Origin of the sequence: Paenibacillus camerounensis (genome assembly GCF_000723885.1) — a bacterium.
In the GTDB taxonomy this organism is placed as follows: domain Bacteria; phylum Bacillota; class Bacilli; order Paenibacillales; family Paenibacillaceae; genus Paenibacillus_AQ; species Paenibacillus_AQ camerounensis.
In genome coordinates this window covers 1-56886 of sequence record NZ_CCDG010000040.1, presented here as the reverse complement: position 1 = coordinate 56886, position 56886 = coordinate 1, and the positions used below count along the sequence as shown (strand labels likewise).

Annotated in this window: 56 protein-coding genes and 1 pseudogene (1 of these 57 only partly in view); 38 read left to right on the top strand and 19 right to left on the bottom strand. The window is 50.9% G+C overall.

Annotated features, from left to right (window positions below; translation table 11 throughout):
• The 6 genes from cysI to BN3772_RS15485 all read left to right on the top strand — a co-directional run.
• Window positions 1-239: the 3' end of an assimilatory sulfite reductase (NADPH) hemoprotein subunit gene (gene cysI / locus BN3772_RS15510; RefSeq protein ID WP_042200549.1), read on the top strand. 1486 nt of this gene lie to the left of the window's left edge; only the last 239 of its 1725 coding nucleotides appear in the window; its start codon lies beyond the left edge, outside the window; it ends in the stop codon at window positions 237-239.
• Window positions 240-415: 176 nt separating this feature from the next.
• Window positions 416-1162 (top strand): type I methionyl aminopeptidase, encoded by a 747-nt coding sequence (gene map / locus BN3772_RS15505; protein WP_042200548.1) that lies wholly within the window; start codon window positions 416-418, stop codon window positions 1160-1162.
• Between the two features lie 170 nt (window positions 1163-1332).
• On the top strand, window positions 1333-2763 hold the full coding sequence (locus tag BN3772_RS15500; protein ID WP_052380529.1) for a SpoIIE family protein phosphatase: 1431 nt from the start codon (window positions 1333-1335) through the stop codon (window positions 2761-2763).
• Window positions 2764-2779: 16 nt separating this feature from the next.
• Window positions 2780-3172 (top strand): ATP-binding protein, encoded by a 393-nt coding sequence (locus BN3772_RS15495; RefSeq protein WP_042200547.1) that lies wholly within the window; start codon window positions 2780-2782, stop codon window positions 3170-3172.
• A gap of 48 nt (window positions 3173-3220) precedes the next feature.
• Window positions 3221-5230 carry a methyl-accepting chemotaxis protein gene (locus BN3772_RS15490; protein WP_042200546.1) on the top strand — a complete coding sequence of 670 codons (2010 nt, stop codon included), beginning with the start codon at window positions 3221-3223 and terminating at the stop codon, window positions 5228-5230.
• 1 nt (window position 5231) lies between these two features.
• Window positions 5232-5510: an STAS domain-containing protein gene (locus BN3772_RS15485; protein ID WP_209443658.1), complete on the top strand. Its 279-nt coding sequence runs from the start codon at window positions 5232-5234 to the stop codon at window positions 5508-5510.
• Window positions 5511-5598: 88 nt separating this feature from the next.
• On the opposite strand, the gene BN3772_RS15480 is transcribed toward BN3772_RS15485, so the two are convergent.
• A complete protein-coding gene (locus tag BN3772_RS15480; RefSeq protein WP_042200545.1) occupies window positions 5599-6003 on the bottom strand; it encodes a CBS domain-containing protein in 405 nt (134 codons plus the stop codon).
• A 186-nt stretch (window positions 6004-6189) separates the two neighbouring features.
• Window positions 6190-6621: a VOC family protein gene (locus tag BN3772_RS15475; protein WP_042200543.1), complete on the bottom strand. Its 432-nt coding sequence runs from the start codon at window positions 6619-6621 to the stop codon at window positions 6190-6192.
• A gap of 111 nt (window positions 6622-6732) precedes the next feature.
• On the opposite strand from BN3772_RS15475, the gene BN3772_RS15470 reads away from it, so the two are divergent.
• The gene (locus tag BN3772_RS15470; protein ID WP_244444755.1) at window positions 6733-7764 is read left to right on the top strand and encodes a phosphotransferase enzyme family protein; all 1032 of its coding nucleotides are present in this window, start codon (window positions 6733-6735) and stop codon (window positions 7762-7764) included.
• Window positions 7765-7768: 4 nt separating this feature from the next.
• The gene (locus tag BN3772_RS15465) at window positions 7769-8578 is read left to right on the top strand and encodes a hypothetical protein (protein ID WP_042200541.1); all 810 of its coding nucleotides are present in this window, start codon (window positions 7769-7771) and stop codon (window positions 8576-8578) included.
• 11 nt (window positions 8579-8589) lie between these two features.
• On the opposite strand, the gene BN3772_RS15460 is transcribed toward BN3772_RS15465, so the two are convergent.
• Window positions 8590-9486, bottom strand: coding sequence for a hypothetical protein (locus BN3772_RS15460; RefSeq protein WP_042200540.1), 897 nt, complete (start codon window positions 9484-9486; stop codon window positions 8590-8592).
• Between the two features lie 191 nt (window positions 9487-9677).
• Here BN3772_RS15460 and BN3772_RS15455 point away from each other — a divergent pair, with 191 nt between their 5' ends.
• The 3 genes from BN3772_RS15455 to BN3772_RS15445 all read left to right on the top strand — a co-directional run bounded on the left by BN3772_RS15455 (window position 9678) and on the right by BN3772_RS15445 (window position 16757).
• Window positions 9678-10070, top strand: coding sequence for a GNAT family N-acetyltransferase (locus tag BN3772_RS15455; RefSeq protein WP_042200538.1), 393 nt, complete (start codon window positions 9678-9680; stop codon window positions 10068-10070).
• A gap of 83 nt (window positions 10071-10153) precedes the next feature.
• Window positions 10154-11320 (top strand): hypothetical protein, encoded by a 1167-nt coding sequence (locus tag BN3772_RS15450; RefSeq protein WP_052380528.1) that lies wholly within the window; start codon window positions 10154-10156, stop codon window positions 11318-11320.
• A gap of 13 nt (window positions 11321-11333) precedes the next feature.
• Window positions 11334-16757 (top strand): diguanylate cyclase, encoded by a 5424-nt coding sequence (locus BN3772_RS15445; protein ID WP_042200537.1) that lies wholly within the window; start codon window positions 11334-11336, stop codon window positions 16755-16757.
• A gap of 481 nt (window positions 16758-17238) precedes the next feature.
• Here BN3772_RS15445 and BN3772_RS15440 read toward each other — a convergent pair whose 3' ends face one another.
• Window positions 17239-18276, bottom strand: coding sequence for an asparaginase (locus BN3772_RS15440; protein WP_042200536.1), 1038 nt, complete (start codon window positions 18274-18276; stop codon window positions 17239-17241).
• Window positions 18277-18430: 154 nt separating this feature from the next.
• Between BN3772_RS15440 and BN3772_RS15435 the strand changes: the two genes are divergently transcribed.
• The 9 genes from BN3772_RS15435 (at window position 18431) to BN3772_RS15390 (ending at window position 26652) form a co-directional block, all read left to right on the top strand.
• Entirely contained in the window at window positions 18431-19378 is a 948-nt protein-coding gene (locus BN3772_RS15435) for an MBL fold metallo-hydrolase (protein WP_042200534.1), read from the top strand.
• Window positions 19375-20223, top strand: coding sequence for a GNAT family N-acetyltransferase (locus BN3772_RS15430; protein WP_042200533.1), 849 nt, complete (start codon window positions 19375-19377; stop codon window positions 20221-20223). The genes BN3772_RS15435 and BN3772_RS15430 overlap by 4 nt, the downstream gene beginning before the upstream one ends.
• A 44-nt stretch (window positions 20224-20267) precedes the next feature.
• On the top strand, window positions 20268-20813 hold the full coding sequence (locus tag BN3772_RS15425) for a hypothetical protein (protein ID WP_042200531.1): 546 nt from the start codon (window positions 20268-20270) through the stop codon (window positions 20811-20813).
• 130 nt (window positions 20814-20943) lie between these two features.
• Window positions 20944-22149: a helix-turn-helix domain-containing protein gene (locus tag BN3772_RS15420; protein WP_042200530.1), complete on the top strand. Its 1206-nt coding sequence runs from the start codon at window positions 20944-20946 to the stop codon at window positions 22147-22149.
• Between the two features lie 42 nt (window positions 22150-22191).
• Window positions 22192-23238 carry an ABC transporter substrate-binding protein gene (locus tag BN3772_RS15415; protein WP_244444754.1) on the top strand — a complete coding sequence of 349 codons (1047 nt, stop codon included), beginning with the start codon at window positions 22192-22194 and terminating at the stop codon, window positions 23236-23238.
• On the top strand, window positions 23235-24047 hold the full coding sequence (locus BN3772_RS15410) for an alpha/beta hydrolase (RefSeq protein WP_042200528.1): 813 nt from the start codon (window positions 23235-23237) through the stop codon (window positions 24045-24047). The genes BN3772_RS15415 and BN3772_RS15410 overlap by 4 nt, the downstream gene beginning before the upstream one ends.
• Before the next feature lie 433 nt (window positions 24048-24480).
• Window positions 24481-25440 carry an ATP-binding protein gene (locus tag BN3772_RS15400; protein WP_042200527.1) on the top strand — a complete coding sequence of 320 codons (960 nt, stop codon included), beginning with the start codon at window positions 24481-24483 and terminating at the stop codon, window positions 25438-25440.
• Window positions 25441-25466: 26 nt separating this feature from the next.
• On the top strand, window positions 25467-26339 hold the full coding sequence (locus tag BN3772_RS15395; protein WP_042200526.1) for a tetratricopeptide repeat protein: 873 nt from the start codon (window positions 25467-25469) through the stop codon (window positions 26337-26339).
• A gap of 118 nt (window positions 26340-26457) precedes the next feature.
• Window positions 26458-26652, top strand: a complete 195-nt coding sequence (locus BN3772_RS15390; protein WP_042177910.1) for a hypothetical protein — start codon at window positions 26458-26460, stop codon at window positions 26650-26652.
• An 81-nt stretch (window positions 26653-26733) separates the two neighbouring features.
• On the opposite strand, the gene BN3772_RS15385 is transcribed toward BN3772_RS15390, so the two are convergent.
• Window positions 26734-27102 (bottom strand): hypothetical protein, encoded by a 369-nt coding sequence (locus BN3772_RS15385; protein ID WP_052380527.1) that lies wholly within the window; start codon window positions 27100-27102, stop codon window positions 26734-26736.
• 230 nt (window positions 27103-27332) lie between these two features.
• Here BN3772_RS15385 and BN3772_RS15380 point away from each other — a divergent pair, with 230 nt between their 5' ends.
• The 3 genes from BN3772_RS15380 to BN3772_RS15370 all read left to right on the top strand — a co-directional run bounded on the left by BN3772_RS15380 (window position 27333) and on the right by BN3772_RS15370 (window position 29937).
• Window positions 27333-28466 carry a copper amine oxidase N-terminal domain-containing protein gene (locus tag BN3772_RS15380; protein ID WP_052380526.1) on the top strand — a complete coding sequence of 378 codons (1134 nt, stop codon included), beginning with the start codon at window positions 27333-27335 and terminating at the stop codon, window positions 28464-28466.
• A 38-nt stretch (window positions 28467-28504) separates the two neighbouring features.
• Window positions 28505-29053: a hypothetical protein gene (locus BN3772_RS15375; protein WP_042200525.1), complete on the top strand. Its 549-nt coding sequence runs from the start codon at window positions 28505-28507 to the stop codon at window positions 29051-29053.
• Between the two features lie 110 nt (window positions 29054-29163).
• On the top strand, window positions 29164-29937 hold the full coding sequence (locus tag BN3772_RS15370; protein WP_042200524.1) for a CPBP family intramembrane glutamic endopeptidase: 774 nt from the start codon (window positions 29164-29166) through the stop codon (window positions 29935-29937).
• A gap of 126 nt (window positions 29938-30063) precedes the next feature.
• Here BN3772_RS15370 and BN3772_RS31725 read toward each other — a convergent pair.
• Both BN3772_RS31725 and BN3772_RS15360 read right to left on the bottom strand, forming a co-directional pair.
• Window positions 30064-30369 (bottom strand): annotated as a pseudogene (locus tag BN3772_RS31725) (transposase); the annotation flags it as partial.
• A gap of 906 nt (window positions 30370-31275) precedes the next feature.
• Window positions 31276-32226 (bottom strand): serine hydrolase domain-containing protein, encoded by a 951-nt coding sequence (locus tag BN3772_RS15360; protein ID WP_042200523.1) that lies wholly within the window; start codon window positions 32224-32226, stop codon window positions 31276-31278.
• 242 nt (window positions 32227-32468) lie between these two features.
• Between BN3772_RS15360 and BN3772_RS15355 the strand changes: the two genes are divergently transcribed.
• A complete protein-coding gene (locus BN3772_RS15355; RefSeq protein ID WP_042177902.1) occupies window positions 32469-33020 on the top strand; it encodes a polymer-forming cytoskeletal protein in 552 nt (183 codons plus the stop codon).
• Window positions 33021-33163: 143 nt separating this feature from the next.
• Entirely contained in the window at window positions 33164-33586 is a 423-nt protein-coding gene (locus BN3772_RS15350; protein ID WP_042200522.1) for a YhfM domain-containing protein, read from the top strand.
• Here BN3772_RS15350 and BN3772_RS15345 read toward each other — a convergent pair.
• The 3 genes from BN3772_RS15345 to BN3772_RS15335 are packed head-to-tail and all read right to left on the bottom strand — an operon-like array spanning window position 33574 to window position 38323.
• The gene (locus tag BN3772_RS15345) at window positions 33574-35361 is read right to left on the bottom strand and encodes an ABC transporter ATP-binding protein (RefSeq protein WP_042200521.1); all 1788 of its coding nucleotides are present in this window, start codon (window positions 35359-35361) and stop codon (window positions 33574-33576) included. The genes BN3772_RS15350 and BN3772_RS15345 overlap by 13 nt on opposite strands.
• Window positions 35358-37154 carry an ABC transporter ATP-binding protein gene (locus BN3772_RS15340; RefSeq protein ID WP_042200520.1) on the bottom strand — a complete coding sequence of 599 codons (1797 nt, stop codon included), beginning with the start codon at window positions 37152-37154 and terminating at the stop codon, window positions 35358-35360. The genes BN3772_RS15345 and BN3772_RS15340 overlap by 4 nt, the downstream gene beginning before the upstream one ends.
• 59 nt (window positions 37155-37213) lie before the next feature.
• Window positions 37214-38323: an ArsR/SmtB family transcription factor gene (locus BN3772_RS15335; RefSeq protein WP_042200519.1), complete on the bottom strand. Its 1110-nt coding sequence runs from the start codon at window positions 38321-38323 to the stop codon at window positions 37214-37216.
• A gap of 320 nt (window positions 38324-38643) precedes the next feature.
• Here BN3772_RS15335 and BN3772_RS15330 point away from each other — a divergent pair, with 320 nt between their 5' ends.
• The 3 genes from BN3772_RS15330 to BN3772_RS15320 are packed head-to-tail and all read left to right on the top strand — an operon-like array spanning window position 38644 to window position 40832.
• Window positions 38644-39093 (top strand): hypothetical protein, encoded by a 450-nt coding sequence (locus tag BN3772_RS15330; protein ID WP_042200518.1) that lies wholly within the window; start codon window positions 38644-38646, stop codon window positions 39091-39093.
• Window positions 39094-39138: 45 nt separating this feature from the next.
• Entirely contained in the window at window positions 39139-39828 is a 690-nt protein-coding gene (locus BN3772_RS15325; RefSeq protein ID WP_042200516.1) for a response regulator transcription factor, read from the top strand.
• Window positions 39825-40832: a sensor histidine kinase gene (locus BN3772_RS15320; RefSeq protein ID WP_042200514.1), complete on the top strand. Its 1008-nt coding sequence runs from the start codon at window positions 39825-39827 to the stop codon at window positions 40830-40832. The genes BN3772_RS15325 and BN3772_RS15320 overlap by 4 nt, the downstream gene beginning before the upstream one ends.
• Here the strand turns inward: BN3772_RS15320 and BN3772_RS15315 are convergent.
• The gene (locus tag BN3772_RS15315; RefSeq protein ID WP_042200513.1) at window positions 40824-41762 is read right to left on the bottom strand and encodes an amidohydrolase family protein; all 939 of its coding nucleotides are present in this window, start codon (window positions 41760-41762) and stop codon (window positions 40824-40826) included. The genes BN3772_RS15320 and BN3772_RS15315 overlap by 9 nt on opposite strands.
• Window positions 41763-41955: 193 nt before the next feature.
• Between BN3772_RS15315 and BN3772_RS15310 the strand changes: the two genes are divergently transcribed.
• The 3 genes from BN3772_RS15310 (at window position 41956) to BN3772_RS15300 (ending at window position 45725) form a co-directional block, all read left to right on the top strand.
• A complete protein-coding gene (locus tag BN3772_RS15310) occupies window positions 41956-42717 on the top strand; it encodes an ABC transporter ATP-binding protein (RefSeq protein ID WP_042200511.1) in 762 nt (253 codons plus the stop codon).
• Window positions 42708-44648: an FtsX-like permease family protein gene (locus BN3772_RS15305; RefSeq protein ID WP_042200510.1), complete on the top strand. Its 1941-nt coding sequence runs from the start codon at window positions 42708-42710 to the stop codon at window positions 44646-44648. Before BN3772_RS15310 ends, BN3772_RS15305 begins: the two co-directional genes overlap by 10 nt.
• 186 nt (window positions 44649-44834) lie before the next feature.
• Complete coding sequence (locus tag BN3772_RS15300; protein ID WP_052380525.1) at window positions 44835-45725, top strand: alpha/beta fold hydrolase; 891 nt, start codon at window positions 44835-44837, stop codon at window positions 45723-45725.
• On the opposite strand, the gene BN3772_RS15295 is transcribed toward BN3772_RS15300, so the two are convergent.
• Entirely contained in the window at window positions 45717-46532 is an 816-nt protein-coding gene (locus BN3772_RS15295) for an alpha/beta fold hydrolase (RefSeq protein WP_425280442.1), read from the bottom strand. The genes BN3772_RS15300 and BN3772_RS15295 overlap by 9 nt on opposite strands.
• Before the next feature lie 254 nt (window positions 46533-46786).
• Here BN3772_RS15295 and BN3772_RS15290 point away from each other — a divergent pair, with 254 nt between their 5' ends.
• On the top strand, window positions 46787-47563 hold the full coding sequence (locus BN3772_RS15290) for an SDR family NAD(P)-dependent oxidoreductase (protein ID WP_042200506.1): 777 nt from the start codon (window positions 46787-46789) through the stop codon (window positions 47561-47563).
• An 86-nt stretch (window positions 47564-47649) separates the two neighbouring features.
• Here BN3772_RS15290 and BN3772_RS15285 read toward each other — a convergent pair whose 3' ends face one another.
• Window positions 47650-47934 carry a DUF2087 domain-containing protein gene (locus tag BN3772_RS15285; RefSeq protein WP_042200504.1) on the bottom strand — a complete coding sequence of 95 codons (285 nt, stop codon included), beginning with the start codon at window positions 47932-47934 and terminating at the stop codon, window positions 47650-47652.
• A 199-nt stretch (window positions 47935-48133) separates the two neighbouring features.
• Between BN3772_RS15285 and BN3772_RS15280 the strand changes: the two genes are divergently transcribed.
• Complete coding sequence (locus BN3772_RS15280) at window positions 48134-48691, top strand: hypothetical protein (protein ID WP_042200502.1); 558 nt, start codon at window positions 48134-48136, stop codon at window positions 48689-48691.
• Between the two features lie 119 nt (window positions 48692-48810).
• Here BN3772_RS15280 and BN3772_RS15275 read toward each other — a convergent pair whose 3' ends face one another.
• The 3 genes from BN3772_RS15275 to BN3772_RS15265 all read right to left on the bottom strand — a co-directional run bounded on the left by BN3772_RS15275 (window position 48811) and on the right by BN3772_RS15265 (window position 50856).
• Entirely contained in the window at window positions 48811-49593 is a 783-nt protein-coding gene (locus BN3772_RS15275) for a helix-turn-helix transcriptional regulator (RefSeq protein WP_042200501.1), read from the bottom strand.
• An 18-nt stretch (window positions 49594-49611) separates the two neighbouring features.
• Complete coding sequence (locus tag BN3772_RS15270; RefSeq protein ID WP_042200499.1) at window positions 49612-50193, bottom strand: LysE family translocator; 582 nt, start codon at window positions 50191-50193, stop codon at window positions 49612-49614.
• Window positions 50194-50283: 90 nt separating this feature from the next.
• Window positions 50284-50856 (bottom strand): TetR/AcrR family transcriptional regulator, encoded by a 573-nt coding sequence (locus tag BN3772_RS15265; protein ID WP_042200497.1) that lies wholly within the window; start codon window positions 50854-50856, stop codon window positions 50284-50286.
• Window positions 50857-51026: 170 nt separating this feature from the next.
• On the opposite strand from BN3772_RS15265, the gene BN3772_RS15260 reads away from it, so the two are divergent.
• Together BN3772_RS15260 and BN3772_RS15255 are read left to right on the top strand one after the other, a co-directional pair.
• Complete coding sequence (locus BN3772_RS15260) at window positions 51027-51947, top strand: ketopantoate reductase family protein (RefSeq protein WP_042200496.1); 921 nt, start codon at window positions 51027-51029, stop codon at window positions 51945-51947.
• A gap of 94 nt (window positions 51948-52041) precedes the next feature.
• A complete protein-coding gene (locus BN3772_RS15255) occupies window positions 52042-52608 on the top strand; it encodes a GNAT family N-acetyltransferase (RefSeq protein WP_042200495.1) in 567 nt (188 codons plus the stop codon).
• Here the strand turns inward: BN3772_RS15255 and BN3772_RS15250 are convergent.
• Both BN3772_RS15250 and BN3772_RS15245 read right to left on the bottom strand, forming a co-directional pair.
• The gene (locus tag BN3772_RS15250) at window positions 52605-52931 is read right to left on the bottom strand and encodes a DUF6544 family protein (protein ID WP_157643600.1); all 327 of its coding nucleotides are present in this window, start codon (window positions 52929-52931) and stop codon (window positions 52605-52607) included. The two genes, BN3772_RS15255 and BN3772_RS15250, sit on opposite strands and share 4 nt — an antisense overlap.
• Before the next feature lie 93 nt (window positions 52932-53024).
• On the bottom strand, window positions 53025-53396 hold the full coding sequence (locus tag BN3772_RS15245; RefSeq protein WP_052380523.1) for a helix-turn-helix domain-containing protein: 372 nt from the start codon (window positions 53394-53396) through the stop codon (window positions 53025-53027).
• A 209-nt stretch (window positions 53397-53605) separates the two neighbouring features.
• Here BN3772_RS15245 and BN3772_RS15240 point away from each other — a divergent pair, with 209 nt between their 5' ends.
• The 3 genes from BN3772_RS15240 (at window position 53606) to BN3772_RS15230 (ending at window position 56495) form a co-directional block, all read left to right on the top strand.
• Window positions 53606-54643 carry a daunorubicin resistance protein DrrA family ABC transporter ATP-binding protein gene (locus BN3772_RS15240; RefSeq protein ID WP_042200492.1) on the top strand — a complete coding sequence of 346 codons (1038 nt, stop codon included), beginning with the start codon at window positions 53606-53608 and terminating at the stop codon, window positions 54641-54643.
• A complete protein-coding gene (locus BN3772_RS15235; protein ID WP_042200491.1) occupies window positions 54627-55439 on the top strand; it encodes an ABC transporter permease in 813 nt (270 codons plus the stop codon). Before BN3772_RS15240 ends, BN3772_RS15235 begins: the two co-directional genes overlap by 17 nt.
• Window positions 55440-55580: 141 nt before the next feature.
• Window positions 55581-56495 (top strand): haloalkane dehalogenase, encoded by a 915-nt coding sequence (locus BN3772_RS15230; RefSeq protein ID WP_042200489.1) that lies wholly within the window; start codon window positions 55581-55583, stop codon window positions 56493-56495.
• On the opposite strand, the gene BN3772_RS15225 is transcribed toward BN3772_RS15230, so the two are convergent.
• Window positions 56481-56886 (bottom strand): hypothetical protein (locus BN3772_RS15225; RefSeq protein WP_042200488.1); only part of this gene is annotated, 406 nt, incomplete at its 5' end. The genes BN3772_RS15230 and BN3772_RS15225 overlap by 15 nt on opposite strands.

Here is a 56886-nt window from a genome sequence, read left to right as displayed (position 1 = left end):
TTTCCTTTATCGGTAAATCTCCGGGTAAATATAACATGTATCTGGGAGCAGGCTTCAGCGGTGACCGGCTGAATAAGCTGTACAAGGAAAATATCGGCGAGCAAGAAATTGTTGAGACATTGGAGCCGATGATTGTCCGCTATGCCAGCGAACGGGTCAGCGGCGAGCATTTCGGAGATTTTGTCATCCGCAGCGGCTATGTCTCTGCCGTAACCTCAGGCCTTAACTTCCATAGCTAAACGTTAGTCAGGTGAGCAGACCTGTTCTCCCAAGCGGAGAACGGGTTTGTTTTTTTGCTAAGCCAGATTAAATTTGGTTTTTCGGCGGTTTTCTTACATAATATATAGAAGCAACAAAAATATTTATAAGAGCCATTATAGTGAGTAATGTGTTCTGTACAGAAGAGGCGAATCAGATGATTATAATGAAAACGATGGAAGAAATCGAAAAAATGAGGGCAGCCGGCAAAATACTGGCTGAGTGTCACCGGCAGATTGCCGGCATTATACAGCCGGGTATCACAACCTGGGAGATTGACGAATTTGCCGAAAAGTTTATCCTGTCCCAGGGCGCCACTCCTGAGCAAAAAGGCTACCACGGATATCCATATGCAACCTGCGCTTCGGTAAATGATGTCATCTGCCATGGCTTTCCCAAGAAGGAGCCGCTTAAGGACGGGGATATTGTAACGGTTGATATGGTGGTTAACCTGAATGGCTGGCTGGCTGACTCCGCCTGGTCCTACGGTGTAGGGAATATCAGCGAGCAGGCGCAGAAGCTGCTCGATGTAACCAAAGATTCCCTGTTCAAAGGGATCGAGCAGGCGGTTGCCGGTAACCGCATCGGCGATGTTGCCCATGCAATCCAGTCCTACGCCGAATCCAACGGGTTCTCGGTGGTACGCGATTTTATCGGTCATGGTATCGGCTCGGAGATGCATGAGAAGCCGGATGTTCCTTCCTACGGTCCTGCCGGAAAGGGTCCCCGGCTGAAGGAAGGTATGGTGTTCACGATCGAGCCGATGCTGAATACCGGAAGCTACCGGACTAAGGTCGACGCGGACGGGTGGACAGCGCGGACCATTGACGGCGGGCTGTCTGCTCAATATGAGCACACGCTGGCAATTACGCCGGAAGGAACAGTTATTCTAACCCAGCTGTAAAATGAATTTAAATAAACCTGGCCGGTACCATGCTTGCATGATACCGGCCAGGTTTATTTTTTCGGGAATTTCTCCTTATTTGGCTAAATGTGTCGAAATTCACGGTAACCTGACGCGGGAATTTATATAATGATATGAATTTAATTCCGAATGGAATAGAGGATCACTTCATGGCAACAGACAAGAATTGCAAGAATCAGCTGGCAGCGCCCAGTGCAGAACAGTGTATGGATCATTACGGCTGTATTTATGAGAACAACCATCTGATTACCCTGATGATTGACCCGGCGGACGGCAGTATTGTGGATGCGAACCGGGCGGCCTGCCAGTTTTACGGTTACCGGCTGGGTGATTTCCGTAAGCTGCAGATTTCAGATCTGAGTGCAGAGCCGGAGGCCGGAGCCGGAACCTTTTTAAGCAGTGCTCTGCCTGGAGGGAGATACAGGGGAAATCAGGTATTCCTTGCCAGGCACAGGCTGGCCTCAGGAAGACTGACCGATGTGGAGATTCATACCGGGACCATGAATATTCTTGGCCGCAACTGTGTGTATACAGTCATCCATGATATCAGTGAAAGGATGATTTCGGAGAAGCGGCTGCGGGAGAGCGAGGAGAGGTACAGGGACCTGGTTGAGCTGTGCCCCGAGGTGATACTGGTATACAGCGGAGGGACGATTCTGTTCGCCAACCAGCGGACAGAGAAGCTGTTCGGCACACCGAAGGCGGAGCTGCTCGGCAAAAGTATTGATGATTTCTTCATTGAGGAGCCGCTCAGCGGCTCAGAATACAACAAGCTTAAGGCAATGACAGGCATAAAGGACAGCTTCCGGATTGAACAGCGTTATATCCGGCGCAGCGACCGGCGGATCTATGATCTGGAAATTTCCGGCGTGCCGATCAGCTACAATGACACCTCTGCGCTGCAACTGGTGTGCCGTGATATTACACAGAAGAAAAAGGAGCTTGACCGTGCGATCCGGCTTCAGGAGCAGCGGCACGCTGTCAGTTTTCCGCTGGAAGGCAGAGCGGTTCTTGACAAGCTCTATATACCGGCGAATACGCTTAGCGGGGACTTTTTTATTTTTCACCGGATCAATGAATCAGAAGTACTTGGTATCATCGGCGATGTAGCGGGTAAAGGAATTTCCGCGGCGCTCAGTATTTCGGCCCTGCGTGTTATGTTTATGGACAGTCTGCAGAGCGGTCAGGACCCGGCCCGTATACTGCAGGATTTAAACCGTAAAGCAATAGAGCACATGGGTGAGGATTATATTGCCGGCTGCTGCTTTCAGCTTGATTTTGGCAATGGCGTGCTCAAGGCGGCTGGTGCCGGGATCAACGAATTTATGTATGTGCCGTCCGGGGGGGACGGGAGGAAGATCATTGTAAAGGGCACTCCGCTGGGAATGTTCGACTGCAGTGAATTTGAGCAGCAAACAGTGTGTTTTCAGACAGGCGACCGTTTCTGTTTCTACAGTGACGGCATGGAACTGCTGTTTGATGCAGATGAGCTTTGCCGGGACCAGGGATATCTTCAAAGCAAGATTACAGGTTCAGTACTGCAGGATGACTGTACCTGGCTGAGCCTGCATATTACTTGAGCCAAGGAAGTGAACTATGGAAATCTTACACAAAGAAGTGATGTTCTGTGGTCTGGGAAACCACCAGAGTATTATCGAAGGCATTATTCAGGAGCTCGATCTGGAGCAATATGCGTTTGATATCCGCCTGATTCTGATGGAGGCTGTAACTAACGCTTACTATCACGGGAATCTCAGCGATTGTACCAAGCCGATCACCATCCGTTATCTGCTGAACGGAGAATTGCTCAATCTGCAGGTGCAGGATTCCGGCGCCGGAGCGTGTGGACTGGTCATACCGGATCAGATCGGGGATGAGGAACTGCTGGAGGATGGCGGAAGGGGTCTATACCTGATCCGCTGCTTCTCGGACAGTGCAGAGATGATCCATAATACGATATTTATTAACAAGTCCGTATGCACTCACTGAGCAGCCGCTGTGTATAAGGTCTGCTGAGATTAAAAAGGGGAGAATGTAGTGAAGTTAAGTATCAAGGTAAAAATGAGTATCCTATTGTTCCTGATCATCAGCATCCCGCTGACGATCTCCGGCGTAGTCTCCTACAATCTGGCCTCAACAGCCCTGCAGACAACGATTGAAGAGGAGCTGAAAGGAACAACAAGCTCAGCCGCCAAGGCAGTCGGGAACGAGCTTACAGCTGCAGGCAACTTCCTGGATGTTGCCAGCCGCAATGATTCGCTGGCTGCCTTTGCCGGTAATCCGTCAGTACAGAATGCGAAAGAGTCAGCCTTCTCCTATATATCAGGCATTCAGCAGGATAATGTGCTGCTGATGGAGTCGCTGATCATTGCCGATGTGAACGGCAAGGTTCTGATAACCAGCAGTTCAATGGCACCTGAGCTGAATGTACAGGACCGTGAATATTTCCGCCAGGCACTGGCAGGCGAAAAGGCAGTCAGTGAAGTCCTTATATCCAAGGACAGCAATCAGAATATCGTGGCTGTGGCCAGGCCGCTGCGCCAGAACGGCAGCATTACCGGTGTTCTAATCGGAACAGTGCTGTTCAATACGATTACCGCTCCGGTTGCTGAGACGCATACCGGAGAGAGCGGTTACAGCTATATGATTGACCGGACCGGGCTCATAATCTATCATCCCGATGCTGATAAGGTGCTTAAGGAAAATCTCGACGGTAACAGCAATAAGGAGCTGAACACGCTTGTTCAGCAGATGAAGAACGGGGAGACCTCGCACGGTTTCTATACATATGAAGGCGTCTATAAATTTGTATCATTCGAGCCGGCGGGGAACTGGGTTGTGGCTACAACTGCCAATTACAGCGAGTACATGAAGCCGGCAGCCGAGATCCGCACCACAACGCTCCTGGTTGTTGTTTCGTTCATCGTAATTGCCTTGCTTCTGGGGTACTCCTTCACAACCCGCTACATCATTAACCCGGTCAAGAAGCTGCAGGCAGCAATGTCGCGGGCAGGGAACGGCGATCTAACGGTACATACCGCTATACATACAAGGGACGAGCTGCAGGCGCTCAGTGAATCCTTTAATGCCATGATCGACAAACAGGAAGCCATTATTAAGAAGGTAAGGCACGGCTCAGAGGCACTGACCTCAATGTCTGAAGAAATGGCAGCCTCCTCTGAGGAGATTAGTGCTTCAATTGAAGAGATCAGTTCCAGTACCCAGGAGATTGCTGCGGGTGCTGAGAACAATAACCATTCCGTTGTTAATGCCTCACAGGTGCTGGTACAGCTCTCCAGTCTGGTGCAGCTTGCCCAGAGCAAGGCTTCAGCAACATCAAAGAATGCCAGTGATACGAATGATGCCGCACAGGCTGGCAGAACGCGTGTCAATAATACGGTTGAGGCTATGGATACGATCAGCAGCAGTACCAGGGACACGGGTGAACAGCTGCTTGCCGTCAGCGAGCTCTCGGATAAGGTATCGACAATTATAGGTACCATTAATGCCATTGCCGGACAGACGAACCTGCTTGCGCTGAACGCGGCGATTGAGGCTGCACGGGCGGGAGAGCACGGGCGCGGCTTCAATGTGGTGGCAGGTGAGGTCAGGAAGCTGTCAGATGAAACCCATCGTCAGGCGGAAGAGATCAGCGGGCTGGTCTCCGATATGCTAGGCAGAATCAGCCAGGCTGTTGAAGCGATGAGCGGGGCTTCCGAAGCAGTGGACAGCGGTGTGCAGATCGTCAAGGAGACAGACGAAGCTTTTATTCATATCATTGAATCGGTTGAGCAGATAACGGGAAGTGTGCAGGAAATTCTTGAGATTACAAGAGATGAGGTAGCCACCTCTGACCAGATCATCAGGCTGATTGATTCCATGGGGACGATTTCCGAAATGTCGGTCCAAAACACAGAGAGCGTATCCAGTGCAACAGAGGAACAGGCAGCTACAGTCAATAATTTCGTATCCACAGCCGAGGAGATCAGTGCTATGGCTAATGAGCTGGAATTCCTGGTAGAAAAATTCATTATAAGGGGTGAGTAGCTTGAAGGAGATTACGATTGATATGCCGGCAGTATTCTCTGTGGATGAAGCGGGCGCTTTCCGTGAAACACTCAGGGATTACATTAACAGCGGGGAGAACCGCTTTCTGCTGGACTTCCAGAAATGCACCTTTATTGACAGTACCGGTCTTGGCGTAATTGTCAGCTTGTACAAAAAATGCGTTGAGAACGGCGGTACGATCCGCTTACGTTCCCTGCACCCGAATGTGCTGAAGATCTTTGAACTGACCCGGCTGACAAATGTGTTCGAGATAGTATAGCAAGCAAATGAATTTGTATAAAAAAAGAGGGGCAGCCCTGCAGACCGCCGTTAAGCCGGTCTGCAGGGCTGCCTTGTTCCATTGCAGATTAGTCTGTTATATTCCGGGTGTAATATTCAATAATATCCTTGCGGCGGATAATACCGAGAAAAACGCCGGTGCCGTCAACAACCGGAACGAAGTTCTGGTCTGCAGCAAGCGTCAGCATATCCTCCATCTGAGCCTTAATGTAGACACTCTCATTATGCACATGCAGCTGAATCTCGCTAACCTTAACCTCATGCATGTTAGCGAAGCTGAGCCCTGCTGTATTCTTGAGCTTCCATAGCAGATCTCCTTCAGCCAGCGTTCCAGCGTACTTTCCTTCATGGTCAATAATCGGAATGGCTGAATAATAATGCTGCTCCAGCTGTTCGATAGCTTCGAGCATTGACATGGAGGAGGTGATAAAAGCGACCTGATCCTTGGGCAGCAGAAATGCTGAGATTTCCATGGCGAATCTCCTTTACAGTGGAATGAGTGCAGAGTTGTATGTTTATTAAACCACAGATTCTATTGAAAGCGCATTAATAAATATACAGCAATCCAGGGTAATAAAAAAAGATATGCCACTCCGGACAGTGTGCCCACCCCTGCCAGACCTGACATATCCTTTGATTTTGGGTTGAATCAGGCAGGCTTATTTGCCTGCGGTTTCATTGCTTTCAAGGCTGACCTGCCATTCAATGCCGAATTTATCCTTCAGGCTCCCGTAGCATTTAGACCAGAAGGTCTCCTGCAGCTCCATAGTCACGCTTCCGCCTTCCTTCAGCTGATGGAACCAGGATTTCACATCCTCCTCATTGCGTGTCACCAGCGCCAGACTGATATTATTGCCTGCAGTAAAGGGCATGCCGGGAAAGACATCGGAGAACATCACATGGCTGCCGTCAACATCCAGGCGGGCATGCATAACCAGAGCCTTGGCTGCTTCTGGGAGCGGGTAGTCCGGATTCGGCGGGGCTTCGCCAAAGGTCATAATCTGCGGGTCGCTGATACCGAATACCTTGGCATAAAATTCTACAGCTTCACGGCAGTTTCCATTGAAATTTAAATACACATCAACTGACACAAGCTTCACTCCTCGTAAGTTCATAAGGCAGGAACTTTTTTTTCCACATTGTAGCATGGCCTTGTCCAAAGACAAATATACTTTTGCAGCTAATATGATGAGAGGTGTAACATGAATATGAAGGGGGAGCTGCCAGTGAATGAAAAGGAGCAATCCGTACTTAAGACACTTAATGTAATATATCCGTTAGTGTTGCAATCTGCCGAGGCTGTTACCAGTGAAATGTACCGTTGCCAGTCGGATGACGGGGTTTATTTTGCAAGAGTCAGTCATTATATGCCATATGAAGTGCAAGAAGAGGAAGTGAAGCTGCTCTTATATCTGCGGAATGCAGGGGCCTTTGTTGCACCGGTAATTCCTTCTCTAGACGGAAAGCTGGTAGAAAGCTGGGATTCGGCCGCTGACGTCCATATTGTTGTGTTCGCTGCTGCACTGGGAGGCCATCTGCTCCTTAAGGAATGGGACGGAGAAGTGTTCAAGCGGCTTGGAGGCGTAATTGGCAGGCTGCATAGGGAGGGAGCGCGATATGAACAGGAGCAAGGCCGTGCAGAGCAGATTAAGGATTGGATAGAAAATAAGGAGTATCAGTTCCTGCAGTCCATCCCGCTTGAGGAAACTGTAATCCGGGCAGCAGCACAGCAGGTACTGCAAGAAGTCCGTTCCATTCCCCGGAATAGAGAGCACTACGGTATAATACACGGAGATATTTGGCTAGAAAATGTGCTGGTTGAGGGGGATTCGCTGACGATCATAGATTTTCAGGATTGCGAGCGCCATTATTACTTGTATGACCTGGTGGTTCCGCTATACTCTGCACTGGAATACTCATTTGCCGGGCAAGGGAATATCAGGGATTACGGCCAGAGACTCGCAGAGAATCTGCTTGCCGGATATCTGGAAGAGCATACACTGTCATCAGAGATGCTAAGCTATTGGCCGTTACTCTTCCGGCTGAAGGAGCTGTTCGAGTATAACCTGATGCATCTTTATCTTAATAAGGACGAGCTTAACGAGGATCAGATCCGGATTTTTAATCTGTACCGCATGCGGATAGAGCATAACATTCCTGCTGTACAGCTGGATTATGACCGGTTACAACGATTACTTAATGAGCATGTCCCGGCCGGCAAAAGAGGAGAGTGAGAGCATGAACATCTACGGCTGCGATTTCAGCGGCGCCAAAAGCCCCGAAGGCAAGATCTTCATTGCCTCCGGCTGCCTGACCGGTAACCATTTTACGGTGGAACAGGTTTTTAGCTGTGAGGACAGATTGGATCTGTATTATTATATCAGGACAAGCGTAGCGCCCTGGGGGATGGATTTTCCTTTTTCGATACCTGAATATTACCTGGAGCAGCAGTATGCCTCATCCTGGGACAGGTTCATAGGAGGGGCTTACAGCGACACCAGGGACCAGTTCAAGCAGCGGTTCGGCCAGATTCACAGCGGTAAAAGCAGCCGGGATCTCCGAGTGACAGACATTGCCGTGGACGGAAAAAGTCCGGTATCCTCTACACCGATTGCTATGCACGCCATGGTGTACGGGGCGCGCCGGCTGCTGCATAATCTGCAAGGGGATGCGGCGGTTTATCCGTTTCAGCCTTACCGGAAAGACGTATCCCGGTTATATGAAATCTATCCCGGACACGGCTGGAGAGCATTGAAGCTCAAAAGCAGCGCCCCGGATGCTCTCCAGGGCATCCCGTTCAGCTTCAGAACGCAGGTGGACAGCGGGTTTGAAATCAGCATCAGTCCAGAAGCGGAGGCAGCAGCAGTGGATGCCCGCGGTCAAGCGAGTCTTCATGCCAGAGACGCCGTGATGGCCTGTATCCAGATGGCGTACTGCCTCCGTAGGTATGGGCTGGAGAGCAGTGAACAGCATAAGCCTGAGTTCGCCTCCGAAGAAGAATGGAAGCTGCGCATGCTTGAAGGTCTGGTTGTGCGCATGCTTCCGTAACAGGCACCGGATTAAGCACCATTAATTATTGCATCCACCCAGGCATAACAGCGCTCCAGCTGTTCCCCTGTAATGAGGTCGGAGCGGTGCTCGAACATAATTTTGACCTGAGGATTCTCTTTCCGGATAATCTGCAGATAAGCTTCAATCGGTGCCCAGCCCCCGGCCTCATGTAGCTCGGGGAGCACAGGGTAGTGGCTGTTCTGTACACTATCCAGTATCTGTACATTTGACAGGTGAATAAGATAGGCATACTTTGTATAGGTCTGAAGGACATTGCGGGCGTCAAAGCGGCGGTCCAACTTGTCCTGCAGAAACAGCCTCGCCGTGTCCAGGCATAGCCTGATGCTTGGATATTTGAGCAATAGCTGCTCAAGGAAATCATGCTCATAAATAAGCCGGCTGATGGCATCGAACTCCAGCACCGGTATGAACTGATATTTACGTCCCTGTACATCTAGCCATTGAAACAGCTGCTCAGTGCGGGTAATCAATTCACCGGATGAAGTGTCTTGCTCATGGATGTATTCCCGGCGGTCCCCGAACCTCCAGCTGCTCCAGTCGACCCGTTCATCGAGAATAACAGGCTTGGGGTAATGGAACAGTACATATTCAGGCTTGATTGAAGAAAGATAGTCCAGTTCCCCGGCGATATGCCCGAAAGCGTCAGCACGCACCTCATCGTCAGCGGAAAGGACAAGAGGGTCCCTCAGCTTCGTGCTGTCTTTCCGAAAGGGAAAATGCACACCAATCGCAAAGCCTCTGCTTTTGGCCGCGTCTACAAGCAGGGACGTATCTTCTTCGGAGGTAAACATACAAGCTTCAATGCCATAGAACCCGCTGCGGAAATCCTTCCGGTATTTCTCTTTATCGAATCCGCCATATTGTCCGATCATGAATTGTTTCAAGAAAAAGCCTCCCGATAAAGAAATATTATGGAAGGAATTCGGCAAAACCGCCCCGTGTTCCTGCCCTGAAAAGACACTAGAAATAACTAGTGTCTTTTCGGTTTGTATTGGGTAAAATTAACTCTTGGAATCATACCTAGTATAAGGAAGAGCTCTTCTCAGCCTGTATTAATCAAAAAGGAGTTGCATGGATGCCGGATATTGCTCAGCTTGCTTACGGTGAAGAGAACGGAATTCATAGTCTGATCCGGGAGTCTTTCGATACCTATATTTCACAATACTATTCGTCAGAGGGCATTAATGAGTTTTATAGAATTACGACACCTGAGGCAATCCGGGAACGCTTGAACAGCGGTCATATTATTTATTATTCCAGCACCGGCGGTAAGCCCGCAGGGATAATAGAAGTCAGGAATAACAACCATATTGTCCTGCTGTTCGTAAGTAATGAAGCGAAAGGCACGGGAGTCGGTAAAAGCCTGCTGAATTATGTTACAGATAAGCTAGCAAAAGAAGGAGTACAGCAGCTTACCGTGAATTCATCACCAAACTCTGTCGGCTTCTGTAAGTCCCGGGGGAAATAAGAAGGAATAATCTGGGGGGGCAGCGAATAGATAGCAATCAACAAAATTCGACTTTTAGACTACATAATCAGAGGGGTATTGTCGTGAAAAAAGGCCAAAAGACGATTTTTTTAATTGTTACATTTATTTTGATTTTTTTACTGCCGTTGCTCGGCAGTCTGGCTAAGTGGAAGGGCCTTCCACCCGGGTATGGAGATTTTCCTGCGCAGAAAGTTGAAGCAGATCCCGGATTCAGCCTGCTGTATTTTTCGCTTGCCTGCATCGTTGCACTGCTGATTACACTGGTGCTTGCATTTCCCCGTTTGTTCGGATTCAAGGTCTCTCCGCAGATCTCCCGGCCCCAGGCAGGTAAGACTGCTTTTCCTGTGTGGTTCTGGTGGAGTCTCCCAGTGCTTGGGGTCAGCTGGTTTCTGATGTGGGCCCGGCTGGATCTGTTTGAGCCGGCAGAGAATTATACCTTTGTCCCGCTCTGGTGGTCCTTCATCCTGATTTTGGACGGGATAGTCTATAAACGGACGGGCGGCAATTCAATCATCTCACGCAAGCCCCACCTAATGCAGCTGTTGGCGGTTGTATCCTGCTTCAGCTGGTTCGCTTTTGAATACCTGAATTTTTTTGTAATAGAGAACTGGTATTACCCGAATGAGGATATTTTCTCTAACTTCGGTAACGTCTTCTGGTTTTCGCTGTCCTATACAACTGTGCTTCCGGCAATCGTTGAATGGTATCTGCTGCTGGGAACCTTTAAAGGACTCAAGGAGCGTTACAGCAACGGGCCGAAACTTAACGTATCTAAAGCACTGTTAATCATTTATTTTGTAATCGGGTTATTTTTGGCCTTCGGTATGGGTTATTATCCTTATCTTCTGTTCTGGGTGCTGTGGGTCGCTCTTGTGCCCATGCTTTCAGCTGCCATGGCTCTCTGCGGCTACTGGACTCCGTTCACCCCGGTCAAGAACGGTGACTGGTCACGGATTATTCTGATTGCGCTGGCTACCTTATGCAACGGGTTCTTCTGGGAGTTCTGGAACTTCGGCAGTGAATGGTTCCACGATTCCATCCCTACTAATCCGAATTACTGGAAGTATTCGGTCCCGTATCTGGATAAGATTCATATTTTCTCCGAGATGCCGATTCTGGGTTATTACGGGTATCTTTTCTTTGGCGTGAATTGCTGGATTGTGTGGCTTATCGCAGCCTATGTATTTAAATTTGATGCCGATTTTGAGTTGAACGGGAAGAATCGCTAAAGGTGGAGTGGGCATGATTGCGTTGGATAACTATCAGATTCTGGAGACCATTTCAGATCAGTATGCGAAATCGGTTTACAGATGCAGAGATCCTTTATCCGGTGATACGGTTATTTTAAAAGTACTGAAGGCTGAATTTACCAACCCGGAAGCAGTAATGCGGTTCAAGCAGGAGTACAGGCTGCTGAAGGAGCTCAGCGCACAGCTCTATGGTGTAATCAAACCCCTTAAGCTTGAGGAAACAAACGGCTTTTACGTTATGGTGCTGGAGGATATCCATGGACGTTCTCTCAAAGAAATTATGGAAACGGATGTTCCGGATACGGCAACGCTGCTCAGGCTGGCGATTAGAATCGTAGATATTCTCGGTGCGGTACATGAGCATAACGTCATTCATAAGGACATTAAGCCCTCCAATATTATCTGGAACAGGGAGCGGGATGTGGTGCAGCTGATCGATTTCGATCTGGCTGTGAAGCTGCCGAAGGAAAAACGGGAATTCCAGAACAGCGGCGTGCTGGAGGGCAGCATCCAGTATATTTCTCCTGAACAGACCGGACGGATGAACCGCAATATAGATTACCGTAGTGATTACTACTCCCTGGGTGTGGTGCTCTATGAGCTTATGACCGGAAGCAGGCCTTTTATCACACAGGAGATGCTGGAACAGATCTATTCCATTATCGCCAAGGAAGCCGTTCCTCCGTATCAGCTGACCGGCGGCAGAGTGTCCCGTGAGCTTTCCGATATCATAATGAAGCTGATGGAGAAATCTTCGGAGGAGAGATACCGCAGCGCTTACGGAATTAAGGCGGACCTGAAAAAAGTGCTGGCCGGAGAATCAGGCTTTGTAATCGGAGAGGACGACCGGCATAATGTGTTCCGCATTCCCGAGAAAATATATGGCCGTGAAGCAGAGCTTGCCAGGCTCATAGAGGCCTTCCGGCAAAGTGTCAGCGGCCAGCCGCAGCTGATGCTGGTTACCGGTGAGGCTGGCGTCGGTAAAACAGCGCTGGTCCATGAGCTGCATAAGTCAATCAGTGAGGAAAAGGGCTGGTTCGCCGAAGGAAAGTTTGACCAGTACAACCGCAACATTCCTTTCAGCGCTATTATCCAGGCCTTCCGCCGGCTGGTCAGCCAGCTGCTGGATAACCCTGATGCCGGCTATAAGCAGATGATAGCACAGGCCCTGGTCTCTGGGCTGGACGGGAACGGCAGCCTGATCGCTGGCCTGATACCGGAGCTTGCTGACTGGATAGGTGTACAGCCTGAGATAGAGCCGCTTAATCCTGCTGAGGAGACGAACCGTTTCTTCCTTACCTTTGCCAAATTCATTGAAGGCATCACTCTGAATGAACGCCCGCTGGTGCTGTTCCTGGACGATCTGCAGTGGGCTGATTACTCCAGCCTGCAGCTTGTCGAACGGCTGCTTCTGGATCATCAGCTGCGCAGGCTGTTCATAGTCTGCTCATACAGAGGAAATGAAGTCCATGAAAGCCAGCTTCTGTTTACTACTGTTGCCAAGGTAGAAAAGAGCCGTCAGGTAGGCGTGATCAGACTGGAGCCTCTGACTGTGCTAGATGTAAATATGCTGATTTCGGATACGCTTTACAGCCCGCGTGAGCGGGTGGACATGCTGGCGGAAGTAATCTACAAGCGGACGAAGGGAAATTCCTTTTTTGTCAGCGAATTGCTGAAGGAATTATACCGCAGCGGATATTTAACCTTCGATGAGCTGCAGGGCAACTGGAGCTGGCAGCTGGAACAGATATTAAGTTTGCCTGTAAATGAGAACATTGTTGAGTTTCTGATGATGAAGCTGATTAATCTGCCGCAGGAAGCCCGCAGTATGCTGATGTTATGCGCGGCAACAGGCAGCAGGTTCGACTTCAGTCTGCTGAAGCTGATCAGCGGAGAGCCGCGGAGCCGTATAGCCCGGGCTATTGCAACTGCGGTTGATGAGGAGCTAATTATCCCTTCAGATGCCAGCTATACGATATTTTCCGGTTATTTGGACGAGACGGATGCTGGACCTGAGCAGGAACTGGGCATTTCATTCCGTTTTGCCCACGACCGTATACAGCAGGCTTTCTATCAGATGTTAGATGAAAAGGACAGCAGGCAGCTTCATCTTAGAATTGGTAAAGTACTGCTGGATAATCTCTCTGCTGAGGAAGTGGAAGAACGGGTTGTCGATATTGCCGCCCACATGAACAAAGGTCTGGAGTTCATCGACGGCCGGGCGGAAATCAATGAGGTAATCCGGCTTAACCTGCGGGCAGCCCGCAAAGCAAAAGCAGCCTTCGGTTACGATTCGGCCTATGCGCTGCTGGAAGCGGTGCTCCCGCAGCTGCCGGATAATGCCTGGGAGGATGCAGAGCTTCCGGCTGCGGAAATATACCGGCTACTGGCCCAGTGCGGTTATCTTACCCATCATATTGAAGAAGCCGATGCTGCATGCGCTGCTCTGCTGGAGCATACAGGCGGAAGAATGGACCGTGCGGGGATTTATGAGCTGCAGGCAGACCATTATATGTATCTCGGGATGATGAAGGAGGCGATTGCTGCCGGAAGACAGGGGTTGCAGGAGATGGGTATCCAGATTCCGCAGCGCGTGGGAATGGCTTCTGTGCTGAAGGAGCTGGTCAAGATCAAGGCTGCGCTCCGGGGCCGGACAGCCGATGATATCTTTGCCTCCGAAGAGATGAAGGACCCGGAAATGCTGCTGATTATGAGGCTGCTGATTAATTTTATTCCGCCGGCTTTCATCTCAGGAGAGACCTCACTGTTTGGCCTGGCAGTCCTTAAGAAGGTCGGCCTGACGCTGAAATACGGCAATTCGCCTGAATCAGCACTGGCCTTTATCGGTTATTCTATGCTGCTGTCCGGGTTCGGCGATGTGAAGGGTGCATTTGAGTTCGGCCGGCTGGGTATCAGAATCAATGATAAATTCAATGATCTGCAGTGGCGGGGGGCTGCACATGTCCTGTACACACTTTTCAGCCACACCTGGACGGAGCCTTGGGATACATTGCAGGATTGGTTCACAACCTCAATCGAAGCCAGCTTGCGTACTGGAGACCTGCTATATCTGGCCCATTCCTGCTTCTATGTCAACCTATGGAATCCGGAGATGGATCTGGCTACCAATCTGCAGGAAAGCAACCGGATGATCGCTATGATTGAGAGCACCAAATACAAGGAATCACTGGCAACCGCACAGCTGGTCCGGCAGTATTACCGCAATCTGCTGGGGGAGATGGGGGATAACCGCTCGTTCAGCGACGATTCATTTGACGAAGTAAGCATGCTGCGGGATTTGGAGCTGGCCAAATACAATTCGGGCATTGCGATTTATTATATCTACAAAATGAAGCTCTTGTTCACCTATGAAAGCTACGAAGAAGCACTAGTGTATATCGACAAGGCTTATCCTATTATCGGGGCGCTTGCCGGTTCGGCTTTTATGGAGGAGTTCTCACTGTACACCTTCTTGAATCTGGCTTACAGCTATCCCGGCCTGCGCGGATTAGCACGGAGCAAGGCCAGAAGAAGGATGAAAAAAGAGCTTGACAGGGTCCGCAAATGGGCAAAGCATGCCCCCGGCACCTTCAGGCAGCATGAAATGCTGATGAAGGCGGAGTGGGCCCGGATATCAGGACGAGATGATGAAGCAGGGCGGTACTACGATCTGGCGATAGAGGCCAGTGAACAAGGTACGTTTGTCCGGTATAAGGCGCTTTCGAACGAGCTCGCAGCTAAATTTTATTACACTAAGCAGTTTAACGAGTTTGCCGCTTATCTGCTTAGACAATCCGTATATTATTATTCCATATGGGGCGCCAAAGCCAAAATCCAGCTCCTCAAAAGCAAGTATCCGGATATCATCCGCAAAATCAATACCAAGGAATTTCTGCATGGGCGGACTGTATCGGATTATACCGAAAGCATTGACCTTGATTCTATGATTATGGCCTCCCAGGCCATATCTAAAGAAATTGAGCTGGACAACCTGCTGGAGGCGCTGATGCAGATCGTCATCAAAAATGCCGGGGCGCAACGAGGCTGCATCCGGATGACCGGCGGCTCAGGACTGCTGGTGGAGGGGGAGTATCTGGCGGAAGAGGATAGAATCTCCGTCAGAGTCCAGAGCCGCAGCACCTTCGATAATCTGCCCGACTCCATCCTGCGGCAGGTTGAGGAGAGCGGCGAGACGCTGATCTATAATGATGCTTTTTCGGAGACACAGTTCGTTAATGATCCATATATCGTGGGGCACCGGCCCAAATCGATGGTCTGTATGCCGCTGATTAACCAGAACAAGACTGTTGCCGTCATCTATCTGGAGAATAATCTTGTAACCGGTGTGTTCACCAAGGAACGGATGAAGATCATTAATCTGCTGTCGCGGGAAATGGTGTTCTCCCTGGAGAATGCCAGCTTGTACTCAGAGCTGGAGCGTTCAGAGGAGAAATACCGTGAGCTGGTAAACAACATGCAGGACGGCATTTTTATTACGCAGAACTTCATATGCAAATATGCCAATGAAGCATTGGCCGGAATGCTTGGTTATGAGGTAGAGGAAATGCTGGAGCAGCCGTTTGACAGCTTCCTCATTCCGGAGGAGCGGGAGAAGGTCATGCATTATTACAGCCGGAGGGTGGAAGGCAAGCCGGTTCCCTTTGAGTATGAGACCCGGCTCCTGCATAAGGACCAGATCCATGAGGTTATTGTTATACACAAGGTTACGCTTATCAATTATATGGACAATTTGGCTATCCAGGGGACGGTAAAAGATATTACCCAGCGTAAGCAGGCGGAGGAAGAGCTGCTGCGGCATAAGGAGCATCTGGAGGAGCTGGTTGCTGAGCGGACCAAAGAGCTTGAGCTGAACAACGAGGAGCTCAACCGGTATATCGGGATGATTGAGCAGATTTCGAATACGGACGAGCTGACCGGCCTGTATAACCGCAGATATTTCAACAAAGTCTTTAGGGAGGAAGTTGAAGGTACTGCAGCCGCGCAAAAATATCTCAGCTATCTGATGCTGGACATTGACTATTTTAAAAAATACAACGATACTTACGGACATTATGAAGGTGATAATGTGCTGCGCAAAGTAGGCAACATGCTTCACGAGCTGGCGGAGCGGGCCGACGGCTTCGCCATCCGGCTTGGCGGAGAAGAGTTCGGTATTGTCGTTACAGGCTTCACACCTGCGCAGTCCCGGGAATATGCCGAGACTATCCGCCGGGGCATTGCAGACCTGCGGATACCGCATACAATGAGCCCGCAGTTCGGCATTGTTACCGTATCAATCGGCGTTGCGTGTGTCCTGGGAGGCAATGCCGGGGAAGAGGATATTTACAAGCTTGGCGATGATGCGCTGTATCAATCCAAGGCTGAGGGCAGAAACCGTGTAACCCTGTTCCAGTAAAGGATTCAAGCCCTCCGGTGCTTTTGTGCCGGTGGGCTTGCTGTGCTGCCGGCTCAAACAGCCAATTGGGCGAAAGGAAGGGCACAAATGCCCTTGATTCCGGCCCAAACGGCCGATGGGCGAAATGAAAGGCAAAAGTGCCCTTGAATCCGGCCCAAACGGCCGAATGGGCGAAAGGAAGGGCACAAATGCCCTTGATTCCGGCCCAAACGGGCGAATGGGCGAAAGGAAGGGCACAAATGCCCTTGATTCCGGCCCAAACGGCCGAATGGGCGAAAGGAAGGGCAAAAGTGCCCTTGATTCCGGTTCAAACAGCCGGACGAGCAAAATGAAAGGCAAAAGTGCCCTTGAATCCGGCTAAAACGGCCGAATGAGCAAAATGGAGGGCAAAAGTGCCCCGCATTCCCCGTACACGGCGTTCAACCGAACGTGAACCGCAAAAAAACAGCCGTCCGTCAAATCCTGCGGGCGGCTGTTTTTTTTAATACACATTAAACATCTCAGCAATGTCATCATACTGCGTCGTCTGGGTCAGGGCCAGAGAGAGGAGAATGCGTGCTTTTTGCGGAACCAGGCTGTTGCAGGGAATGGAGTTGGCGGAAAGGTCAATATAGGTATCCTTAAGGGTTATGCCGCTGGCAATCCGTGAGCACCGGACTACCGGAATATTGTTATTCTTCAGCTCGCCGACCTTATCAATCCAAGGCTTGCTGTAGATGCCCCCGCCTGCTCCGGCAATGACAATCCCTTTGGAAATGGTGGAGAGGTAATCAAGTATGCCGGGATCGGCATCCACATGGAAATAGGCGACGGACACCTCTGGCAGCCCGCTGAGCGTAGAGACGTCGAACTGGGCGGCGGTGGTGTGCTTTTTCAGGGAACGTGTATAGAAGAAAGCCTCACTGTCACGCATATACCCCAGGCAGCCGAAATCCCGTTCATCAAAAGCATTGGCCTTAAAGGTATTCACCTTCTGGACATCCCGGCCGCTATAGATACCTTCCGCGAACACAACCATAACCCCCTGGCCGGCCGCCTCCGGATTAGCAGCGAGAGCCACCGACTGGAACAAGTTCAGCGGACCGTCCGGGCTAATGGCTGTTGCAGGGCGCATGGAACCGGTGATAATAACCGGCTTGCCGGTTTTGATGACAAGATTGAGAAAGTAGGAGGTTTCATCGAGCGTATCCGTTCCATGAGTAATGACAAAGCCGTGAATATCCTCCCGCTGCGCTAACGTGTTAATAATGGAGGCAAGCGTCAGCCAGTGCTGGCTGGTGATGTCTGCACTGCCCAGATTGCTCACCTGAATACCAATGCAGTTGGCTACACGCTCCAGGTGCGGCACACTGTCCAGCAGATCCTGAATCGGCAGGGCGCCGGGCTCGTAATTTAAGGTTTTATGCGCTTCGCCGCTGCCGGCAATCGTTCCTCCGGTTGCGAGAATAACGACATTTTTCAGATTAGGATTATAAAAAGGTGAGGCTGTAAAATCGACTTCCGGCGTTGGAATAATCATGAGTACGTTCCTTTCGGTCTAAACTATTATGTGAGAACGCTAACTTATAATCAGCAGGAAGTCAACAGGTTTTTGAGAAAGGAAAAAATTCCCTTGAAGCCGAATATATAGGAAGGATGTAAAAGTGCTGAATAGTGACTAAGGGGGGCTGAACATGAATGTTTTTTTTAATTTGCATACAGTGGCAGACGGAGTCTGGGCGGCAATTGTTGTCCCGGGCAGCGGCGCATTGGGAAATGCGGCGATAATTGATCTGGGAGACAGCACAGTAGTTGTGGATACCTTCAGTCTCCCGCAGGCGGCGGAGCTTTTGAAGCAGGCGGCTGAGCAGCTGACCGGAAAACCGGTACAATACGTTATAAACACCCACTATCACGGGGATCATCATTACGGGAACCAGGTGTTTACGGACAGTCAGATTATAACGACAGGTATCACCCGTGATTACCTCACCAGAGAACCTGCTCCAACTGCGGAAGCCTGGCAGGACGGATTGCAGCAGGTAATGACTACCTTGGAACAAGGCAGACAGGCTACGCAGGATAACAGGCTTCAAACGGCCTTTGCCAATGAAATCGCGGATAAAGCAGCTCTGCTGAAGGCTGTTCCGGATATCCGCAGGGTGACGGCTTCTCTAACCTTTTCCGATAAAATGATGATTTATGGCAGTACGCGCTCCGTTAGCGTATTAACCTTTGGCGGCGGACATACAGAAAGTGATGCTATGGTGTACGTAGAGGATGCAGGCGTATTAATTGCCGGTGATCTGGTCCTCAGCCGGACACATCCGGCTATGCTGAGCGGAAGCCTGGAGAACTGGCTGAGGATTATTGAGCAGATTGAACATGAGCTTACATTCAGCAAGCTGATTCCCGGACATGGAGAAGTGGCTGACCGCAGCAGTCTTGAAGAGATGACCCGATACCTGAGAGCAATCCCGGAATATGTGCAGCAGGCGGCAGCAAGCAGTAAACCGGAAGCTTATTGGCTTGAGCAGGGGATACCGGCAGCTTTTGCAGATTGGGAAATGTCCCACGTGTTCGGCTGGAATTTCCGCTGGCTCTATCAGCAAATGAAGCACGGAGATGAGGTGAAGCAATGATTGAACTGGATACGGAACAATATGCGCTTGTCCTTCCGCTGCTGGATTCAATAGAGATCAATACTTTATTTGCACGGGCAGTGCTGGAGCAGACGGTCACCGGCAGGGTTTTTACAGATAACGCTGACGTTCCGGGTGCTTATTATATCGTTCATCCTTACGGGATGTCGCTTGTGTTTGGAGGAACCGGTAACCATGAGTTCACGCGGGAGGTTAGTGACTACATAACCAACAAGAATGGAACAAGACAGATGGCGGAGTGGCTGCAGGCTGATCCGTCCGGAGAATGGGCGGGTATCATTGATGACGCTCTAGCCTTCCATAATAGTGCGGCGGGCCTTGATGCCGGATTGCAGGGGCAGGCTGGCTCAAGAATCATTCAGCAGAATACAAGAGTCAACTTTGCGCTGGACCATTCTGCCTTTGCAGCTGCGAAAGATAAGGCCGGCAGGCCGGACACGCGGATTATCCGTTTGAACGGAGAGCATTTTACGGCGCTGGAGCAGGGCGTAGTGCCCCGTTATTTTTGGAGGGATGCTGAACATTTTACAGCTGAAGGCGCTGGGTTCGTACTGCTTGAGGATGGCAGAATAGCCGCTGCGGCGTTCTCTTCCTGCCTTTATGGCAACCAGCTGGAGATTGGAATTGAGACGATGCAGGATCACCGGGGAAGAGGCTACGCTTTTGCAGTCAGTCTGGCGCTGATTGATTACTGCCTCAGCCAAGGCCTGGAGCCGGTCTGGGCCTGCCGGCTGGAGAATACCGGGTCTTACCGTCTTGCGCACAAGCTGGGCTTCCGCCCGGTGGTAACGCTACCTTATTATCGCCTGGCGTATGGCGCATAACGCTTGAACAGAAGTAAGCAAATGAGCAGGCGGGAGGAAACGGAATGTCGGGGAGACTGATGGCTCTGAATATGCTGCTGCTGCTTCTGCTAACTTCCTGCAGCACTTGGAGCGGCGGACAGAATACGGAACGGCCTCCTGTAACAGTGCTTTCGGATGGTTCGGAAATTCCTGCAGCGGCCCGTACGGCAGATGACGGAGAATCTGATCAGGAGGACAGACAGGCGCAATACCGGATTCTTATGGAGCAGCTGGAAGAAGCGGATATCCCGTATATCCGGCTTGGAGAGACTGTTGAGATTCATCTGGGTGGGGAGAACAGTGCTCATTATGAGCTGACAGATGTAATCCTGCTGCCGGACGGCAGCTATAAATACAAAATGCCTGATAACGGGCCTGAGACGGTCATGATTAGCGAAGGAGCGGGATCTTTCGTGCTGGGAATGAATCCCGCTGCTTTCTTAAGCTCTAACACGGCAGATTATGAACCCGGTGCTACCGTCCGCGGCTTCCGCCTGAACGGGGGAGCGGGGCAGGAATTCTTTTTTGTGCTCCGGACTGATGCAGGCAGCATTGGTCCGAGCCTGTAATAGACGGTAGACGTTCATATCATGTAAGGAGAGGGGGCGCCATAGTGCGCTCTTTTTGTTGATTAATTTCAAGATAATGATTATCATTATCACAAATAGGAATGCTGTGTTTTGATATGGAGGGATTCCGATGAAGCGGGTGCAACCGCTGGATATAAGAGAGGCAGAGACTGGTGAACGGACCGGTCTTGACCATATCCGGGCTTTTATGGCCGGCCATTTTCATGAGCCTCTGTCGATGGACCAGCTGGCCGTCATGGCTGGCCTCAGGCCGAAATATTTCGGTGAGCTGTTCAAAAAAACATACGGACAGAGTGCAAATGATTATTTAACTGATCTGCGGATCAGCAGAGCAAAGCAATATTTGCAGGAAACCGGTTATCTGCTGCGGGAAATAGCCCAGAAGGTCGGGTACAGCGATGAGTTCTATTTCAGCCGGAAATTTAAAAAAGAAATCGGGATGCCGCCGTCCGCCTTCGCCCGGCGGCAGAAGCGGCGGATTGCGGCCTGCTCTGCTGCAGCTACAGGCCAGCTGCTGGCTCTGGATATCATTCCCGCCGCCGCGCCGCTCGATGCGAAATGGACTCATTACTATTACAATAAGTACTATTCACTTATTGAGCTGCATCTCAGAGTAGATCTGCTCGACCGGGAGACGGAGGTTGACAGGCTGATCCGATCCCGGCCGGATGCGGTTATCGGACACGCCGGAATGGCTGAAGAATGGCAGGAGTCCCTGCAGCGTAATGCCCAGACCCTGTATATTGTCCGGGAGGAGGAGCGCTGGGATGCACAGCTGCAGAAGCTTGCGGCATTCCTGGACAGGGAACAGCAGTGCAGACAGTGGCTTGAGCTCTTCGGGCGGAAGGCGGGTCTGATTAAAGAGCAGGTCTCAGCGGCTGTTGGTGAAGACAAAGTGACAGTGCTTCGTCTCAGCGGAGACCAGCTGTATGCTTACTGTAATAGGGGGATAAGAGATGTGCTGTATGAGCAGCTTGGTTTATGTCCGGCTTATACCCATTCCGCCCCTGTTTACAATGAACCTGTCTCATTCAGTGAACTGCACGCTCTGGACCCGCAGCGGCTCCTGCTGCTGATCTGCCCGGATTCCCCGACACGCATGAGCTGGCTGTCCCTGCAGCATAACGAGAGCTGGTGCAGCCTCCAGGCCGTAAGCAACAGGCATGTGTATGTCCTGCCCTCCGATCCGTGGTTTGAATATTCTGCAGTGGCGGTAGACCGGATGCTGGAGGAGACGCTCCTGATGTTTACGGGAAATAGTCCAAGCCTGCAGAAGGCCGGAGTCCATGGTTACCCGGATTCATATCCTTTATAATCTCCATTAATGAGAACGATTATCATTAGGGGGAGATCCATTATGCAAGACATGATTATTACAGCAGGCACAATAAAAAAAGCACTGCTTCCGGCTTCACTCAGCCTGCTGCTTGCCGCTGCGCTGCTGAGTGGCTGCAGTCAGGATTCAGCAAATGAAGGAGCAGACAATGCAGTCTCTGCAGCTGCCGCTGTAAGCGCTCAGCCTTCCGCTGAACCGGCTGCTGATCCGGCTGCTGTAGAGACAGCGGAAACCGCTTATCCGCTTACGGTCACAGATGAGCTGGGCCATGAGCTGACGCTGGAAGAGGCGCCACAGCGGATTTTCGCCCCGTATCTGGAAGATTCGTTAGTAGTGCTGGGCGTTAAACCGGTGGCCCAGTGGGCGAACAACGGGCAAGGCCAGGCATATCTGCAGGACAAGCTTGCCGGCGTGCCGCTGCTTGACTTTAACAGCGGACTGCCTTCACCGGAGGTCGTTATGGAGCTGCAGCCGGATCTGATTGTGCTGCACAACGCCAATTATGCCGAGAACGGGGTATACGAGCAGTACGCTAAGATCGCCCCGGTCTATGTATTCAAACAGGCGGCTGGTGATCTCGACAGCTCAGTAACAATCCTCGGTGAGCTGATAGGGAAGCAAGAGGCAGCAGCGGATGGGCTGGCAGCCTATCATCAGAAGGTTGAAGCTGCCAAAGCGGAGCTGGCACCGCATATGGACGGCAAAAAGGCGTTAATTATCCGCTTCAATGCAAGAGGCATGTTCCTGATGGGCAGTGTGTATGGCGGATTCGTGCTGGCCGATCAGCTGGGCATTGCCAAAAGTGAGCTGGTCGCAGCCGAAAACAGCCTGGAGCTGTCGCTTGAGCTGCTGCCGCAGATTGATGCTGATTACATCTTCCTGGCTAATGACACAGCCAACAGCGGAGAGACCTTCTATAATGAGCTGACTGAAAGCTCCCTCTGGAAAAGCGTCCCTGCTGTTCAGGCCGGACATGTATACAATGTAGATGACCGCTACTGGCTTGGCGGAGGCGTGGTTGCCTACAGCAATGTTATCGACGATGTGCTGGAGCTCATCGCGCCATGAGCAGTGTGAAGGAACTAACCTATCCGCACCAAGGCTGTGAGGAAATCAGAATCACAGCCGGCCCGTTTAAGGCGGAATACCGGCTGCTGCTGGCGCATCCCGCCGGTGAAGCGCCGCCGGAGGGGTATCCGGTTATCTATGCCTTGGACGGACATGCTGTGTTTCATACCCTGGCGGAAGCGGCACGGCTGCAGACACGTAAGCCCCACGGATATGACCCTGTGCTGATTGTCGCAGTCGGCTATCCTTCCGGCGAGCCGTTTGATATGACCCGGCGCTGCTATGATTTCACGATGCCGGTACCGGCAGATACTCTGCCGCAGCGTCCGGACGGCACAGGCTGGCCGGAGCACGGCGGTGCCGGCAGCTTCCTGGAGCTGCTGGAGCAGGAGATCATGCCGCTGATTGCCGGACGGTTTCCGGTGGACTGCACGCGGCAGGCGATATTCGGCCATTCTCTCGGCGGGCTGCTCGTTCTCCATGCCCTATTCACCAGACCGGCGCTGTTCAGCCACTATGCAGCCGGCAGCCCTTCCTCCTGGTGGGGGGACTATAAGGTTCTGAAGGAGCTGGATACATTCACAGCCGGGTATCCTTCACTAGAGCTGCAGCGCCGGCTGCTGATTACGATCGGAGCTGAGGAGCTTGAGCATATGGTCGAGGATGCCGGCAATGTGTATGAACGGCTGGAGCCGCTTGCCGCACACGGGCTGGAGTCCTCTCTAGTGAATTTCGCCGGAGAGAACCATGTCAGTGTTCTTCCGGCAGCACTCAGCCGTCTGCTGAGGTTTGCGCTGGAGAAGCAGTAGGTCTCTCAGCCTGGAGCTGGCCGGACAGGTCTGACTGCAGCTAAATCTATCGGCAAAAAACCTCTCTTAATCAAATGGGGCATGGACTGCAAGCCCCATTTGAATATAAGAGAGGTTTTTTGCTTTCTTTGGAATCAATCAGCCGTTCAGACGCTTATGGTTCTCATGGGCAATGCTGATAAGTGCAGTGTAGAGCGGCTGTACGTTGAATTTTTTGGCGAACTCAAATTTATAGGCAGCGGTCTGCAGATTGTTAGATTTATGATATGGGGAGGTAATATAGTGTAGGTTGATCTCGCAGTCGTCAAAACCGGTGCCGCCGTTAAGCGGATATGCAATTGCTCATTGCTCTGTTAATATTCTCCAAACGGAGGACTATTCCTGCACCGAAATATGGTAAACTTATCTTAATATTGATAGGGGTGAGATGCACATGGGGGATGAACATGATGAGCTGGCCGAGAAAAGACGTAAGAACCTGAAACTCATTCAATTCAGCAAAGAAGATGATGCACTGATTGAATCAGATAAGCCCAAAGAGACCTTTGCCGATGTCGGGGGCCTTGAGGATGTCAAAAAGAAAATCCGGATGAACTTCATCCTGCCGCTGCAGCAGCCGGAGCTGTTTGCCGCATACGGCAAGGAGGCGGGCGGCAGCCTGCTGCTGTACGGACCTCCAGGCTGCGGCAAGACCTTCCTGGCACGCGCCGTAGCGGGGGAGATTGAAGCTAACTTTATGCATATTGAGCTGCAGGCGATTCTGGCCATGTATGTGGGGCAGAGCGAAAACAATCTGCATAACATTTTCGCCAAAGCACGGGAAAATAAGCCCTGCGTCATCTTCATCGATGAGCTGGACGCCATGGGCGGCAGCCGGCATCAGATGCGCCAGCATCATGACCGGATGCTGGTTAATCAGCTGCTGCTGGAGCTGGACGGGCTGCAGGCGGAGAATGATCAGGTATTCGTAATCGGTGCGACCAATACGCCCTGGTATCTGGATTCCGCCCTCCGCCGTCCCGGCCGCTTCAACCATCTGGTGTTTGTTCCGCCGCCTGAGGAGGCGGAGCGTGAGATGATTCTCGGCCTGAAGCTGGCCGGCAAGCCGCAGGAGCCGGTTAATCTGTCCAAGCTTGCCGGGGAGACGAGGTTCTTCTCCGGGGCTGATCTGGAGCAGGTGGTCAGTGATGCTGTAGAATCTGCCATGGAGCGGACCTTTGCGACAGGGGAGATTCAGCCGATTACAGGCAATGACCTGCGGCAGGCGGCGAAGGACCGCAAAGCGACGACGCTGGAATGGTTCGCCACCGCGCGGAACTACGCTACATTCAGCGACGTGAACCGGGACTACCAGGTGGTTCTGGACTATGCCAAAAAGCACGGAATTAAATAGCACGGGCGGGACAGGAGGTCCTGAATATGGGGTATGAATCCAGCGGCTACGGATTGGCAGCTGTACATGAGCTTATGGAAATGAAGAGGTACAAGGAGGCCCTGGTTGAAGCGGAGCAGGTGCTGCGTGAGGACCCGGAGGACCCGGATGTTTTTGCAATCATTGCCCATATCTATATTCTGCAGGAGAACTACGAACAAGCACAGCACTGGACAGGCGAAGCGCTGCGCCGCGATCCTGAGCAGCAACTGGCCTGGTTCGTGCAGATATGCATCTATTATGACACACAGAACTATAAAGCTTTAGCCGGAGCACTGCCGGAAGCGATGCGTGTTGATCCCTATGAGCCGCACTATTATTTTCTAAAAGCTAATCTGCTCAACAAACGGGCCAAATACAAGGAAGCGAAGGATGAACTCCTGCAGGCGCTGGAGCTGAGCCCGGAGAATGCGGTCTATCTGGCTACGTTAAGCTATACAGAAGCCCTGCTGGGCAACATGGCTGAGTCGGTCAGCCTGGACCGGCAGGCGGTCCAGACCGGTGTAGAGAACGAATACGTTCTGCTCTATCTGGGCTGGGCGGCGGGCCACCGCGGGGATTATAAGCTGAAAGAGACGTACATGAGAAATGCGGTCAGGCTCGATCCGGATGACAAGCAGCTGCGGGATGAGTTCCTGGAGTCATTGCAGCAGACCCATAAGCTGCTGGCTGTTTTTTTGTGGCCGACCAAATATTTCCGCAGACTGAAGCGCTGGCAGATACTGACGCTCTGGATTATTGCCTGGGTTGTCTTCAGGCCGCTGGTGCTGGTGTTCCTGATTCTCTATATCATCGCCAATATGGTGACCAAAGGAATCGTTCATGTGCAGATATACGGGTGGCAGAGAAGCAGGAAGTAACTGCAGGGCAGCGTTTAACAATGAGTGTTCCAGGCAGCCGCACAACGGCGGAGGAACACTCTTTTTATTTTTTGATAGGGTATATAACGGCTGGTCTTGGTTAAAAATAGGAGAAATCATGAAGAAGGGAGTGGCAAATTTGGATATTACAATGGGATCAGATGAGGTCATCAGCCGGATCAAGCAGCTCCAGACGGGCGGGGGAAGCATCAACAAGAAGCAGGTTAAGCAGCATGATCCGGAATTAATGCGGAGTGCCCTGTACTATTTTCCAAGCTGGGAGCATGCTGTGAAGAACGCGGGACTGCTGTAATAGAAGGAAATGCGAAGAGCCGGGACTGCAGGACTATAAAGTCTGCAATCTGCGGCTCTTTGTGCTTGGATTCACATGTGGCTAATCCTGCTTTTTTGTATGTTCCGGGCAGATGCTCTGCCGTTGAATCGCCTTCATATTCAGATCCAGCTCATGCATGTAATGATTGATTTTGAGCTGCAGATTACGGAGGATTTCTATCTGCATTTCATTTATCCGGTCCTCTGCGCAAAAAGCTGAGCAGGACAATTGTCCGGCGCTGTACGACTTCGTCTCATCCACTACAGTATTGAGCTTCTCTTTATAAATCCGTTTTACCGGACCATCCTCTGCTTTGATTTCATAATAACGGTTGGTCTCAAGCAGAAGTTTCCAATGGCTTACAGTGACGTCAAAGGCGTCCTTTTCTACCGCGGCGGAGACTTTCACAATTTTTATATGATTTTTCATAGTGACTGCTCCTCCTGCAAACCCATTTTCTTAATGGGTTTATTTCGCATAAACCTTAAGGGATTATATCATGTGAATGAGGCTTTTCCCACTGGAAGTTATGGTAAGCTAGTTCAATTGGACTAAATATAAAGTCTCCTGATGTTAACAGAACTGAACTGCAACTTTTAAAGGTTCCAGACGTCCAATATATTGAGTTAATTTGAAAATTAAGGAAAAGGAGATTTATTATGAAAAAGAGCTGGCTGCTTCTACCCATGTTAGTGTTCTTATTAATAGGCTTTCCGGCAATATCCTCAGCAGCTTCAACCGCTTATTTCGTCGTGATCTGGAACAATGGAGCCCAATCTACAAATCCTGCACTGCTTAAGGACGGAACGGTCTATGCAAGCGCCGGTATGCTGGAGTCGGCCGGTCTTAAGGCTACGAAGAGCAGTTCGCGCAGCGGCACCGTATATATTTATACCGGATGGAAGAAATCAGTGATGGTCACAACAGCAAGTAAAACAGGGAAGCTGGATGGACAGGCTGTCAGCCTTGGAGGCAAGCCCTTTATGTATAAGGATGAGCTGTATCTTCCCGCCCGCTTTATCGTGCAGGCATTAGGAGGGGAAACGGTGGGCTGGAATGCCAAGACCCGTGTGTATACCGCGAAAAATTTTCAATCCTTTTCAAGCAGCAGTGCCGTTTATGGCGGAGTCACCTATACCGTTGATAAGCAGACTGGAAAACTGTACGCGCAGAGTCCGGCCGGGCAGCCGCGGCTGATTGCAAATCTGGGCTCTGAGCTGTACGACATGATCAGCTTTGATTTCCGCAAAACGGCTAAAGGCCTAATCTATCTTACAATTACAGATGTCTATGGCGAGCCGCATATTAACAACAAGTGGTACACGCTGATTATTAAGGATGGTATGGTAATCCGGCAGGCAAGTGTAGGGTATTGGATCCGTTACGGGGACAATGTGAAGCTGTATGGTGATAATCTGATATTGACGGATGGAAAGAGTTTACGTGTGATAGAGGACGGGACGGGCAAGGTAAAAGAGACGCTTAATCTGGTCAAGCTTGGCGGAGTAGACGATAAATACCTGGTTGAGGGAATAGATGATGATTTCCTGCTGATCCGCCCGAACCAGAAAGGCCTGCTGATGCTGATTGACCGCAAGACCGGGGCTCAAACCTTGCTGTATAAAGAATTGCTCGATGCTGAGCAGCAGGTATATGCTGAGACGAATGACATCCCGTTTTACGGGGACCAGCTGCAGTATATTAAGCGTGAAGGGAATGTGCTGCAGTTCAAGAACCAGGCAGTTCAAGACGGGCGGATCTACAATTACGATTTGTTAAAAACTCAGCCATAGGCTGAGTTTTTAACAATTGGAGGGAGGGAGGGAGGCAGATGGCCGTGACACTGTATCATTATTACGAGAAAGCGCTGGGGCCCTTTCGAAATCTGTCGGATCTGCCGGCAGCTGAGGCGGAGGAGGTGCTCGCTGCACTCAGGCAGAACAAGAAGGCAATGGCTGCACACCGGCCTGACGGATACCTGCACAGAAGAAGAGAGCTCGAACAGCTGGCCCGGGCACTGTTTATTGCAAAAGGCGGAAAGCCGGTCCGGACAGCTCCGCACTATATGGTCATAGGAGAGTGTGAGTGGCTGAAATCCTGGTATGCCGAGGGAGAGGCTGTGCATATTCCCGTTTCAAACTTTGATACCGATACGCTGTCTTTCTCCTATGGTGACCTGTTTCCGACGTTTAGCCCTAAAGTACAGGACGGCAGGGAATACCGCGGAAAAGTATACACCTATAGTGAAATTGTAACGTTAATTCAGAAGTACGGCCTCCCGCAGGTCTGGAATAAGGACGGTGTATACGGGCCGGAGAGATACATAGAGGTTCAGGTATGGGACGAAGGTCCGCTAGAGATTTTAATCAATCATGTATAAAAAATAAGAGGATTAATTTAGAAAAATGTGGAATGTTAACCTGCCGTGTATTACAATTAATCCGTTATTGCCCTGACAAGGCAGACTAAACAGGATTAAGGAGACGTAATATGACAAAGAGCATTAAAAAGGATCACCCGATTGTTTTCTCGCTGCTGCTGGGTATTTTGCTGACATTTTTGGTTTCAGCTGCTTCGGCCGCCGCGAGCATTATGGAATTAAGCGACAATGGGATGATTATCGCTCAAGGAACTGCATTTGCAGTGATGGCTGTAATTGTAGCTGTGTATATGACAAGGGGCGGACGCACATGGGCCCGGTATGGTTTCAGGCCGATTACAGCAGTAGAATCAAAGGATGCGCTCTATTACATACCGCTTCTAATCATCGCCTTGGTTCAGCCTCTCATTGGCGGCTTCAATGTGCAGCTGACAGCCGCTGAAATATTATTGTTTGTGGTGTTTACACTGTTTGTCGGTTTTTCAGAAGAGACTGTCTTCAGGGGCATTATCCGGGATAAGCTGAAGGTTAAGGGACCTGTTTTTTATATCGTTTTCTCTTCGGTTTTCTTTGGAATCTTACATATGGTGAATGCGCTGAACGGAAAGGACGCTTTAAGTGTCGTGCTTCAGGTTGTGAATGCCTTCCTGATCGGATTAATTCTCGCTCTGCTGATTGAGACAACCAGAAATATTATTCCGCTGATTCTTTTTCATTTTGTCTACGATGCGCTTGCATTCATGACCGCTCAGAATCCTGACAAAGAATTGACAGCTATCGTAATTATGAATGTCTTGTATCTGCTGTACGGCATTTATCTTATCTACAACCTGCGGCGCCGCAAAAAGTCCGTTACAGCACCGGAGAACCGGTTGAGCGCATAGGCTGGAACGGGTTAAACGCCCCGTAAGCAGTTATAGGGGCTGTCTCATAAGTAGATATTCTTACAACAGAGACAGAAATTTATTATCTTGAAAAAGTAAAATGACAGCAAAACAGCGATCCTTCGGTTATTGGAGGATCGCTGTTTTGCGTTTTTGGTCATTCGCAGCTTGCTTCAGTAGATTGTGAGCAAGGGAAAGCCATCCGACCTGGGGCGTCACTTTCTCCATGCCGCGAAGCAGAAAACGCCGGAAGCCCCGGTTGTTCTTCAGTTGTCCAAAAACACTTTCCGGCTCCGTCATTCGACGAACGGCTAAGAGGTATCCTTCCTCGCTTCGCAGCATTACCCGAGCCTGCTTTTGGTACCGTAACCGTTCTAAGCTCACCACAACTTCCCGATTTCCGCTTGCCTTCGTGCAGCGTTCCTTTAGCGGCCTCCATTTTACCAAAAAGGCGGTTTTTTTTTGTTTTTGTTGAAAAATGTGTATTCGTATCCCGCTTAAACAGCGGAGAGGACGGAACGATTGTGGAAAAGCGGAAGCGTTCGCCTTGGTCTCCGGATTTTCACCGCTAAGGGGAATGAAAAAAATCTGGAGAGCACAGCGATTGTAACAACGTTTCGTTCGCGGAGCGTCCTCACCGAGCGTAAACGTCCATCCAACTCCAAAACAAGGGTGTCCCAGCCATTTCATGGCTTATGGGACACCCTCTTAATAATTGTAAAAGTGTAAATTCTACGTAAAACCGCAAAAAATAAAGTAATTGAAGGCTAGAAGTATCTAGATTTACACCACTGGGAATTTCCAGGGAATATGATAAAATACGAAAAATTATGACAGTTTAAAATTTATCGGATATGCGCTAATATAGTGACATCACCAACTAGTAACTGCATAGATAACCGCTAAGCGGCTATCATTTAAGCTTACTGATGGTGAGTATTTCAAGGAAGGAGAGATTCCCAAAGAAACCATGAATCAGGGACAAGCTATTCAGGCAAGACACATCTTGCAATCGAAGGAGCGTGATTCCGTTGAAGCAGGTTAGCGAAGCGTACAATTACGGTTGACACAGTAGGGAAAACGTCCGTGAAAACGTTTTTCGTGTAATCGTGTACGTGGGGAACTCATCCCATATGCAGGACATGGGGCATTACTCCTTTTTAGGAGCGAACGGGAAACACCGAATTTGAAAGAACAATTACCATGTCAGGGATATGGATTGTGGCTGGAGGAAATGATTGAATTGAATAATGGAATAAACCCATAAGTCCCCGATACCTAGGTTGATAAGGTAGTCGGGGATTTATGCGTTATGCAGCTGTTTGTAAATTACCAAGCTTAGATACGGGCTTCTGCAAGCAACGGTGCGACGGATTCACGGAAGACATCTGCCGGCGGCTTCTGCTTCCCGCGATGATCCTGCGTTAAGACGACAACAGTCTCAAGCTCAGGCACAACATATACAAACTGGCCTCCGTAGCCCCGGGCGTTATAATAACGGAATGCTGTTTCCGGAGACTCCTTATCAGGAGGAGTATAGCTGTCTGTCCACCAATGCCAGGCGTAACCGCCTTGACGGGGGGCTTCTGCTGTAATGGCCGTTTGAGTAGACCGGTTAATCAGCTCCGGAGTAATTAACTGCCGGCGGCCCCATTGACCGTACTGCAGATAGAGCTCACCGAAATGCAGGAGATGCACCGGACGCAGACGCAGGCCGAAGCCGCCGGTATGAATATCCTGCGGGTCCTGCTCCCATTCATATTGATCAATGCCCAGCGGACCGAACAGCTCTTCCTCTGCGAACCGGGCAACCGGTATCCCTGTACCTTGAACCAAAAGAGCTGCAAGAAGCTGTGACACGCCCGAATTGTATTCCATATGTTCACCGGGATTATGGGCCAGACGTTGCTCCAGCACAAAGTCAATCCAGTTTTCAGAACGCGTCATTCGGGGGAAGGAGTTCTGTCCGCCGAACTCGGTCCAGTTAAAGCCGGCCGACATGGTCAGCAGATGCTCCAGTGTAATTACCGCCTTGCGCGGATCAGGGTCCTGGCGGAGCTGAGGATAATAATCTGCCAGAAGCGTTTCGGGCTGAGGAAGCAAGCCTTTATCCATCGCAATACAGACCAGAGCAGATACAATGCTTTTGGTGCAGGAATTAATTTTGGCCAATTCGCCTGCTATGTCAGGTTCTCTATAATATTCAAAGAATAGCCGGCCTTCGCGGCTGATCAGGCAGCTGCGTAACGGATACGGCGCAATCGCTGCAGACAGTTTGGATAGTTCCATCGGTGATAGTCCTTTCGTATGCAGGGTTAAAGCATAATAATAATGTATAGAGGCACAAATCTGTTAACAGTGTACCAGCCTGAAGCCGGAAAAGCGAAATTCCTAAGCGGTTAGCACAGTATTATCTGTGAAAATAGAAACTGACACAAATTTGTGAAAAAGTTCACGTGATAATTTTCAAATTTTAATATATAATATGGTTATTAAAGAGAAATCAAATTAAATAAATTGGGGGATTTGAGATGAAATTTGTAAAAACGTTACTGGTTGCCGGTGTTGCTGCTGCTTTGCTGTCAGGTTGCGGTTCGAATAATGATACTGCCGGAAATGAAGCGGCTGCCACTGCTACTGCTGCTGCAACGACCGATGCTGTATCCACTGCTTCCATTGTGAAAGAACAGGATCCATTCCTGAAAGCTGTCAGTGCAGAAGGTAACTGGATTGTCGCAATCCTGAATGACCTTACTGTTGACCAGGATGTTGTTGTAGCCGGTGAGTTCCATGATAAAGGCGTTGCCGAAAATGCTATCTACCGTAAGCTCGCCCTGTATGCACAGGATGCTGACCATAATGTAACGGCAACTTACACACTGACTGCACCTAAAGTAACGGTTCAAAGTGAAAACTTTAGAGTACAAGGCGGTACAATTAAAGGTGATGTATATGTAGAAGCTAACGGCTTTAACCTGTACAAAGACGCTACAATTGACGGTAACCTGTACTTCGCAAGTGCTGATGTACAAGCAACAGCAGTGATGGAAGGTAAAGTGACTGGAACAACTGAAGTTAAATAATACCTTTACGCTGCATATGATCGAATAGATCCAGCCTGCAGACTTAATCCCGGACAAGGAGATTAGGTTTGCAGGCTTTTTATGTGTTTATATAGAAATATATGGAAAGGAAATGCTTCACGCAGATAGAAGGAGGGGCTGATATGAAAAAATGGATTCCGCTGCTCGTAATTTGTCTGCTGGCTATCGGAGTTATGAGCTACAGCAAGCTGAAAGTAAGCGAAATTTCCAGCATCCGGCTGGAGTGTAAGGATTTATGCAAAGACGGACAGGTGCCGGCAGGACTTTTTACTGAAAAGATTTTTACAGAACCGGATGAAATCAGTGTGTTTATGAATGCGGTTAACAAGGCCAGCAAGATGCCCGGGATGTTAAATTACATGACCTCTTTTCTGATGTATGTCTCTTATTCAGACGGTGGAGAGAAGGTGTATGTCCTGAATATCGCCAACGTGAAGAATGAAGAGATTCGCGGGTTGCTGGTAGATACGGAGGACAGCAGCCAGGGCTACGAGATTCAGACAGAATTTCATGAGCAGCTGAGACAGCTGATTTATGAGCAGTAATCAGGCTCTCTAAACTGCAGGTTGTACAGCTCCGCATATAGCCCGTTCCTGCTCAGCAGACTATCATGGGTTCCCTCCTCAGCAACAGCTCCTTTATCCAGCACAATAATTCTGGAAGCATCCCGTACAGTAGACAGGCGGTGGGCAATTACCAGCGTGGTGCGGTCCTTCATCAGCAGATCAAGGGACTGCTGGACGAGCTGCTCCGACTCATTATCCAGAGCTGAGGTGGCCTCATCCAGCAGCAATATAGGAGCATTCCGCAAAAAAGCTCTGGCTATGGCGATACGCTGGCGTTGTCCTCCGGATAAGCCTGCGCCGCGTTCACCGATTACTGTATTGAATCCTTCCGGCAGCTTCAGAATAAATTCATCGGCGCCTGCAAGCCTGGCAGCCTCCTGAATCTCCTCTCCGCCGGAAGTATCACTGCCGAACGCGATATTGTCGCTGATGGTCCCTGAGAATAAGTAGGGGGTCTGAGGCACATAGGTGATCTGGCTGCGCATTTCCGGGAGTCCGCCGGCTGCACACCGGCCGTACACTGAAATGTGTCCTGCATCTGGCTGGAATAAGCCGCAGCATAGCCGCATAAGAGTCGTTTTGCCGGAGCCGCTTGGTCCGACCAGAGCAACCGTTTCGCCATGCCGGATACTCATATTTAAAGCAGAGAACAAGGCAGCTTCATTATCGGGACCCGTGGAGTGGCGGTATTCCAGGCCTTGAATGGACAGCGCAGCGGTCTCATCTGCTGAATCAGCTGTTGCCTGAACGCAGGTATGTTGCGTGTTATCTTCAGAAAGCGCATCGAGTATTGAGAACACGCGGTCTGCTGCACCGAGCGCCTGCTGGACACCGCCCCAGGTCTGTGACATATGGACGAACGGCCACTGGACCCGGCCCATCAGGATGATGAAGGCAAGGACCTCCCCGGCAGAAGTCCCGCCATTTATAGCCGAGTACGCAATAAAGCCCGCACAGATGATCATCACGAAGTTATTAATAAAAGCGGCGCTGTTCCACAGCAGATTCGTTAAGAGTGCCCGCTGCCGCAGCATATGGTTCAGCTTCATGCGCTCAGCCGCATATTTGGCCGTCAGCATGCTCTCCAGTGAAAAAGCACGGACAATCTGCATACCCTGCAGCGTCTCCTGCAGAATACCGCGCAGCTGTGCTTCAGCTTCATAGATCCTTGTGGATAACCTGCGCAGCCTGCGGTCAAAAAAGCGGCTGGACAGAAAAGAAACCGGACCTGAACCGAGGGCAAGCAGAGCAAGCCAGACATCCATAGAAGCCAGATACAGAAATGAAACGAAGCAGAGCAGGAGATTATAGCCCAAATCGTAAATAATGCTGCTGACCACACTCATTGCCGCTTCCGCATCTTTGGTATTGCGGGAGGTTAAATCCCCTGAATGGATGGCCTGCACCTGCTTGAACGGCAGACGGTGGGTCTGGTCAAACAGCGCTGCGCGCAGATCCCAGGACATCCGGCTCTGGATAACAAACCGGTAATAATGCTGGACCATCAAGCAGACCAGAATGAAGGCGCAGACAGCACCACAAACCGCGGTCAGCCGCACAAGCGAATTCATATCCGCGCTGTTAATGGTGTCAATAAATAGCTGCTGCACCGCTGCTAGCCCGATATCCATTACCAGCCTGGCAGCGAGCAGGCTTATGGCAATCACGAGCCCGAAGCGATAGGGTTTAGCATAGGTAAGCATCCGGCGCAGAACAGCTCTAAGCGGCAGAACCGCCGTATCTTTTGGCTTCATATTCGTTCTCCTCCAGCCGGTACAGGCTTTTGCTCTGTCCGGGTGACTGTCTGCACCATTGCACAGTATTTTCCTTCCATTGCCATCAGCTCCTGATGTGTACCTTGTTCTGCAACCGCTCCTGATTCCAGAAAATAGATTGCGTCGGCATTTCGGATAGTAGACAGCCGGTGGGCGATAACGACTGTGGTCCGCCCCTGCATCAGCTTCTGCAGTGCCTGCTGGACAACCTCTTCGCTGTGGCTGTCCAGGGCAGCCGTCGGCTCATCCAGCAGCAGGAGCCCCGGTCCGCGGACGAATGCCCTGGCAATGGACAGACGCTGCCGCTCCCCCCCCGACAAGGTAATTCCCCGTTCACCGACTGCGGTCTCATATTGCTGCGGGGTGCTCATAATAAATTCATGGATACCGGCATTTTGCGCCGCCTGTATAACCTCTTCATATGCAGCGCCGGGCTTGCCCCAGGCGATATTATCGTACAGAGTACCGGAGAACAGATAAGGCTCCTGCGAGACATAAGCCAGACTGCTGCGCCAGAGATATGGCGGTATGCTGCTTAACGGCTCTGCACCGCACAGGATTACTCCTTCATCAGGCTCATATTCTGCTAGCAGCAGGCGGAGAAGCGTACTTTTGCCGCTGCCGCTTGGTCCGGCGAGGGCTGTTACTTTACCCGGTTCAATGATCAGCTGTACATTCCTTAATGCCGGGTTGCCATTGTAGCTGAAACTTACGTTGTTAAAAGAAAGAAGTTGTGGATTGGCAGCTTCAGCTGGGCCAGTTCTGCCAGGTTCCTGATCCAGACGGTTCTCCTGCTCCTGGCGCTCATTTTGCAGGCCCAGCACTTCAAATACCCGGCTGCCCTGGGCCAGGGAAGACTGCAGTTCAGTCCACAGATTGGACAATCTGGACACCGGATTCGTAATCTGCTCAAAGCTGATCAGAAAGGCTGCTACTGCCCCTACATCCAGCCGTCCGCCAATTACGAGATATCCTCCGTAGCACAACAGAAATAACAGTCCGCCCAGAACAACAGTAAAATTCATATTATAACCGGCCGCTTCCATGCGGGAGAGCGGAATATGAATCCGGAAATAGTGCCGGACCCGTTCCCTGAATTGTTCCTGGAGGCGTGGTGCCAGAGAGAAAGCGCGAACCACCTCGGCCCCCTGCACAGTATCCTGGGTAAACATCTGCTGGGCGGCCTCGACCTCCTGTCTTTTCTGGTGCAGGGAGCGGATGCGTGGTGTAAAGGGCAGCATGACAAGGGGGAGCAGTGCACAGATCAGCAGTGTACCCATGGTGAGCGAGAACTGGAGTGACATCAAATAGGTAAGCAAAAAGAGAACCTGCAGCAGATTGCTGAACAATTCAACTGTTTTCAGGTTAATGCCCTGCTGGGCCGCAGGTGCAGAATCGTGTATCCGGCTGATGAGATCGGCGGAATGATAACGGTCCAGCTCTTTCATCTCTGATTTCAGCAGCTTATCGAGCATGGACAGCTGGAGCCGGGAGGTGGATTTGTATTCAAGCACAGCAGCAAAGTAGCTTTTGAGAAAATTAAAAAGGACATCGGCAAACACGATCACCACTGCAAATAGGGCGCTTGAAGCAAGGCTGGACATGTTCTTGTCTGTAGCTGCGTTAATGATCCGCCGCAGCGCCTCGGCGATTCCTACAGTAGTCAATGAAATTACGGCTGCGGTCAGGCAGAGCGCGATGTACCAGCCGATATAGGGCTTGCCAAGCTTCACCAGGCGGATGAACGTGCCGGAAGCTGCTGATCTTTTCAATGTAGGCCCTCCCTGTGATCAGATATAAGCTTTATTGCAGGTTGCTGTATAGCCCAGCCCTAATCCAGCATGATCTTCGCTGTCAAGGCCAGCAGATCCCGTAACCGCTCCACATTCAGATGATAATATAGGCGGTGATCCTCCCGCTTCACACTGATCAGATCGAGGAAGAACAAGAAGTTGGAATGGTAGTTCACGGCTGCGGGGGTAATGCCGAGTGCGGAGGCGATCTCCTGTCCGTAATGCGGACGCTCTTTCAGCAACAGCACGAAATCAAGCCGCCGCTTATCGGAAAAAGCCTTCAGGAACAGCTCGGTCTGTTCGCGGTCCGCAGCCGGGCCGAACACACGCTCATTGTGGATTCCGAAGATAACCCAGCCGACATTGCCGGCTTCCGTAGTGAAAATCAAGAAATGATTACCGACCTGTGATGCCTGGCTCACGTGAAAAGCAGTAGGGACAGATGTGAAAATATCGGGTTCATTTTTGTGGATTTCACGGATGAACTGCTCAGGCTTGGCAGCAAATACCGCCTCATAATGAGCGGAAGCCTGTTCAGAATGCTCCTGTAGCTGCTTTTTCCAGTGGATAAATACATCCTTGTAGAACTGGCGGAGCAGCTGCATGTACCGAAGCTTGCATTCTTCGGGGTGGGCCAGGCATTCAAGCAGCGGTTCCTGCGTTTGAAGGACCTCCACATGCGGAGGAGTATCCTTAACTAATGCAGCCAGCAGACCGAGATCACCCTTTAATGCTTCCCAGTCCCTTCCTTGCAGCAGCTCCTCCAGCTTATCGTGGTAAACCCCGAATACCATCTCTGTCAACATCCATTCTGCCGGTACTGCCTCCAGTGAGGCAATCCAGTCTTCCGCATTCTGCGGCTCAGGATTGCTGCAGATGGACACATAGAAACCGAAGTCCAGTGTCTTATGGAGAAAATTGTGGCCGAAGAAAAATTTCAGCTCGCGTAAAGTATGCGGCGACAGGCGGACATCGGCATCCGCGTAGAAGGCATTAGCCATCGAATCAATTTCAATCTTGTAATCCTGAGCCATGGCATCCATCTGCTCACCGCAGGCGACCATACCCATGGCGACGATAAATTCCAGCGCCTCATTGTAGGTGAAGCGGATATTGTGCCGGAGTTGTCTGTCGAGCATATTTGCCATCGGAGCCTCCATCTCTTGGTTGCTAATATTTTTAAATGTTGTATTGAGTGAGATAATATTTAGTATTTGTTTAATGTTAAAATAACCCATAAGCATAAATTTGTAAAGAGATAAAATTACTCCGGACGCAGCCGGTTAGCAGGACTGAACAATTACAGCTGGCACAGTAAACGTAAAATCTTTACAATAAAGGGGAGGCGGATTATAGAAGGACTCGAAATTACTTGTATGGACATTATTTTTTCGATGTATTAGACATAGTAATGATCGCTTCATGAGATAACTTTGAGCATACGCTTTCAAGATCAGGAGGGTGGCATATGATCAATAAGGCAGTACGCACAGCCAAAGCACCTGCAGAAATTCTGCTGCTGGCAGCAGTCAGTCTGAATCTGGGGATATGGGTCTATTATTGCGCCGGTGACCATTTTGCAAATACGGTTGTGGCCAAAGCCGTCATTGTGCTTCTGGCAGCAGTTACAATGGTCTTGATATACCGGATATTCACATCCAGAAAAAAATTTGACATCCTTCTTAATGACGACAGTCTGGTTATCAATAACCGGATGATCCCGGCAGACACAATCAAGACTATATTTGTAAAAGGGTACTTCGTACCTGTTATAGGCATCAGGCCTAAGGGGAACTTGCTGGTACCGTATAAGTATTGCTTCCAATATGAAGACGATAAATACATAAAGGAATTGACGCAGTGGGCAGAGCAGAGGCAAATCAAGGTTGCCAAAAAAAGTTTTCAGCGATGGCTGTAAACCGTGATTTCTAATAGGACGAAGACCCTGAAACGGAGTGCTCAGATGTTCAAAATCATGCTGATTGAAGACGATGTTACCCTTTTTACAGAAATTAAAGAACGTTTATCCCAGTGGTCGTATGAAATTTATGGTGTCAACGATTTTGCCAAGGTGCTGCAGGAGTTCACGGCGGTTCAGCCGGAGCTGGTCATTATTGACATTCAGCTGCCGCTGTTCGACGGGTTCCACTGGTGCCGGATGATCCGGGCGCACTCCAATGTGCCGATTATCTTCCTGTCCTCGCGTGATCATCCGAGCGATATGGTGATGTCGATGCAGCTGGGGGCGGATGATTTTATGCAAAAGCCGTTCCATTTCGATGTGCTGATCGCCAAAATCCAGGCTACGCTCCGGCGGGTGTATAACTACAGCACCGAACGGACTGAGCTGAGAACATGGCGCGGCGCTACGATCGAATATGTGAAAAATACCGTAACCAACAGCCAGGGTGCAGCTCTGCTGACCAAAAACGAAATGTTCATCCTCAAAATTCTGGTTGAGCATAAGGACCGGATTGTGGACCGTGAGGAGCTGATCAAGAATTTGTGGGACAATGAGCATTTTGTAAGCGACAATACCTTAACCGTGAATGTGAACCGGCTGCGCAAAAAGCTGGAGCCGCTCGGACTGGATGCTTACATCGAAACAAAGGTCGGGCAGGGCTACATGGCTACCGAAGAAGCTGCATTATGATCGCTAAATACATTGCTGAAAAAAGAAGCTGGCTGCTTTTGCTGGCCGGAATGCAGCTGCTGATTCTATTCGTGGCTTTTGTAGATGCGTCGATTCCGTTCCTGCCGTTACTGTATATAGTGCTGCTCAATGTGCTGGTCTGCACGCTGTTTGTATTCATCCGGTATCAGAAGGAGACCCGGTTCTACAGGACGGTGGAGACCTGGGATCAGGTATATGATCTGGAGGCATTCCGGGAGGCGGACAGTCCGTTTGAGCAGATTGTGCAGGAGGCGGTAACCCTCCAGACTGAACGCTACCGGCAGGAATCGGCGGCAAACTTCCGGCTGCTTGAGGAGGAAAAGGACGATCTGCTGGCATGGATTCACGAGGTGAAGACACCGCTCACAGCGATGCAGCTGATGATCGAGCGTCTGCCGGATGAAGCGCTGCAGATCCAGATGATGTACGAATGGATGCGGATTCACCATCTGCTGGACCAGCAGCTGCATCAGAAGCGGATTCCGTTCATGCGTAACGATCTTTTTATTGAGCATACAGCGCTTGGGCCAATTCTGAATAAAGAGATCCGGGGATTAAGAACGTGGTGTATTCCGAAGGGGATCGGGTTCGAGGTTGAGCTTGAGGCTGAAACAGTGCTGACGGACGGCAAGTGGCTGGGCTTTATGCTGCGGCAGCTGCTGACCAACGCCGTGAAGTATAGTGAAGCTTCGGATATTGTAATACAGAGCCGCGGGCAGGAAGGGCATGTGGTGCTGATAATCAGAGATGAGGGGAAGGGAATCAGTCCCAAGGATCTGCCGCGTATATTCGATAAAGGCTTTACCTCTGTGCTGGGCCGTTTGGAGGGTGCAGCAACGGGTATGGGCCTGTACCTTACGAAGCAGGTGGCGGAACCGCTGCTGATCGGCCTAAGCGTGGAGTCAGAGCCCGGAAAAGGTACAGCGTTTACGCTGACCTTTCCGCGGGAGAATGATTTTGTGAAGACAGGCGGGTCAGCCTGAGTGGAGTCCGCATTCACGGATTTCATTCAGCTCCACTGCCGACATTAAGCCGCACAGATACAAGTTAAGATATTCCTCAGACACACTCTGGTTAAAAATCAGCAGATCGTCAGTATTGATAGTTACCGGAACACCGGCATCATAGAGCGTTCTGACCGGATGGCTGGCATAATCCCTGGTCCTTCCGAGCATCACATTGCTGGTTGGGCATACGTTCAGCCGGATGTGATGATCAGCCAGCCACTGCATGACCTGAGGGGAAGCTGCGGCGGCGATGCCGTGATGCACCTCCTGAAGCTCCAACTCCACGGCTGCTTCCAGCACATCATCAGCAGTTCCGAATTCGCCGGTGTGCGCTTTGAGCACCAGCCCTGCCGATTGGGCTGTGCGGTAGATGGAGCGGAAATTTGTGATCGGCTGCGCTAATTCGGGACCGCAGATATCAATGGAGCGGAACCATTGATAGGCGAATATTTCACCCAGGCGTCGGCAGACTGCATTCGTATTGCCGGCTCTGTCCAAGGCAAGCTCCGGCAGAAACACTGCTCCGGGAGCATAACGCTGATGCAGGCTGTCCATAATGCGGATAAAGGGCTCCATGCCGCCAAGTGAGTCGATCTCATCAATCCCGAAGCTTAGCGCAAGCAGCTGGATGCCATCGTCAGCGGCCTGGGCGAAGGCAGCTTCAATTCTTTTTAGATAACCCTGGGTTCCGGGGCAATGGCATTTCACGTTGTGTACGAACCATTCCTGCATCTCACCGAGTGAGGCAAAAGCCCCGGAATGAGGCTGGATGGTGACGTTAGCCCAGGCTTCTATGTACTTTAAGTTCCCGCCCCGCCCGGCATGATTGTGGAGATCGCTCTTGGGAATCCGGCGCAGCTCCTCAAGCGAAGAGTGCTCCAGGGCGCTGATAAATGCCTGTTTCATTGGACCCTCCCGTCAGATAGATATGATTATTCTGAATATATCATATCCGGCGTCACATGTATGTTATTTCCATTTCAATATGAACGGGCGTGTGACAATAATGTCACATGCCCGTTCATATTGTTAGGTGAAACGCAGGAAGCTGAGCCCCGACCCGGTTATGATTGAGGTACAGAAAAGGAGTGGTTGCGAGATGGTCATTTTACAAGCCAATAAAATTTACAAAACCTACGGAAATAAATTCAACAAGCAGGAAGTATTGAAGGGGATCGACCTGCAGGTGGATAAAGGCGAGTTCGTCGGCATCATGGGCGCGTCTGGTTCAGGCAAAACCACCCTGCTGAATGTGCTGTCCTCCATCGACCGGGTCAGCCAGGGGACAATTGAAATTGAAGGCAAGGAATTTACCGGAATGAAGGAGAAGCAGCTGGCGGAGTTCCGCAAGCATCATCTGGGGTTTATTTTTCAGGAGTATAACCTGCTTGATACATTGACCGTCAAGGAAAATGTGCTGCTGCCGCTCTCGATTACCGGAATCTCCAAGAAGGAGGCGCATCAGCGGTTTGCGCAGGTAGCGGGGGAGCTTGGGATTGCCGAGCTGCAAAATAAATATCCGGCGGAAATTTCCGGCGGGCAGAAGCAGCGGACCTCGGCAGCGCGGGCGTTCGTGCATGAGCCAAGCATTATTTTTGCCGATGAACCGACCGGGGCTCTGGACTCCAAATCTGCCTCTGACCTGCTGAACAAGCTGTCGGACATGAACCGGGGACGCCAGGCGACCATTGTGATGGTTACGCATGATCCGGTGGCGGCGAGCTATTGCAGTCGGGTCGTTTTTATCCGCGACGGGCAAATTTACACCCAACTGAACAAGGGGGATGAACCGCGGCAGTCCTTTTTTAACGATATTATCAAAACCCAGGGCGTATTGGGCGGTGTCCAATCATGGACCTGAATTATATTGTGTACCGCAATCTCAAAAAGAACATCAAAAACTATTACCTGTACGTCTTCGCGCTTATTTTCAGTGTGGCGCTGTATTTCTCCTTCGTTACCCTGCAGTTCGATCCTTCCATGGACGAGGTTGCCGGTTCGGTAAAAGGCGGGGCAGCCATCGGAACCTCTTCGATCCTGCTGGTCGCCATCGTCGCGATCTTCCTGCTGTATGCGAATACGATCTTTATCAAACGGCGCAGTAAAGAGATCGGATTATTTCAGCTGATCGGGCTCACCAAAGGTAAAATCTTCAGACTGCTGAGCGCCGAGAACCTGATGCTCTATTTCGGGTCAATGGTTGCCGGGATTGCTGCCGGATTTGCCATGTCGCGCCTGATTCTAATGATTCTGTTCAAAATCCTGGAAATCGACGCGATGGCCGAGCTGCGGTTCTCATCTGAGGCGCTGGTGCGGACGATCATCGTTTTTGCGGCGATCTATGTGCTGATCATGCTGATGAACTATACGTTTATTAAAGGCCAGAGCATTCTGTCTCTGTTCAAAGTAAATGTAACGACGCAGACACAAATCCGCAAAATGCCGCTGTGGGAGATTGTTCTCGGAATCCTTGGCATTGCCTTTGTAGGGGGCGGCTATTACATTTCAACCCAGCTGTTCAGTGGCAAATATACAGAAATGTCCGAGCTGATGCGGGCGATGATTACGATTCTGGCGCTGGTCATTATTGGAACCTATCTATTCTATAAAGGGTCAGTCAGCTTCCTGTTCAATGCCATCCGCAAGAGCAAGCAGGGCTACCTGTCGATTAATGAAGTACTCTCTTTGTCCTCGATCATGTTCCGGATGAAGTCGAACGCGCTGCTGCTGACGATTATCACTACCGTTTCGGCACTGGCTATCGGATTGCTGTCCCTCAGCTATATCTCTTATTATTCTGCGGAGGCTACGGCAAAAGAGAGTTCACCGGATGATTTCGGGTTTGCCCGCGTGGAGGCGAAGGAGAAGTTTGTCCAGGCGCTGGATGCGCAGAACATTAAATACAAAGAAATTCACATGAAGCCTATAATGATGGAAGTGGATGCCAGCGGGATCATGGATAATTCTGCTTTCAAATCCCCGGATGACCGTCTGCTTCTAACGGCTGTTCTCAGCGAAAAGGATTTCAGCGGTATGGATCTGCAGCCGGACGAAACGACAATTGTTGGCTACGGAGGGGCACTTCAGCAGTTCATGTCGCTTAGCGAAACGGGTGAAGTGATATTTGACACGTTAAACGGAAAGGTCAGCCTGCAGGTCCAAGGCAACTCCTCGGAAGCTGTTCTACCCTATTACTATGGCGGAGGCGGTGCCATTTTTGTGGTGGATGAGAGCAGGTACCAGGGATTTGTCCAAGCCCAGAATCCAAAAGTGCAAAGAGGTGAAGGGAAAAGAGAGTATTACGGAATCGAGCTGGCCGACCGCTCACAGCGGGCTGAAGCCAATGAGATTTTCCTGGAGCTGAAGCCGGAGCAGCCGAGCTTCTCCCAATATGAGGTTGAGCTGGAACAGCGCAGCAACATGGGCTTGATCATGTTCATTGTCGGCTTTCTCGGCCTGACCTTCCTGATTACCTCGGGCTGCATTCTGTATTTCAAGCAGATGGATGAAGGTGAAGAGGAAAAGGACGGCTATACCATTCTGCGTAAGCTGGGCTTTACCCAAGGTGATCTGCTGCGCGGAGTCCAGTTCAAGCAGCTGTTCAACTTCGGTATCCCGCTTATAATCGGACTGTGTCACAGCTATTTTGCAGTCAAATCCGGCTGGTTCTTCTTCGGTACGGAAATGCTGACGCCGATGATTCTGGTGATGCTGCTGTACACCGTGCTGTATTCGATCTTTGGCTTCCTGTCTGTGCTGTATTACAAGCGTGTGATTAAAGCTTCACTGTAACTTGTTCTGATGAAAAAGACAGCTCAGCCCGCTTCCGGCGGTTGCTGAGCTGTCTTTTTGTGCCGGGTATAGCAGAAATATCGTTGACAGGTTCCTGAATATTACCTATCTTTACGAGATACGCCTGCGATACAAAATCTAACAAGCGATGCATAAGCAAGCCGTACATAGGAGGTACATCATATTATGATTGAGGAAATCATTCAACTGGGCCAAATCGGGCTAAATGTAATGCATTCAATACAAGAGGGCAAGGAAACGGTGCTGTTCCTTCATTTCAGCGGCGGCAATCTGCATATGTGGAACGGTGTGCTCCCGCAGTTTGTTGAGCGGTACAGCATCATCGCACCAGACTTACGGGGACACGGCAAATCGGATAAGCCGCAGACCGGCTATCATATTGATGATATGGCACAGGATCTGTATCTGCTGCTCCGGGAGCTGCAGGTGGAGCGCTGTCATGTTGTCGGCAGCTCGATGGGGGCGGAGATCGGCCTAAGCCTGGCTGCCGCGCATCCGGAGCTTGTCCAATCGCTAATCTGCGAAGGCGCACTCTGCAATGAGTTCGGTGAGCTCGGTTTGTTTAACGGGACACCCGAGGAGATTGAACAGAAGAAAGAGATTATGCGCGCTGAGCTGGAGGAACGGCAGGAACGCGTATTTATGAGCAGGGAGGAGTATGTTGCTGAAGAGCGTGACGGGCTGGAAAGTGAAGGACTGTGGAATGAGCATTTCCAGCCGTTCTATGAGAACAGTCTGCAGCAGCTGGGAGACGGGAGATATACCTACTGCTACCTGAACCGTGTACGCACAGAGTATATTCAAAAATTCTGGGATTCAAAGTTTGAGGCATACTACAGGCTGGTTCAATGCCCGGTGTTGTTCCTGCCTAGTGAAGCAGAGTGGGCGAATGAGCGGGTCCGCAGCAGCCTGGATCACTTTGCCGGTCTGGTGAAGCAGGCTGAAATAGAGAGGATTACGGATTCGATTCATGCCTATGTCTGGCTGCTGCAGCCGGTGGAGGCAGGACAAACCCTACTACGGTTCATCGGCAGGCAGCCTGCTGTATCAGGTTAAAGGGACAGGTACTGCTGAAGGAATGGCGGCCGGACAGAAACCGGGATTCGCTTGGCACAGCTGCCCGGCATACGCCGGGTCTAGCCTGGCAAGCTCAGCAAAGTAGCTGCTGATAATATGATTCAGGCCGACCGCCCCAAGCTGGAAGGTGAGGGTGACAAGCTCGGGGACATGGCTGTAATAATATCTCTTATCCCGCTTGGGCAGCTTGTAGACGGTAGGCGGAACAAAGGTTACAGCATCAAAGGTATTGGCGATACGGTAGCTGGTACGGATATACGAGTTGAAGGCTTTTTTGAAGGCAGGGTCCCCGACTCTGGGTGAACCATAGGTGTATAGCGCAGGTAGCGTGAAGGCGGTATTGGCCGCTGTATCCACTGCACATAGGGTCGCAAGGGCTGCTCCGAGACTATGTCCGGTGATGGTTAAGGGTTTGGAGGACGGCAGGGCAGAGAGCGCGGGGATGAGCTCGTTTCTGGCGGTGGCGTAGATGTCGGTGAATCCCCGGTGGGTCAGGCAGTCCTGCCTGATATATTTGAAGCTGCGCTGCGAGGCGATCAGATCGGATATCCAGTCGGCCTGCTGGCTGGTGCCGCGGAAGGCAACAATAATCTCATCCGGAGATTCCAGGATAAAGCCGAACCGCTCGCGCCTGCCGCCGAAGGCTTTGGCGTAGATGGTATGCCTCAGCGTATAATTCTGCGGTACTACAAATAAGCCGTCCGGATTATTGAATTGTACATATGTCTGACAGCAAACAGCTGCCAGAAAAATGGCCCGCTGCTCAAACCCGCTGTTGTTCCTCACCCGCATCCCGCCTTTCCTATTACCACTGTGTATGACAGAATGGGCGGATTGGTGCTTGCAGTATTAAGAACGTTCAGTAAAAAATAATTATTTACCGATCGTTCCCGATATGCTAAACTGGCTATAGATGAGAGAAACGGAGGTCTACAGACAAAATTTTTTTGAGTATTATAGACCGTTCGTTCCCGTAATGGGAATCTCTAGTCTGCAAGCGATTCTATAACATGAATTACAAATACAAAGGAGTGTTCACGATGGGAAAGCTGGATGGTAAGGTAGCTCTAATCACCGGAGGGAATAGCGGTATTGGTCTGGCTGCCGCCAGATTGTTCGTTAATGAAGGGGCAAAGGTTGTAATTACCGGACGCAATGCGGGTACGCTGAATGCAGCAGTTGAGGAGTTGGGGAGTGCGTCTGCGCTGGCTGTTCAAGCAGATGCGACAGACCCTGAAAGCTCGGCAAAGGCTGTAGCGGCGGCTATTGAAGCATTCGGCAGACTCGATGTTGTCTATGCGAATGCAGGCATCAGCGGATCAACACCGCTTGGCGGCACGGAGCTGTCTGTTTTTGAAGAGGTGCTGAGAGTGAATGTGACGGGTGTCTTCTTCACCGTTCAAGCAGCAATTCCATATCTGCAAAAGGGTGCTTCAGTCATCCTTACCGGATCCGTATTGGCAAATGCAGGCAGACCAGGCGGCTCGGCTTATGCGGCAAGCAAAGGAGCCGTTAGCAGCATGACTAAGGTACTGGCTGCCGAGCTGTCGCCGCGGGGAATCCGAGTTAACAATGTTGTTCCGGGCGCAACCCGCACGCCAATCTGGGGCCAGTCTACACCGGAAGGCTGGGCGCAGTTGGAAGCAGGCATGTCAATGTCGATTCCGCTTAACCGGCTTGGGGAACCGGAAGAAATTGCAAAGGTCGCCTTGTTCCTGGCATCTGACGACTCCTCCTTCATTCAAGGTGCAGATATCTGTGCTGACGGCGGTGCCGGAGCCGCTCCGCTGGGTGCGCCAATATACCGTCAAGGTTAAAGATTAGTATAGTCTCTGTGAATAATAAGCCTGTGGCAATCCCGCTTGGGACAGCCGCAGGCTTATTTCCTTATTGCTGTCATTGCTCAGCTAAATTCACGGTCTGCAGGCAGCGGAAGCTTCCAGTACCTGCTGCCGTCCCCGGTCCGTCCCAGCAGCCTGTTCTCTACCAGCTCTCTTCTCAGGAAGCAATGATCATTGAAGGTGTGATTCTCTTTAATGATCTCGTTAATCTCCGCTTCAGTATACTCCACACCCTCCATAAAATTCGTGCTCAGATACTCCAGTACGATTCTCTGGTTGGAGCGTTTCGCCGGCCAGCTGCGCAGCTTGCGGTCCTTATCCAGAAAATTATTCAGCTTACTTTTCATGACTAATCCTCCAGGGATGTTATTTCGATACAATCTAATTATACATATATCTAATTACATTTCAATCTATAATCAATCCGGCTCCTAAAAAGGCAATTGTTCAATAATCTTCGTTATTTACCCCTGCGCTGTATTCATTCCTATGGGATAATGATTCCAAATGATCAGATAAGATGCTGTGGAGGGTGATGAAAGGTTTATGTTAACTACTAATAAAAAAATAATTGCAGCGCTCTCGCTGCTGGTTGTTCTTACGGGATGTTTTTCTTCGGGATCAGAGGGGAATGTTCAGGTGGACGCGGACAGCCAAGCAGCCATTGCTTCTGCTGGAGAAAGCCAGGCCTACGGTCTGTCTTCACTCGTTATTGAGCTGCCTGCCGGTTGGGAGCTGGATAGAGGGGACAAGCTGAACTACCTGATGATGAATGAACGGGGAGAAGCAGCGGGAAGAATCTCTTCAAGTCCCTATGAGGCGAACTATGAATTCAAGCATGCAATGCCTAATCATAGCTCGATAATTAACGATGAAACTATTCAGCTTCCGGCCGGATCATGCCGGTTAATTACTCTTGATGCCGATAATGGTACAGCCGCTTCCGGTATAACCGGAACTCATAATACATATTACGGCGTTGTTTCGGTTAAGGATAAAGTGATCTATATTCTTGATTTTACGAATCTGGATAAAGACCCGAAGAGCAAGCAGCAGTTCATTGATATTCTGAACACGATTTCACTTGAGGAGCCTGATGCGTAAGTGGGCCGAATCTACTCCGAATGGTTCCCCTCCTCGCATTATGAGCTGGTAGAAAAACGAAGTGTAACAGACAGAAGCTCCTGCGGGTAATCAGTGCACCCGCGGAGCTTCTGTTTTTTTTAGCTAAGCTGTGTCATATACTCATAGGCGGTGATGCCGAACATGCTTTTGAAATGGCGGTTCAGGTGGGTAAGGTCAAAGAAGCCGTAATCTGCCACTGCCGCATAGATATCCTTGGTGCGTTCGATGGAGCGTCTGGCATGCTCGATTTTGCAGTTCAGAAAAAACTGATAGGGGGAGATGCCGGCATGCTGCTTGAATCCGCGGATGAACTGGAACTTCGACATGCCAAGCGCAAGGCACAGCTCATCCAGCTTGAGCACATCGCCAAGGCTGCCCAGCATCATTTCTTTTGCCTGATCGATAAACCGGTTATCCGTTCCCGCTCGGCTTGCGGCTGTATCCTCAGCTGTCCGGGCAAGGCGTTCAATCAACGACAGCAGCAGCTCACCTGATAAAGCATCCTCTCGGCCGGACTGGACCGCACCGGAAAGAGCGCAAATCTGCCGGGCTAGCCCGCGGTCATACACGATCGGAGCATCAAAGCGCAGCTCCCTGCCGCCAAGCACCTCAAACACGAGCTCCGGCCGGAGATAGAGCATGATATAGTCAATCCCGTCCCGGTCATAGGAGCTGCCGTCATGATACTGCTCCCGGTTAAACAGCATGACCCCGCCCTGGTGTGAGGACTGGAAGCTGCCGCCGAGCTGATACTGCTGGATACCGCGCAGAGTGACACCGACCGCATATTCCTCGTGGCAGTGCTTCTTATACGTAAATTTGCTCATGCTTGCGGATAAGGCCAGAACATCCTCTGATTTTTTGTAAATAAACTGCTCCACAGCTTCCGCCTCCTTCCTCTACAAAATTCCCGAGACCATTACAGCCGAATATATCATAAACAGTGCCATAACGGTGTTCGCTGTCCGCCGGTGAGCCTGCAGAAAGGCACGGAACACCGCCCCGAATACCAGCCAGGCCATAAACGCCAAAAACCCGATTATAGTAATGACCATGACGAATACGGTCAGCATTGGCGGAGAGCTGTAATAAGGCAGGACATAGCCGGGAATTACGGTTAGCGTAAACAGAATCACTTTGGGATTGATAAACTGCATGAGCAGGCCTGAAGCAAAGCTGTATGTATAGTGATTCTGTGCTTCCGCTGTGTTCATCCGGTAAATCTGATAAGCCAGATACAGCATATACAGGCTGCCAACGACCTGCATTACGTTGAGAACACCGGGCAGCACGCCGGACAGCATCCGGTTCAGCAGGGCGGAGGCAGCCAGAAGCAGGCCAAAGGCCAGCGTTGCGCCCCATACATACTTCATGGCCTGCTTCAGGCTGTTGTGCTGGACTGTGGAAAGGATGACAATATTGGTCGGTCCCGGAGTAAAGGTGACAACGACGCAATATACAAGAAAAGCGGTTAGATTCATGAGGACCTCCTGATGTGTAGTCAACATGAATCGTACACCGGAACGCGCGGCGGGCTATAGTACATTATTGCAGCAAAACGGGCTTAATCCTCAGACAAGCAGTTTGCCGGGCAGCATCTGATTCTGCTCCAGCATCTCCCACAGCTGCCCGGTAATGTCTTCGGCTGAATAAGGCAGCGGGTTCGTGAACCACCATTCAATAACCCCGACAGTAGCGGAAGCCATAAATTGAATCCGTATCTCCTGATTCATACCTGCAGGGAACTGCTCCTCTGCAAATTGCTGCCTGATACCCAGGCAGATCATCTCAAGCAGGCGGCTGCGCAGAGCAGGCACCCCCTTGCTTGTCAGCAGGGTGGTGTAGAACGCCGAATGCTTCTCCAGCATAGTGAATACACGCAGCAGGGAGTCTTTTGTCGGATAAGGCGGTTCATTATGCTCTTCCAGCGGCATACAGCTTGCGATAAGCAGATCCAGATGGGTCTCGATACATAAGTCCAGCAGGTGGTACTTGTCCGTATAATGGGCATAGACGGTTCCGCGGTTGACGTCTGCACGTTCTGCAATTTCATTAATTGTAATTTTCTCGAATTCCTTGTCTGCCATCAGGCTGATCAGGGCCTCCATAATGGATTCCTGGCTTTTCCGGACTCGTCTGTCCATGCGCGAACTCCCCTTTGATTCAGCTATATTTAAAGTTATCGGACATTTACGTGCATTCTGTCGGGTAACCGACAATAACGCCGATTTTAACAATTGTACAGAAGGATAAGCTGAATTATATTGGACAAATGATTGAAAAACAACATTTGTTCGAAAAAGGGGAGAATACGATGAAGACTTTGGTCTATGGTGCAGGGGTACTCGGCAGCTATCTGGCACATGTGCTGATTCAAGGCGGAAATGAGGTCACGATGTTGGCGAGAGGCAGCCGGGCGGAGGAGCTGAAACGGGACGGACTGGTCATCCGCCACTATTTTCAGCTTAAGACGACCACTGACAAAGTGAAGGTAATCAGCACGCTTGCGCCGGAGGAGCATTATGATCTTATTTTTGTTGTGATGAAATTCAATGACTTTCCGGCTGTCCTGCCGGTGCTTGCAGCGAATGCCAGCCGCAATATTGTCCTGGTGGGCAATAATCCCGAGGCGCATGATACGCAGAGAGTACTGGAGGAGCTTAGCGGAAATAAGAAAAATATAGCTTTCGGATTTCAGCTGAGCGGCGGACGGAGGGAGAAGGACCGCATGATCTGTATCCGTGCCGGCGGGCAGATGGTGCTTGGTGCGCTGGACGGTGCGGTTCCTTTTCAGGATCTGCTGGTGAAGTCCTTTGCACATACCCAATATAAGCTGAGCTTCCTTGAGGATATGGATACATGGCTGAAAAGCCATATTATTACGATTCTGCCGATGAATCTGGCAACCTTAGCTGTAAAAGGTGACGTTAAAAAGCTTGCGCGGAACAAGAAGCTGCTGCTGCAGATTATAACGGCGATGGATGAAGGCTTCAGTGTGCTTGAGAAGCTGGACTATACGGTAGTCCCCGCAGGCCAGGTGAAGGCAGTCCGTTCCTACCGCAGACTTATGTATCTGTTCCTGAAGCTGTATCACAGGCTTCCGGTTGCCCGGATGATCGATGGCTCAGTGCATGAGCTTACGGCGCTTAACAGTGCTTTTGACAGGCTTAAACAGCAGGCGGGGACGGCAACTCCGGTCTGGGATGAGCTAGTTGCGCTGAACAGCGAAAGGTAAGGCTGGCTGAATGCAGAATCCGGCGACAATCCGGGAGAATTTGTGTACACTAGGCTTAAGCACATGCTTAATCTGCATCTGAGGTGTCGGAAGAATGAATAATGAGCTAACCATAAGCAGGCTAACAGCCGGGGACAGGGGCGCGGCAGCGCGGATTTTTGAGATTTCAATTACGGATGCCTTTGAACAGGAAGGGCTGGGGGATCTGCGGGAGGATATAGCCCAGGAGATTGACGGTAAAAATCATCTGCTTCAGACCGCGTTTTCCCGTGCTAATCCAGACACTTTTCTGCTGCTGGCCAGGCTGGACGGCGAAGCCGCCGGAACGATATCCTTCGGGCCCTGCGGAGAAGAAATCCGGATCTGCACCGGCGGCCGGCTGAACGATATAGGTGAGCTGGGCAGCTTATACGTACTGCCGCAGCTTCAGAACCGGGGAATCGGGTCGGCGCTGATCCGCAGCATGGCAGAATGGCTGGATGCTCAGGGAATTGAGCAGTTCTGTCTGGACAGCGGCTATAAGCGGGCGCAGCAGAGATGGCTGCAGAAGTTCGGTGCGCCTTATGTGACCGCCCAGGACTACTGGGGTCCCGGCAATCCGCATATGGTGTGGCTGTGCAAGGTGAAGGATCACGTGCAGACAGCCGGGGGCAGGGCTTAACGGTATTCCAGGCGGAGATTATCACTGTCAAAATAGACGAGATCACCCTCATCATAATGCCATACGGCCCTAAGCCGGTTAGGCTGGCGGATGCCGTCAACAATGTTGTAATTATCCATATACGCGCTCCAGCGTACCTGTTGCCTGCAGCCGTCCATGCCGACAGCAGTACGTCCGGTTGTGGCAAAGGACTGGCATTCATCATTCTCCCGGAAAGTAAAAATGCCGCCGGCTTCCGAGAGAAAGGTGACCAGACAGGCCTGATCCATTTCAGCACCCCGTTCATTAAAGAGCGTGAATACCCTGCCCAAAACCCCCTTCATTCCCCCTGTACTTAACATTGCGGAATCCGCCAAAACACTAGTACAGCAGCGGCTATACACATTACAGTAACGGTCAGCACCATCATGAATAATCTACTCCTTCTCATCAGCAGGCGAACCGGCCTCCATCAGGATGATAATGCGGTTCAGCCCGGCTAATCCGCGGAACAGCCCGCCCGTCAATTCCCCGTCGAAATCATTGAACAAAGCTGCCATAAACTTCTCCTCTTTCCTGCTTCTTCCCGCAAAATAAACCATACACGCCTCAGTCAGCCATACACGGAGAATCCTAGCATCCTGTGCATCCTTAGCAAGCTCCACCAGCCCTTGCTTCTCCAGTATTAGCGCCATCTTCTTCACATTTTGCCTGGAGCTCCCGGTCATCACCGCGAGATCGGTCAAGGCAGGGGCAGTATTGCCGCTCTTCAAAATAACAGCAATCAGCAGCCGCTGCTTCGTCGTCATTTGCGCATCAAGCTTATCGCCAAGCTGAGTGATGTCACTACATCCCGAGGCGGAGATATAAATGGTCTTACAGACTGTTAAGCAGGCTCGCAGAGCGGGAGTATAATGAGGCAGCGGTGAAAGTTCTGAAAGGATACATACACGTTTACATTCAGTTTAAATAAGGGATTTAAGATCCTTATATATTAGATGTACAGGAGGAGAAGCAAATGAATCAGCAAGGGAACAAAGCCCGGCAGCAGGTTGAATTAGCAATTGAAGCGCAGGGGCTGGTCAAAAGGTTTGGAGATAACCGCGCGGTGGATGGAGTGGACCTGAAAGTGCCTACCGGCACCATTTACGGTGTGCTTGGGCCTAACGGCGCAGGAAAAACAACCGCAATCCGTATGCTGGCTACCCTGCTCAGACCGGACGGCGGCTATGCCAGAATCTTCGGGCATGATGTTGTGAAGGAGCCGCAGATTGTGCGGCAGCTGATCGGGGTGACCGGACAATATGCCTCGGTCGATGAATCACTCAGCGCGACCGAGAACCTGGTGATTTTCTCCCGGCTGCTTGGACTGGGCAGAGCCGATGCCAAGCGCAAGGCGGCTGAGCTGCTGGAGGAATTCGGGCTGAGTGAAGCGGCCAGACGGCCGCTGAAGAATTTCTCCGGCGGGATGCGCCGGCGTCTGGATCTGGCGGCAAGCCTGATTGCGCAGCCTCCGCTGATTTTTCTGGATGAGCCGACGACCGGGCTGGACCCGCGGACCCGCAATCAGATGTGGGATACCATCCGCCGACTGGTAGGCTCGGGCTCGACCGTGCTGCTGACGACGCAGTATCTGGAGGAAGCGGATCAGCTCGCCGACCGGATTGCGGTGATCGACCATGGCCGGGTAGTTGCCGAGGGCACCGTCGATGCTCTGAAATCCTCAATCGGCAGCTCGTCTCTGCACCTCAGAGTCCGGGATTCGCAGCAGATGATGCTTGCCCGGCAGACAGTCGAGCGTGTGCTCAGGGTGCAGACGTCCATATCGGCAGAAGCGTCAGCTATTACAGCGCCTATGGGCAATGCAGATGCCGTGACCGATCTGCTGATTGCCCTCCGCGAAGCAGGGATTCCCCTGTCAGAAATGAGCGTACAGAAGCCAACCCTCGATGAGGTGTTTCTGTCACTTACCGGCAGCAATACCGGGGATAATGCCGTACAGGCGTCAGGAAAAGAAAAACAGGTGGAGGGACAGCAGTATGAGTACATTCATTAAACCGGGCGCAGAGCGCCAGCTAAAGAACCATTCCAGCTTTGGACAGACGTTGCGTAATTCATTAACGATGGCCTACCGGGGGCTGCTCAAAATCAAACGTACACCCGAGCAGTTGTTTGATGTTACGCTGCAGCCGATTATTTTCACCCTGATGTTCACCTATATCTTCGGCGGGGCGATCTCCGGGGATGTGGTCAGCTATCTGCCGGTCATTATTCCGGGTATTCTGGTCCAGACAGTAATTACGACCTCCATCGTAACCGGAGTGCAGCTCCGTGAGGATATGGAAAAAGGGGTCTTCGACCGCTTCAAGTCACTGCCGATCTCACGTATTGCTCCGCTGGCCGGGGCGCTGCTCGCCGATACGGTTCGTTATACGATTGCTACGGTGCTAACCTTCACTATGGGGTATTTCATGGGCTATCGTCCTGAAGGCGGCCTTGGTTATGTAGCTATAGCGGCGTTGCTGGTTATCGGCTGCTCGTGGGCAATCAGCTGGATTTTTGCCTTCTTCGGTGTTATCGCGCGCACGGCTTCCAGCGTACAAGGCATTTCGATGATTGTGCTGTTCCCGCTTACCTTCATGTCCAATGCCTTCGTACCGGCAGATACGATGCCGGACTGGCTGCAGTGGTTCGTTACAATCAACCCGATCTCCCATCTGGTTACCGCAGTCCGTGATTTGACCAATACCGGAACGGCAGGCTCAGACCTTGTCTTTTCCCTGATTGGTGCCGCTGTGATCGTGGCAGTCTTTGCGCCAATAACAGTGCGTGCTTATATGCGCCGGACGTAAACTATTGTGCAGGCTGTCTGCAGCGAGACAATCCTTCAAGAGTGAAGGGTTGTCTTTTTTGCTATACTAAATGCAGCGTTCCGGATTTTTGATATGCTGGATTAAGTTGATCAATATAACGCTTAGAAGGAGTTGTTTCATATGGATGAGCTGCATGAGCTGCCGCTGCAGACCGGTTTTCCTTACACATCCCGCTACATTAAAGTGGATGGGCTGAATCTGCATTATGTGGATGAAGGCGAGGGCCCGGCCGTTCTTTTTCTGCACGGCAATCCGACCTGGAGCTATATGTACCGCAACATCATCCCTTATCTGCAGCCGTTTGCGCGCTGCCTTGCAGTGGATCTGCCGGGTATGGGACAGTCGGACAAGCCCGGACACGGCTTCACCCTGGCGGAGCATGCAGCATATATCACCGGCTTCATCAGGCAGCTGGACCTGAGCAATCTGGTGCTGGTCGGCCATGACTGGGGGATGGCAATCGGTTTGGCATATGCAGCAGCTCACCCGGATAATGTACGCGCAGTGGCTATGCTTGAGCCGCAGGCTCTATATCCGACAGCATCCTGGGAGGAATTCACGCCGGCAGAATCGCGTGAGCTGTTCCAGACGCTGCGTGAACCGCAGCAGGGCTGGCCGTTTATGCGCGATAACAATGTGTTCGTCGAAGGAATGCCTCATATCATCATGAACCGGCAGCTCAGTGCCGGAGAACATGAGCATTACCGTGAGCCGTTCCGCAACCCGGAAAACCGTAAGCCGATGTGGGTCTTTCCTAACCAGATACCGGTAGCGGGCCAACCGCCTGAGGTAGTGCAGGCGGTGGAAGCCCGTAACCGCTGGTTCACCGGCTCAGCGCTGCCGAAGCTGCTATTCTATGCCGAGCCGGGCTGCACCATCCGCGGACCTCAGGTGGACTGGTGCCGGACTAATCTTAGCAACCTGACCTTATGCCCCATCGGTCAGGGCTTCCATCATCTGACGGAGGAGAACCCGCAGCTGATCGGCCTTGAGCTGCAGCGCTGGATTAACGCTTTGCCTCTACGGGCTGAATGAAGCTAAATGTGCGGGATGAAGGGCACAAATGCCCTTGATTTCGCCGGATGTAGCTAAATGTGCGGGATGAAGGGCAATAATGCCTTTGATTTCGGCGAATGCGGCTAAATGTGCGAAATGAAGGGCAATAATGCCTTTGATTTCGGCGGATGAAGCTAAATGTGCGAAATGAAGGGCACAACTGCCTTTGATTTCGCCGGTTGAAGCTAAATGTGCGAAATGAAGGGCACAACTGCCTTGGATTTCGTCCGATGCGGCTAAATGTGCGAAATGAAAGGCACAAATGCCTTTGATTTCGTCCGATGCAGCTAAATGTGCGGGATGAAGGGCACTAATGCCCTTGATTTCGGCGGATGAAGCTAAATGTGCGAAATGTAAGGGCACAACTGCC

What these genes read in the sequence shown, in the direction of transcription:
- BN3772_RS15250 (WP_157643600.1), bottom strand. Translation starts at nt 52,931, where the DNA reads ATGAAGGGGGTTTTGGGCAGGGTATTCACGCTCTTTAATGAACGGGGT.
- BN3772_RS15240 (WP_042200492.1), top strand. Translation starts at nt 53,606, where the DNA reads ATGAATCAGCAAGGGAACAAAGCCCGGCAGCAGGTTGAATTAGCAATT.
- BN3772_RS15435 (WP_042200534.1), top strand. Translation starts at nt 18,431, where the DNA reads ATGAATGTTTTTTTTAATTTGCATACAGTGGCAGACGGAGTCTGGGCG.
- BN3772_RS15310 (WP_042200511.1), top strand. Translation starts at nt 41,956, where the DNA reads ATGGTCATTTTACAAGCCAATAAAATTTACAAAACCTACGGAAATAAA.
- BN3772_RS15410 (WP_042200528.1), top strand. Translation starts at nt 23,235, where the DNA reads ATGAGCAGTGTGAAGGAACTAACCTATCCGCACCAAGGCTGTGAGGAA.
- BN3772_RS15290 (WP_042200506.1), top strand. Translation starts at nt 46,787, where the DNA reads ATGGGAAAGCTGGATGGTAAGGTAGCTCTAATCACCGGAGGGAATAGC.
- BN3772_RS15500 (WP_052380529.1), top strand. Translation starts at nt 1,333, where the DNA reads ATGGCAACAGACAAGAATTGCAAGAATCAGCTGGCAGCGCCCAGTGCA.
- BN3772_RS15315 (WP_042200513.1), bottom strand. Translation starts at nt 41,762, where the DNA reads ATGAAACAGGCATTTATCAGCGCCCTGGAGCACTCTTCGCTTGAGGAG.
- BN3772_RS15285 (WP_042200504.1), bottom strand. Translation starts at nt 47,934, where the DNA reads ATGAAAAGTAAGCTGAATAATTTTCTGGATAAGGACCGCAAGCTGCGC.
- BN3772_RS15255 (WP_042200495.1), top strand. Translation starts at nt 52,042, where the DNA reads ATGAATAATGAGCTAACCATAAGCAGGCTAACAGCCGGGGACAGGGGC.
- BN3772_RS15390 (WP_042177910.1), top strand. Translation starts at nt 26,458, where the DNA reads ATGAAGAAGGGAGTGGCAAATTTGGATATTACAATGGGATCAGATGAG.
- BN3772_RS15325 (WP_042200516.1), top strand. Translation starts at nt 39,139, where the DNA reads ATGTTCAAAATCATGCTGATTGAAGACGATGTTACCCTTTTTACAGAA.
- BN3772_RS15430 (WP_042200533.1), top strand. Translation starts at nt 19,375, where the DNA reads ATGATTGAACTGGATACGGAACAATATGCGCTTGTCCTTCCGCTGCTG.
- BN3772_RS15425 (WP_042200531.1), top strand. Translation starts at nt 20,268, where the DNA reads ATGTCGGGGAGACTGATGGCTCTGAATATGCTGCTGCTGCTTCTGCTA.
- map (WP_042200548.1), top strand. Translation starts at nt 416, where the DNA reads ATGATTATAATGAAAACGATGGAAGAAATCGAAAAAATGAGGGCAGCC.
- BN3772_RS15395 (WP_042200526.1), top strand. Translation starts at nt 25,467, where the DNA reads ATGGGGTATGAATCCAGCGGCTACGGATTGGCAGCTGTACATGAGCTT.
- BN3772_RS15265 (WP_042200497.1), bottom strand. Translation starts at nt 50,856, where the DNA reads ATGGACAGACGAGTCCGGAAAAGCCAGGAATCCATTATGGAGGCCCTG.
- BN3772_RS15350 (WP_042200522.1), top strand. Translation starts at nt 33,164, where the DNA reads ATGAAAAAATGGATTCCGCTGCTCGTAATTTGTCTGCTGGCTATCGGA.
- BN3772_RS15260 (WP_042200496.1), top strand. Translation starts at nt 51,027, where the DNA reads ATGAAGACTTTGGTCTATGGTGCAGGGGTACTCGGCAGCTATCTGGCA.
- BN3772_RS15270 (WP_042200499.1), bottom strand. Translation starts at nt 50,193, where the DNA reads ATGAATCTAACCGCTTTTCTTGTATATTGCGTCGTTGTCACCTTTACT.
- BN3772_RS15400 (WP_042200527.1), top strand. Translation starts at nt 24,481, where the DNA reads ATGGGGGATGAACATGATGAGCTGGCCGAGAAAAGACGTAAGAACCTG.
- BN3772_RS15415 (WP_244444754.1), top strand. Translation starts at nt 22,192, where the DNA reads ATGCAAGACATGATTATTACAGCAGGCACAATAAAAAAAGCACTGCTT.
- BN3772_RS15320 (WP_042200514.1), top strand. Translation starts at nt 39,825, where the DNA reads ATGATCGCTAAATACATTGCTGAAAAAAGAAGCTGGCTGCTTTTGCTG.
- BN3772_RS15245 (WP_052380523.1), bottom strand. Translation starts at nt 53,396, where the DNA reads ATGACGACGAAGCAGCGGCTGCTGATTGCTGTTATTTTGAAGAGCGGC.
- BN3772_RS15300 (WP_052380525.1), top strand. Translation starts at nt 44,835, where the DNA reads ATGATTGAGGAAATCATTCAACTGGGCCAAATCGGGCTAAATGTAATG.
- BN3772_RS15445 (WP_042200537.1), top strand. Translation starts at nt 11,334, where the DNA reads ATGATTGCGTTGGATAACTATCAGATTCTGGAGACCATTTCAGATCAG.
- BN3772_RS15355 (WP_042177902.1), top strand. Translation starts at nt 32,469, where the DNA reads ATGAAATTTGTAAAAACGTTACTGGTTGCCGGTGTTGCTGCTGCTTTG.
- BN3772_RS15380 (WP_052380526.1), top strand. Translation starts at nt 27,333, where the DNA reads ATGAAAAAGAGCTGGCTGCTTCTACCCATGTTAGTGTTCTTATTAATA.
- BN3772_RS15465 (WP_042200541.1), top strand. Translation starts at nt 7,769, where the DNA reads ATGAACATCTACGGCTGCGATTTCAGCGGCGCCAAAAGCCCCGAAGGC.
- BN3772_RS15420 (WP_042200530.1), top strand. Translation starts at nt 20,944, where the DNA reads ATGAAGCGGGTGCAACCGCTGGATATAAGAGAGGCAGAGACTGGTGAA.
- BN3772_RS15495 (WP_042200547.1), top strand. Translation starts at nt 2,780, where the DNA reads ATGGAAATCTTACACAAAGAAGTGATGTTCTGTGGTCTGGGAAACCAC.
- BN3772_RS15345 (WP_042200521.1), bottom strand. Translation starts at nt 35,361, where the DNA reads ATGAAGCCAAAAGATACGGCGGTTCTGCCGCTTAGAGCTGTTCTGCGC.
- BN3772_RS15370 (WP_042200524.1), top strand. Translation starts at nt 29,164, where the DNA reads ATGACAAAGAGCATTAAAAAGGATCACCCGATTGTTTTCTCGCTGCTG.
- BN3772_RS15440 (WP_042200536.1), bottom strand. Translation starts at nt 18,276, where the DNA reads ATGATTATTCCAACGCCGGAAGTCGATTTTACAGCCTCACCTTTTTAT.
- BN3772_RS15375 (WP_042200525.1), top strand. Translation starts at nt 28,505, where the DNA reads ATGGCCGTGACACTGTATCATTATTACGAGAAAGCGCTGGGGCCCTTT.
- BN3772_RS15360 (WP_042200523.1), bottom strand. Translation starts at nt 32,226, where the DNA reads ATGGAACTATCCAAACTGTCTGCAGCGATTGCGCCGTATCCGTTACGC.
- BN3772_RS15230 (WP_042200489.1), top strand. Translation starts at nt 55,581, where the DNA reads ATGGATGAGCTGCATGAGCTGCCGCTGCAGACCGGTTTTCCTTACACA.
- BN3772_RS15335 (WP_042200519.1), bottom strand. Translation starts at nt 38,323, where the DNA reads ATGGCAAATATGCTCGACAGACAACTCCGGCACAATATCCGCTTCACC.
- BN3772_RS15330 (WP_042200518.1), top strand. Translation starts at nt 38,644, where the DNA reads ATGATCAATAAGGCAGTACGCACAGCCAAAGCACCTGCAGAAATTCTG.
- BN3772_RS15305 (WP_042200510.1), top strand. Translation starts at nt 42,708, where the DNA reads ATGGACCTGAATTATATTGTGTACCGCAATCTCAAAAAGAACATCAAA.
- BN3772_RS15470 (WP_244444755.1), top strand. Translation starts at nt 6,733, where the DNA reads ATGAATATGAAGGGGGAGCTGCCAGTGAATGAAAAGGAGCAATCCGTA.
- BN3772_RS15280 (WP_042200502.1), top strand. Translation starts at nt 48,134, where the DNA reads ATGTTAACTACTAATAAAAAAATAATTGCAGCGCTCTCGCTGCTGGTT.
- BN3772_RS15480 (WP_042200545.1), bottom strand. Translation starts at nt 6,003, where the DNA reads ATGGAAATCTCAGCATTTCTGCTGCCCAAGGATCAGGTCGCTTTTATC.
- BN3772_RS15455 (WP_042200538.1), top strand. Translation starts at nt 9,678, where the DNA reads ATGCCGGATATTGCTCAGCTTGCTTACGGTGAAGAGAACGGAATTCAT.
- BN3772_RS15235 (WP_042200491.1), top strand. Translation starts at nt 54,627, where the DNA reads ATGAGTACATTCATTAAACCGGGCGCAGAGCGCCAGCTAAAGAACCAT.
- BN3772_RS15385 (WP_052380527.1), bottom strand. Translation starts at nt 27,102, where the DNA reads ATGAAAAATCATATAAAAATTGTGAAAGTCTCCGCCGCGGTAGAAAAG.